The sequence below is a fragment of the Phocaeicola abscessus CCUG 55929 genome (assembly GCF_000312445.1).
GTDB lineage: Bacteria > Bacteroidota > Bacteroidia > Bacteroidales > Bacteroidaceae > Phocaeicola > Phocaeicola abscessus.
This window is the reverse complement of record NZ_HE997182.1, coordinates 763,525-821,195: the sequence shown is the minus strand read 5'-3', so window position 1 is coordinate 821,195 and position 57,671 is coordinate 763,525. Positions and strand designations below refer to the sequence as shown.

The following is a 57,671-nucleotide window of genomic DNA, read 5'->3' as shown; positions in this document are numbered from 1 at the left end:
TACCAAGATACAATACATCAATTCCGAGGCCAATAACCGACCTATCAGCGGTAAGAACGACTCTAACAACTTTTTGGCCATGTATCTGTTGCCCCGTTCGATGGACATTCGCGACTTCTCCGCAGGGACAAATGCAGAAAACAAAATGTTGTGGTACGGCAGCAGTCAGCAAATCAATCCCTATTGGATGGAAAAACATAAACTGAACAGGGATACGCGCGACCGTTTTTTATTGAACGGCTCATTGAAATATCGCTTCACTTCCTGGCTGGATGCCGAGTTGAGAGCCGGATCGGATATGTACTTTACCGAGTACGATAATAAAACTTATTCGGGAAGTTCGTTGAAAAACACCTATTCCATTAAACAAGAGCGCTTCTATGAAAACAACTACAGTTTTCTGGTCAGCGCCCATAAGGACAATCTGTTCGGGAAATGGGGCGGAGGCGCCACATTCGGCGGCAACCTGATGGAACGTCGTCGTCGTGCTATATCGACCAGTCCGGGCGTGCTGAAAGTTCCCGATTTGTTCACTGTAAACAATGCAAATGAGAAAGTCAGTGTAGGAGAAGACTTCAGCCGAAAGAAAATCAACTCACTGTATGGTACTGCTCAAATCAACTACGACGGATTCCTGTTCATCGACGGAACGTTCCGCAACGACTGGTCATCTACTTTGTCGAAAGAGAACCGTTCGTTCTTCTATCCGTCTATCTCCACATCGTGGGTCATCTCGGACATGCTCGAGAAGATAGACAAACCCTTGCCCGAATGGTTTACTTATGCAAAACTGAGAGGCTCGTATGCCGAGGTAGGTAATTCACTCGAACCCTATCAACTTTACAATACGTACACCATCGGTCAGGCACCCGATAATACGACCACTGTTTCTCAAGACAAAGTACTCTATAACAGCAATGTGCGTTCCGAGTTAATTAAGTCGTGGGAATTCGGAGCCGAAATCCGTTTCTTCAATAACCGTTTGGGATTCGATTTCTCTTGGTATAAATCGAATGCCACCCGTCAGCTTATCAATCTGCCGATGGATAACCTTTCCGGTTATGAAAAACGTAAGGTCAATGCCGGAAATATAGAGAACAAAGGTTTCGAGTTGATGGTGAACGCACGTCCGATAGAGACGCGTACAGGTTTCAGTTGGGATTTGATGGTGAACTTCTCTGCCAACAAAAACCGCATCATCGAACTTTATAAAACAGCCAACGAAGAGGTCAATCTCTATCCGTTGGGCGGTTACGACAACCTGCAGGTGTATGCTAAAGCCGGCGGTAACTACGGAGAAATCTGGGGAACGGTGCTGCAGCGCGTAACCGATAAGAATTCTCCCTACTACGGCAAGCTGATTACTCAAAACGGTCTGCCTACGGCAACTACCGAAAAACAGAAAATCGGCGACCAGCAACCGGATGCTTTGTTGGGCATCAGTTCTACCTTTAACTATAAAGGGTGGTCGTTGAACTTCCTGATTGACTCGCGTTTCGGCGGTGATATCTTCTCGGGAACTCAGCAGATGATGCAGGTGACAGGTACATCGAACAAGACCGTAGTCAACGGCGAACGTCCCAAAATGGTAGTAGACGGTGTCTTCAAGAATGATAAGGGAGAGTATGAAAAGAATACTACCGAAATCACTACGCAGGAGTATTGGAATGCCGTGGCCGGAGGGAACCTCGGTGTGGGCGAAATCAATATTTACAGCGCTACCAACATTCGTCTGCGTAACTTGGGACTCTCTTACGCCTTCAACAAGAAACAACTGGAGAAAACTCCCTTCACACAGTTGAAGTTAGGCGTTTCCTGCAACAACGTGTGGATGCTGAAAAGCCACATGAACGGCATCGACCCCGAATCTATTTATGCTACGAGTACTAATGCTACCGGATTTGAATACGGTAGTTCGCCTACTTCGCGCACTTATCTGTTCAATGTTACTTTTGGATTCTAAATTAAATACATTTGCGAATATGAAAAACTATAGATATCTATCATATGCACTTCCCGTTGGACTACTTACGTTGGTTTCATGCTCCGACTTCGAGGAAGTAAATACCAACCCTACGGCAGCCAATCTCGAACAGGTTCGTGTGGAATATGCCATTAATGAGTCGATTACCAAAACACAGCAGGATCCGGAAGTGGCCGAACGTTGCTTCGTGCTGAACTGGCAGGTACCCGCACGGCAAGTAGATCCGAACACGAACGGAGGACTTGCGGTCGGCGAATATAACGACGATTGGATTAGTAACTATTATTCACATTATGCGGGTTGGATGTCACCTATCGTGCTGGCCATCAATTTGGCGGAAGAGAAACTGAAAGGCGAACTGAATGCACACGATGCCCAAGTGATTCCCAACCTGAAAGAGGTGGCCCGTATCTGGCGGGTGTATCTGATGAGCGAGTTCACCGATAGTTTCGGTGCTATGCCTATCGAAGCTTTTGCAGGCAAGAATCCTCAGTTCAACTCTTGTAAGGATGTTTATTACTTTATGCTGGCCGAGTTGAAAGATGCTGTCAGCAAGCTAAAGACCGACGTAAAGGTTGAGGAGGATGAGAAAAAATGCGACCGCGCCTATGAATTCAACTTTTCCAAATGGGTGAAGTATGCCAACTCCATGCGTATGCGTTTGGCCATGCGTCTTTCTGAAGTGGATGCGGCTAAGGCCAAAGCCGAATTTGAAGAAGCGGCGAAAGCCGCATACATCGCCGAAAGCGGTGATAACTTCACGGTTAAGGAACAACCGGGTTGGGATCCTTTGACGGGCGTCATGACTCGCGAATGGGACTATTTTCCTATTTCAGCCACGATGAATAACCTGCTCGTCGGTTTGGGCGGCATTACATCAGACCAACAGCTTGTAGACAGAGCCGACTTGCTGCCTCGCATCAAACCTGCGGACTATATGGGAGTACATTATGCCAATCATTATGCACTGACCACGAACGATCCGGCCAAGGGATTTTGGTTCGACGGTTTGCATAAGGTCATCGACCCACGTGCCTATGCACTGTTCTCTATCCCCGGCGATTTCGATAATGCCAACTATTGTAAGTATCCTTCATGGAACTCGAACCACAAAGTGGTGAAACGTAAACTAATGAAGGACAAAGACGATAAGGACGGTTTGGTGGAACTCGACGCCACGTTTACATGGAATACCGGCGCTTGCGGTGAATGGGGCGATAAAGGTTCGCTAAACAAGATGTACTACTGGCCGTGGGCTATTCCGCATTTGGTTTTGAAATATCGTAAAAGTGAAAATTCGCGCATTTTCTTCGCTTCTTGGGAATCTTACTTCCTGTTGGCGGAGGCTGCTCTCAAAGGATGGAGCGTACCTATGACAGCGAAAGCCGCTTATGAAAAAGGTATACGCGAGAGCTTCGCTTATCATAATGTGAGCAGTTTCGCAGATGCATATCTAGCTTCTGAAGACTACAACAACGTAGGAACTTCAGTGAAATGGGACCATACGACCGAACCGGCAGCTACCAAAACCATGAAGATGGTGGACGGATATACCAAAGCGGAATCTACCTATACCTACACTTATCCGGTGGCTTCGGAAACGCTGTACGGCAAGGCTTTGAATGACCATCTGACAAAGATTATCACGCAGAAATACATCGCCCAGATGCCTTGGTTGCCTTTGGAAGCATGGAACGACCAGCGCAGATTAGGTCTGCCTTTCTTTGAAACTCCCGCCGTGGAACAAGCCATCCGTACGATGCCTACCCTCACCGCATCCAATTACATGAAGCAGACGACGAAGTTCTTTCCGCAACGCCTGAAGTTCCCGTCGAGCTTAGAAAACAGCAGTCCTGAAGGTTACAAGCAGGCAGTGCAATTGCTCGGAGGACCGGATGACGTGTTTACTCCGTTGTGGTGGGCTAAGAAGTAAGATCCGAGTTCCCCGCTACCGGTAAACGGTACCCTCCACAACCTTAAAGGTTTACATCCGTATTCGGCATGTAAACCTTTAAGGTATAATTGTTGCTGTCCGCTAAAATGCTGTCGGATTCGCTCGGCGGAGTATTCTTACGGTTTTGCCAACCGAAAAGTATAAGCCGATTAACCTCCCGTGATTTTGTTAACCGGCTACCCATCCTTTGTAAGGGCATCTGTCGATTTTACTTCAATTTCGCCAAAGTTTCCTTGATACGTCGCATGGCTTCCCGGATATTCTCATCGGAAGTGGCATAACTCATGCGAAAACAGTCGGGAGCACCGAACGAATCGCCTCCCACAGTAGCCACATGCCCTGCTTCGAGCAAGTACATGGCCAGATCGTTTGAGTCGTTGATCTTACGATCTCCATCGCTTTTTCCGTAGAACGAGCTGCACTTGGGAAAGAGATAGAACGCCCCCTGAGGCACGTTCACTTCCAGTCCCGGGATTTCTTTTGCCAGCTCGACGATCAGATTGCGGCGACGCTCAAACGCCCGACGCATCTCTTCGACAGGAGTTTGATCGCCGGTATAGGCCGTTTCGGCCGCCTTTTGCGATATAGAACAGGGACCTGAGGTATATTGTCCCTGCAATTTGTTGATACCCTTGACAATCCATTCCGGTCCGGCGGCAAATCCGATGCGCCAACCGGTCATGGCATATGCTTTCGAAACACCGTTGACGATCACCACCCGTTCTCTGATCGCTGCGAATTGCGCGATACTTTCGTGTTTTCCCACGTAGTTGATATGTTCATAGATCTCGTCGGCGATCACATACAGGTTCGGATGTCTGGCGACGACTTCGGCCAAAGCGGCCAGTTCCTCCTTATCGTATACCGACCCGGTGGGGTTCGACGGAGAGCAAAGGATCAAGGCTCTGGTTTTCGGTGTGACGGCCGTTTCCAACTGTTCGGGCGTGATTTTGAAATCTTGTTCGATCCCTGCGGGGATGATCACGGGTATTCCGTCGGCCACTTTCACCATCTGCGGATAGCTTACCCAGTAAGGGGCGGGAATGACGACTTCATCGCCTTCGTCGACCAGGCACATCACGGTATTGCAGACAGCTTGTTTCGCTCCATTGGCCACACTGATCTGTGCGACAGTATAATCCAGTCCATTCTCTTTCTTCAACTTGGCCACAATAGCATTCCGCAAGGCGGGGTAACCGGCAACGGGCGAGTATTTCGAATAGTTCTCGTCAATAGCTTTCTTAGCGGCTTCCTTAATGAAATCAGGCGTATTAAAATCCGGTTCGCCCACACTCATATTGATCACATCTACACCTTGAGCTTTCAGCTCACTACTCTTTTGCGACATCGCCAACGTGGCGGAAGGAGTCAAACGATTCAGTCTATCGGATAATCGATTCATAGTATGTAAATTATTTATAGTTCGTTTTTTATTTTATAAATGCAATAAATGCCCCATGCGTTTTTTCTTTGTTTCCAAATAACGCTCGTTGTACTGGTTCGAATGTATTTCGATCGGAACGATTTCTACCACCGAGAGGCCGTAGGATTCGAGCCCGACACGTTTCACGGGATTATTGGTCATGAGTCGCATACGAGTGATACCGAGCTTACGAAGTATCTGTGCGCCTACTCCGTAGTCGCGTTCGTCGGCTTTGTGTCCTAAATAGATATTGGCATCCACCGTGTCCATACCGTTTTCCTGAAGTTTGTAGGCTCTCATCTTATCCATCAATCCGATGCCGCGTCCTTCCTGGTTGAGGTAAACGACGGCTCCTCGACCTTCCTTTTCGATCATTTGCATGGCCTTGTGCAGCTGGTCGCCACAATCGCATCGCAGGGAGCCAAAGATATCGCCGGTAGCACAGGAAGAGTGCACGCGCACCAATATCGGCTCGTCTTCTTTGATTTCTCCCTTTATCAAAGCGATGTGTTCTAGCCCGTTGCTCTTCTGCCGGAAAGGGATCAGTTGAAAGTGTCCGTATTCGGTCGGCATATCCACCTCCACCCCCTTTTCTATCAGCGATTCTTCTTTGAGGCGGTATGCGATCAAATCGCGAATGGAAATCAATTTCATCCCCCACTCGTCGGCTTTTCGCCGGAGTTCGGGCAGACGGGACATCGTACCGTCGTCGCTCATGATTTCCATCAAGGCGGCGGCGGGATAGAGTCCCGCCAATCGGGCCATATCGACGCAGGCTTCCGTATGTCCGGCACGTCGAAGCACTCCTTTGTCCTGTGCATAGAGCGGATTGATATGTCCCGGTCGGCCGAAGGTCTGCGGTGTGGAAGTCGGATCAGCCAAAGCCTTGATCGTTTCGCAGCGATCGTGGATAGAGACGCCCGTAGTACATCCTTCCAGCTTATCCACGGTCACCGTAAACGGCGTTCCTAACATCGACGTATTTTCATCCACCTGATGGGGCAAATCCAATTCCTTACAGCGCGAAATGGTCAAGGGTACGCAAAGGACGCCGCGAGCATGTTTCAACATGAAATTCACCTTCTCGGGCGTAATCTTTTCGGCAGCGACAATCAGGTCGCCCTCGTTTTCGCGGTCTTCATCGTCGACGACGATGACGAATTTCCCTTCTCGAAAGTCTTTGATCGCTTCTTCAATACCGTCAAGTTTAATTTTTTCTTCCATCGTTATTTATTTAATAAATGTTTCTTCAAGGCGACAGCGGATATCCCTATCGTTCGCCACGATGCGCTTCAAGTCCTGATCCAACCGCATGCCGAATATCCAAATGCGAAAATAGAATACGATCCCGATGGGTACGACGAGGCCGGCCAGCACGTTCAACGTTTTCCGCAGGAACGGGCTCTTGTGCGCATTGGTGGAAAGGACGGGATAACGGTTCAACAACTCGAACAAATACTTGTCCTTACCGTTCGAGAGTTCCTCGATCAGCTCTTCCATCTTCTCGCCGATGCGGGCGATCTGATCGTCGTGTCCGCTGTTCGTGAAGATGTGGTAGTAATTGGGAGCCTTCCCAAGCCGGTGTTCCGTTTTGTATGCCGTGCAGGCCGCACTAAGCTCGTCCAGCTCTGCGTAGATCCGTGGATAGTTCGGGTCTTCGATGATTACTTCCTTTCGGTAAATATGACGAGTCTGCCGCATTCCGATCAGGGTACGGAAAAAGTTGACGTAGATTTCGATATTGAATACCACCGAATCGTTGTTCGACTTGTACGTAAAGAAAGCGCCGACAGGCGCTAAAACAAACGTACTCATCCATACGCCCACTATCATGTTCATCTCGCCGCTGCGGGCGATTCGGGTGGAGCCCGTATCGATGATGTAATAAATGACGAAGATAAAGACGGAGACGACCACCGGCATCCCCAGCCCTCCCTTTCGGATGATGGCCCCCAAGGGCGCACCGATAAAGAAGAAAATCAGGCAAGCCAGAGAGAGCGTGATCTTCCTATGCCAGTCTAACTGATGGCGCCGGATGTCTCTGTCCAGATCGTCGCTCATGATACTTTTCATCTGCCAGTCGAGGGTCAATGCGGTAAGTTGGTTGGTGGCGGCAGAAAGCACCCGCTCCTTCTCGACCAGGGTGTAAGATTCGAACAGGCTGTCGGCATCCAACTTCAGGGTCTTGTTTTGACTCAGCTTCGCCGAATCGGAAGAAGTCAGCGTGACGCGCCGATAATACGTCCGGGCGATGTCTGCATACATGTTTCTGCCGATGCTGTCGGCCTTTGCCTTCAGCGAGTCGATGGAATGGGAGATCTCCGCCATATTCTTGGCATCCGATCGACTATCCAGATAGCTTCCGTCGATCATTTCAAATCCGCCGTTGAAGTCTATGACAATCTGTTTTTCGCGAAACGATTCCCGTCGATAGGGCACGTTGTCACGAGCGATATTCTGCGATTTGAGATTCTCGAACTGCTCTCCGTTGTAAAGGTGGAGCAGCAAGTGTTGTTGATCCTGCGTAGTTTCGATCTTTCCTTTCTCCGCCCAGATGACGTGCGCATTCTCAAAGCCTTCGGAAAGGTTGTAGATCAGGATATCGGTCATCATACCGGTTTCTTTATTTTTATGCTTCACATAGATGTTGTATCCTTCGATCTCCGAATAGAACACCCCTTCGGGGATATCCAACTCCGGTGAAGTCTGCCTGACCGAGACGACCAAGGTCCACAACATTTTCTGCGCCTTGGGGGATATTACGTTTTGGAAGAAAAAAGACATCAGACAGAGAAAAGCACAACATGCGACCACCGGCCGCATGATACGGGTCAAGGGGATGCCTGCCGACTTCATGGCGAGCAATTCGTAACGCTCGCCGAAATTGCCGAACGTCATCAGTGCAGCCAGCAGGATGGAAAGAGGCAACGACATGGGAATCAGCGTGATGGCGGAATAAAAGAAAAATTGCCCGAGCACGGTCAAACCGAGCCCTTTCCCTACCAATTCATCGATATACCTCCACAAGAACTGCATCATGAAGATGAACAGACAAATGACGAAAGTGCCGGCGAAGAGCGTTAAGAAGCTTTTCAGAATAAATATATCCAATTTCTTGATGCGCAGCATGTCCGACTATTCTAATCGCAAACCGATTGATAACGCAAAAGTAGCACAAAAAAAGAAGAGAACGATACGTTTTGCAAATTTTAATTACCTCACAGCCCCGCTTCTCTTTTCAGGGTATTCACCTGAAAATCCCAGAGTTTTTTGATGTCGGCTTCTTCTTCCGGCTCGATGAAATCGGTCACCGACAAGATGCAATCGCCCGTGAGTTCATCCTCATCCATACGAAGCTCGAAATAGGTCCGCGACTCCTCGTCGTCGGTCCAATGGAAACGGATGAAGTTATACGATCGGATATTGATCAGTCTGGCCGTGCGTCGCTCATCCTTCCCCCACTGAAAAGTATACAACTTGTCCGATACCGTTATCTTGTCGGCAAACCATTGCTCCAACCCCGACATCGTGCCGATCATGTTCCATATCACCTCGGCGGAACCGGAACGAAGCATGTATTCCAGATGGATTTTTATTTTCTCCATGAGTGTTATCTTTCAAGTAGCGGGCAAAATAAACCAATTTTTCCATATCGACATAATAAATGCTTCACTTTTTTTCAAAGAATACGGGTCGAAAGCGAATTATCTTCGGGCGAGAGAACGAAAAAATTCTTACGAAGTTTGTCGGATAAAAAAATATGCTTATCTTTGCCGCGCAAAATGCGGGCGGGATAGCTCAGCCGGTTAGAGCGCATGATTCATAATCATGAGGTCCCCAGTTCAATCCTGGGTCCCGCTACGAAGAAACGGCTGTGGCAAAATTTTGTTTTGCCACAGCCCCTTTTTTCATCCTCACCCAGCCGCAACCGGACTCGACCGGTCCCGCCGGAGAGCCCTGCGAACTTGCCTCATTTTCCCGAGAAGCAAGCCCCGGAATGTTAAAGAAATATTAAACTTTTTACCAATCGCACAAGTTCTCTAAAAAACATGTATCTTCGGACAGATTTATGAAAAAACGAACACGAAGATTCTATAACTTTTATATAAAGATTACTGATATGAGAAAGCAAACGTTAACTTGGATGGGATGCATGGCTTTGACAGCTGCATTGACATCGTGCGGAGGCCAGAAGAAACAGGCTGCTTCCGAAGAAGCTGAACCGGCAATGCCTGCAACGGTCGATCTGGCCGTATCTACGCAGCCGGTAGGCGAAGAGAACAAAACGCTGGCATTACCGATCGATGCCGACGGGTACATCACGCTGTTCGACGGCACATCGACCGAAGGATGGCGCGGCTACGGCAAGAATTCGATTCCCGCCCGTTGGACGGTAGAAGACGGATCGCTGAAAATCAACGGCTCGGGCATGGGCGAAGGCCAGAGTGCGGAAGGCGGCGACCTGATCTTCGCTCACAAATTCAAAAACTTCGAATTGACCTTGGAATGGAAAGTAGGCAAAGGTTCCAATTCCGGCATTTTCTATCTGGCGCAGGAGGTGCCCGTGAAAGATAAAGCCGATCAGTTCGAACCGATCTATATCTCCGCTCCGGAATATCAAGTGCTGGACAATGAGAATCATCCGGATGCCAAATTGGGCAAGGACGGCAATCGCAAGTCGGCTTCCCTGTACGACATGATTCCCGCCAATCCGCAAAACGCCAAACCCTTCGGCGAATGGAACGAAGCGAAGATCATGGTCTATAAAGGCACGGTGGTACACTATCAAAACGGCAAGAACGTACTCGAATACCATCTTTGGACACCGAAATGGACGGAAATGCTGCAGGCTTCCAAGTTCAGCGAAAAGGCATGGCCGGTGGCATTCGAACTGCTGAACAACTGCGGCGGCGAAAACCATGAAGGATTCATCGGACTGCAAGATCATGGCGACGATGTGTGGTACCGCAACGTCAAAGTCAAGATCTTAGACTGATTCGAGAACCGCCTTTCCCGGCTCTGAATGCCGGAAGAGGTGAAAGGATGAGGCAGCATATCAGTCGTCGATATGCTGCCTCATCCTTTACGGGGTAACGGAAATCGGCGTCGAATCCACTTCGCAGTCGGGTTCTTCCCATCCCTTCGGAAGAATAAATAAAGAGGGCATCTCCGAAGAAATGCCCTCCCACTTGCTTGAAGACAAAAGTGTGGCAAACAAATCCAAGCAAAATTATTTCTCACCCGTAATCGCCGCTACACCCGGAAGGATTTTGCCTTCGATCGCTTCCAACATGGCGCCTCCGCCGGTTGATACGTAAGAGATCTTGTCGGCCAGACCGAACTTGTTGACGGCAGCCACCGAATCGCCGCCCCCCACCAATGAGTAAGCGCCTTTCTCAGTCGCCTCGGCCACATACTTGGCGATTTCGCCCGTACCGTGAGCAAAATTCGGGAATTCGAACACGCCCACCGGGCCGTTCCATAAAATGGTCTTGGACGAAAGGATGATCTTCTTCCACTTCTCCAAGGAAGCCTCGGAAGCGTCCATACCCTCCCACCCGTCGGGGATGTGATAGATGTCGACTACTTGTTTGTTGGCATCGTCGGCAAATCTGTCGGCTGCAACCGTCGCCACGGAAAGCGAGAGATTCACACCCGCCTTTTTGGCTTCTTCCATCACCGAAAGGGCCTCCGGCATCAAGTCGTCTTCATGCAGCGATTCGCCGATATGACCGCCCTGCGCCTTGATAAAAGTATACCCCATGCCGCCGCCAATGATCAGGTTATCGACCCTGGTCAGCAGATTCTTGATGACAGCCAGTTTGGAAGAGACTTTGGAGCCGCCGATGATGGCGGTAAAGGGATGTTGAGCATTCTTCAGCACGTTATCGATGGCCTCGACTTCCTTTTCCATCAAGTAACCGAGCATTTTGTGATCGGCATCGAAATAGTCGGCGATCACGGCCGTAGAAGCATGTTTGCGATGAGCCGTACCGAATGCGTCGTTCACATAGCAGTCGGCATAGCCGGCAAGCGTCTTGGCAAATTCTTTCTGCGAAGCTTTCATGGCCTTCTTCGCGCTCTCATAAGCCGGATCTTCCTTATCGATGCCCACCGGTTTACCTTCTTCTTCGGGGTAAAAACGTAAATTCTCGAGGAGCAGCGCTTCGCCCGGTTTCAGTGCGGCAGCGGCCTGAGCGGCTTTAGCGCAATCGGGAGCGAACTTCACGTGTATGCCCAAAGCGTTGGAAACCGGCTCGAGAATTTGTTTCAAAGAGAACTTCGGGTTCACTTTGCCTTTCGGTTTGCCCATGTGCGACATCATAATCAGGCTTCCGCCGTCGGCCAACACTTTCTTTAAAGTAGGAAGCGCGCCGCGGATGCGGGTATCGTCCGTCACTTTTCCCTGCTCGTCCAAGGGGACGTTGAAGTCCACCCGAACGATCGCTTTTTTCCCCGCAAAATTGAATTTGTCAATGGTTTGCATAATCTATCTAAATTAATTCTTCTAAAATCGACGTAAAGTTACGACTTTTTTCTATTCCTCATTCTCCCGGCGAAAAATTTTTCTTTCTCCGCAGTTGCGAGATGGGGCCATTTTTTGCATGCGAGACCGTCATCCCCTCTTCCTCGCACGGATTGTCGAGGGGACGCCACTTTACGGTTGAGATTGAATATTGTGCTTGATCCGGTCCATATTTCGCCGGGCGGCCTCGATGTATTCCTTTACCATGGGATGGCACTTGAAATTTTCCGGCGCATCTTTCATCACCTCATCTATCAGGGGAGTCATCAGGGGGATATCGAATCCGCTGCAAATCATGCCGAAGATTCCGGGTCCGAGGATATTGTCATAATTACTTTTGATGAAGGCCTTGGCCAGCTCGTTCAGTTCTTCCATCAATTTCTGGCGTTCCTTGGTCAGTTCGTCTTCGATCTCCTCCGGGGTTTTACCGTCCATAATCATCTGGTTTTCCTTATGCTCCAATTCGTATGCCCGGTCGTCGATGGAAATCTTCTTGGCGATAAACGCTGCCAACCTATCGTTCAGAGGGGTGCCGTTAATCTGCGTACGGGCATTGTCTATACTGACATTGATCTGGCCTTTTTCTATTACAAAGGGTATGATACTGATATCGTCCATGTAAAGCGCCGCCAACATGATCGAGTCGACAGCTCCTTTCATTGCGAAGAGTCCGTGTACCACTTCTGCGGAATCGATTTTGACCATTTGATTCTCTTCGGGAATTTTTACGAATAGCATTTTCCCGTCCAAACGAGATATGGAAGAAGTACCTTTTATCTGGTATTCGCTGGCGCATGAAGTTAACGCCAATAAAGACATTATCGGTATAAAAAGTCTTAACATCGTATCCACAAACTCCCTCTTTTTCTATAGGGGCAAATTTACAACCATTATTCGTCGAGCGGAAAAATTTTATTATTATTTAAATCAAATAGAAGTTTATTAGATTCCACCCGACAAATAACCTCGTCTCGACAGCATTTTTTTACAATTATTATCAGATCGGCCTATCGACGCTTCTCCTTTTTCAGTTCTATGGGGATTCGGAAAGCCGTATACAGTTCAAAGATGGCGGCGATCGTCATGGCAATGACCCATTCGTTATGATGCCAAGTAAACATGATAACACCCGTAATCACTAACATGACGGCCCCGAAGATCTGCAGTCGACGCAAGCGGCGAATCACGAGGTTAGCACCCTCGTAACGTCCGCCCACGATCTGGACATAGCCGAAAAGGAGGGCTCCTACCGTATAGATATAAGGAGCCACGATCAACTGATTCACCTGCAATACCGCGCCGATGAGGAGCAGTATCGCGCCAGACATCATAAGTTCTTTAAAATATTTTTTCATTCTTCTATAATAAATATGTCTTCATCGGGTTTCTTCATCAGGTATTTCTCGCGAGCGATTTTTTCCAATTCCTCCGGATTGTCCACAAGTCTGTTCAGTTTCTCCGTATCGCTTTCGTATTGTTTACGATACTGTTCGATCTCGGCATTCAGCGTACTGATTTCCCGCTTATGCCTGAATCGGTCGATCAGATTATTCTCGTCTACAAATATGATCATGAACAGGAACGCGCATATCGTTATCAGGTATTTATGCTCGCATATGAAATCCCATATCGTCTTTAACTTGCTCATTTGAATCACTTTTATTCTTTCGCATCCCTATAACGGATACCGTTTTATTTTTCTTCTATGGGCAAAGATAAAAGTTTTTCTCTCATATTCAGCAAAAACGAACGACATTTTGCGTATATTTGCATCAATAATTCAATCTGATAAACAAATCCGTCATGGAGAATTATATCGTTTCCGCCAGGAAGTACCGTCCTTCTACGTTCGAATCCGTCGTAGGTCAACAGACGTTGACCACCACCTTGAAGAATGCGATCGCATCCGGCAAACTGGCTCACGCCTATCTTTTCTGCGGCCCGAGAGGAGTCGGCAAGACTACCTGCGCCCGCATCTTTGCCAAGACCATCAACTGCCAGCATCTTACCGCCGAAGGGGAAGCATGCAATGCATGCGAATCCTGTCAAGCTTTCAATGAGCAACGTTCATACAACATATTCGAATTGGATGCAGCCAGCAACAATTCGGTAGAAGACATCCGCAACCTGATCGAGGAAGTCCGTATCCCTCCGCAAATCGGGAAGTATAAAATTTATATCATCGACGAAGTCCACATGCTTTCTACCGCCGCTTTCAACGCCTTTCTCAAGACCTTGGAAGAGCCGCCCCGGCACGCGGTATTCATTCTGGCTACTACCGAGAAACAGAAATTGCTGCCTACCATTCTCAGCCGTTGTCAGATTTACGACTTCAATCGGATCAATGTGCAGGATATTGTAGATCATTTGCAACACGTGGCCGACCGAGAAGGCGTCAAAGCCGATCCCGAAGCCCTGGCGGTTATCGCACAAAAGGCGGACGGCGGGATGCGCGACGCCCTTTCGATCTTCGATCAGGTAGTCAGTTTCACGCAGGGGAACATTTCTTACAAGAGTGTGATCGATAATCTGAACGTGTTGGATTACGAATATTATTTCCGTTTGACAGACCTGTTCCTGGCTCATAAAGTGTCGGATTCGCTCCTGCTATTCAACGACATCCTTCGCAAAGGATTCGACGGAAATCATTTCATCACCGGATTGGCTGCTCATCTGCGCGATTTATTGGTTTGCAAAGACGAAGCGACGCTCCCTCTTTTAGAAGTGGGCGACAGGGTAAAGGAACGTTATCGCGAGCAGGCCCGACGCTGTTCCTCCGCATTCCTTTTCAAGGGGATGAAACGCTGCAACGATTGCGATTTGAACTATCGAGCCAGCAAAAACAAACGCCTGCTGATCGAATTGACGCTGATAGAATGCACACAACTCATCGCTTCGGAAGAAGAGGAGGAGCCGGAGGGGCGAAGCCCTGAGAAACGTCTAAAACCCCTCTTCAAACAGTCCGGCAAAGCGCATGCGTCCACATCCCCACCACCGATTCAACCGCAGACAGCTCAAACGACTATCCCACCGATCCATGTCAGTCCGCTTCCCTCTAATAAACCGGACGAACGTAAGATACCGACGGTAAACATCGCAGATATCAACATCTCTATTAAAGCCATTAAAAACAACGAGCTGCAAAGCAGGGCGCCGGCTTCGGAAAACACCGGACAAAAGCCAGATACTACGGCCCCCCTGCAAAACGAACCCTTTTCGGTAGACGACCTGGACTACGGTTGGCGCGAATTTGCCGCCTCTTTGCCGGTAGAACAAAAAGCTAATTCGCAGAAAATGATGGCACTTCACCCGAAATTAATGGATCAGACAACCTTCGAAATCGTTGTCGACAATAAGATGGCGGCAGAATCCATGCAAACTCTAACTTCATCCGTCGAAGAATTCCTGCGGAAGAAGCTTCGCAACGATCACATAAAAATGCGTATTCGGGTCAGCGAGATCAAAGAAAACAAACGCCCGTTCACTGCGCCGGAAAAGCTACAGTTCATGCTGAAAAAGAATCCGCATTTGCAAGAACTGAAAGATTCCTTGGGATTGGAATTATCATAGCGGGAGAATTTAAACCGGTCAAAGCTTCCAAAATAATTCTTTGAAACTTGCTAAGTCAGTCGGGGCCTTCGACGTATTTTTTACCCCTGCGGAATGTTCCGCCGTCCAGTCATGTCGTTCAAGAGGGGCTATAAAACCGTTACGACCAAAAGAAAGGCGCTGCTTTACTTTCTCAAGCGAAGCAGCGCGAGCTACATACAAAATACAAATACAACTAAACGAGATTTTTATTAACCCTTTAAATTAAATGATTCCTTGCGCCATCACGGCATGAGCCACTTTCATAAATCCGGCCACGTTAGCGCCTTTTACATAGTTGATATAACCGTCAGGTTGTCTGCCGTACTTCACGCACTGCTCATGGATGTTATGCATGATGCTGTGCAGCTTCTCATCGACTTCGGTCGCCGACCAGCTCAAATGCATGGCATTCTGAGTCATCTCCAGGCCTGAAGTCGCCACGCCTCCGGCATTCACTGCCTTTCCTGGAGCGAAGAGCATCTTGTGTTCGATAAACGTATCGATAGCTTCGGGAGTACACCCCATGTTGGAGATTTCGCCCACGCAAAGCACATTGTTTTCGACCAGTTGCTTAGCATCGTTGCCGTTTAACTCGTTCTGAGTAGCTGCGGGCAAAGCGATATCAACCTTGCATTCCCAGGGTTTGCGCCCCGGATAGAAGGTAGCGTGGGGATATTTCTCCGCATAAGGAGCTACGACATCGTTACCCGAAGCCCGCAGCTCGAGCATATAGTCGATCTTCTCTCCGCTGATACCGTCGGGATCGTAGATATAACCGTCCGGACCGGAGATCGTCACCACTTTTGCACCTAATTGAACAGCTTTCGTCACCGCTCCCCAAGCCACGTTGCCGAAACCGGAAACGGCCACCGTTTTGCCTTTAAAATCCGTACCGTAGGTCTGCAACATTTGATGGACAAAATATAAAGCGCCGAAACCGGTCGCCTCGGGACGGATCAAAGAGCCGCCAAACTCCAAACCCTTGCCGGTGAACGTACCGGTACACTCGCGAGTCAACTTCTTGTACATGCCGAACATATAACCCACTTCGCGACCGCCGACGCCGATATCGCCTGCCGGAACATCCATATCCGGCCCCAGATGGCGCCACAATTCCATGATGAAAGCTTGGCAGAAACGCATAATTTCGGCATCGCTCTTTCCACGAGGAGAGAAATCGGAACCGCCTTTGCCTCCCCCCATAGGCAAGGTGGTCAAGGCATTCTTAAAAGTCTGCTCGAATCCCAAGAATTTCAGAATGGACAGATTGACCGACGCATGAAAACGGATACCGCCCTTGTACGGGCCGATGGCATTATTGAACTGCACCCGATAACCGAGGTTGACCTGCACTTTTCCGTGATCGTCCACCCATGGTACTTTAAACGAAAAGATCCGATCCGGTTCCACCAGCCGTTCGATAAGCCCTGCCTTCTCAAACTCGGGATGCTGATTATACACTTCTTCAATAGAGATGAGCACCTCTTTCACCGCTTGCAGATACTCCAATTCTCCGGGATGTTTAGCCTCCAACGAAGCCATGATTTGTTTAATGTCCATTTTATTATTTCTTTAAGGTTTTGACAAATAGATAACCAATCCGACCACAAAGGTAGTTTTTTAAACGAGACTCCAAAACTTTTTCCATGATTTTTTCCTTCTTTAGTGATATTTTGTTAATTATTACGTTCGTACAGCATAACAAAAAGTTTCTTTTTAAGGAAAAGATATTGTATGAAAGAATTAAAATGACGAATTTTGCTTCATCTTATCCATCAATTGAGATTTTTATGAACAAGAAGCCAAATTTCAAACAGTTATATTTCAAGGAGACGCAATTCGCCAATCTGATGAAGAAACGCATTTACAACGTCTTGTTGGTAGCCAACCCTTACGATGCTTTCATGTTGGAAGACGACGGGCGAATCGAAGAAAAGATCTATAACGAATACATGGAGCTGAGTCTGAGCAACCCTCCCCGATTCACGAAAGTATCAACCAAAGAGGATGCCTTAACCGAATTGGAAAAAGCGCGGTTCGATTTCGTCATCTGCATGCCGGCCACGGACAATAACGATTCATTCGACATTGCGCATACTATCCGAAATAATTATCCGAACGTGCCGTTAGTCGTACTGACGCCCTTTTCCCACGGCATTACGGCCTGCATGGTCCACGAAGATCTGAGTATCTTCGAATATGTGTTCTGCTGGTTGGGAAATACGGACTTGCTGGTCTCCATCATCAAACTGATCGAGGATAAGATGAATCTGGAACACGATGTGAGCGAAGTGGGCGTGCAAATGATTCTGCTGGTCGAAGATTCCGTGCGTTTTTATTCCTCCGTACTGCCGAACTTGTACACGTTCGTCCTCAAACAAAGTCAGCTGTTCGCCACGGAAGCGCTGAACGATCACCAGCGAACCCTCCGCATGAGAGGCCGCTCGAAAATTGCGCTGGCGCGAACTTACGAAGAAGCCATGGAACTTTACGATACCTATGCCGACAACATTCTCGGAATAATCACCGACGCCCGCTTCCCGAAGGACGGAAAGAAAGATCCGCTGGCAGGCGTCAAGCTGATGGCGGAGATCCGGTCGCGGGATCCTTTCGTCCCCCTCATCCTGGAATCGGCCGAAATCGAAAACAAAGTTTTCGCCGATAAGTACGAAGCCAGTTTTATCGACAAGAATTCGAAGAAGATGAACATCGATCTCAGAGAAGCCGTATCGGACAACTTCGGTTTCGGCGACTTCGTTTTCCGCAATCCGGACACGCGCGAAGAAGTTGCCAGGGTACGCAATCTGAAAGAATTGCAAAACATTATCTTCGACATCCCCAAAGAATCGTTCCAGTATCATATCAGCCATAACCATATTTCGCGCTGGCTCTATTCGCGCGCCATGTTTCCGCCTGCGGAATTCTTGCGACAAATCCGATGGGATACCTTCCAGGATGTGGACGCTCACCGGCAAATCATCTTCGACGCGATCGTCCGCTATCGGAAGATGAAAAACCAGGGAATCGTCGCCATCTTTCAACGCGACCGGTTCGACCGTTATTCTAACTTCGCCCGCATCGGCGACGGGTCTCTGGGAGGGAAGGGGCGCGGCCTGGCCTTCATCGATGATATCCTGAAACGCCATGAGGAATTCGAAGATTTCGACAACGCCTCCGTGATCATCCCGAAGACGGTGGTGCTCTGCACCGATCTATTCGACGAGTTCATGGACAGCAACCACCTCTATCAGATCGCGCTGAGCGATGCCGACGACGAGACGATCCTTCGGGCGTTTCTTCGCGCCAAGCTTCCCGAGAGACTGGTCGCCGACTTCTTCACGTTCTTCGACGTGGTAAAAGCCCCTATCGCCGTCCGCTCGTCCAGTTTGCTGGAAGATTCGCACTACCAACCTTTCGCCGGTATTTACGCCACGTACATGATTCCGTATTCGGAAGACAAATACGAACGGCTTCGCATGCTCAGCGACGCCATCAAAGGGGTTTACGCCTCCGTGTTTTACAAGGACAGCAAGGCCTATATGCAAGCCACCAGCAATGTGATCGATGAAGAAAAGATGGCGGTCATCCTGCAGGAAGTGGCAGGAACTTCGTACGGCGACCGGTTCTATCCGTCGATCTCGGGCGTGGCACGCTCGCTGAACTACTATCCGATCGGCGAAGAACTTCCAGAAGAAGGGACGGTGAGCTTAGCCCTGGGCCTGGGCAAGTATATCGTCGACGGCGGATTGACCTTACGCATCTGTCCCTACCATCCCACCCAAGTGCTCCAAACCAGCGACATGGATCTGGCACTGCGGGAGACGCAAACGCAATTCTATGCGCTCGACTTGAAAAACGACGGTCGCAACTTCTCGTTGGACGACGGATTCAACCTATTGAAACTCCCCATCAAGGAAGCGGAAAAAGACGGCTCGCTGACATTCATCGCCTCTACTTACGACCCTTACGACATGATGATAAGAGACGGCATCTATCCCGGAGGCAGGAAGCTCATCACCTTTGCCAACGTGTTGCAACACGACGTATTACCGCTGCCGAAAATTCTTCGATTGGTAATGAAATACGGGCAGAGCGAGATGCGACGCCCGGTCGAAATAGAATTTGCCGTTACCATCAATGCCAAAGCGCGTACAGGCATCTTTTACATGCTGCAAATCCGGCCGATGGTGGACATCAAAGTCGACTTGAAAGAAGACTTGGATACGATTCCGGAAGACCAACTCTTGCTTAAAAGCAAAAACACCTTAGGACACGGCATCGTAGACGATATTCAAGACATCGTTTATATCAAAACACAGCATTATTCGGCAAGCTATAACCCGGCTATCGCTTACGAGGTAGAGAAAATAAACCGGAAATTCTCAGACAGCGGCAAACAGTACATCCTGATCGGACCCGGACGCTGGGGAAGCAGCGACTCCTGGTTAGGCATCCCTGTAAAATGGCCGCACATCTCCGCCGCCAAAGTTATTGTAGAATCGGGATTGAGCAACTATCGCGTAGACCCCAGCCAAGGAACGCATTTCTTTCAAAACCTGACTTCCTTCGGCGTAGGGTACTTCACCATCAACCCTTTCCGACACGACGGACTGTATAACCAAGACTGGTTGGATGCTCGATCGGCAAGTGAAGAAACCCCGTATTTACGGCATATTCACCTTGAAGAGCCGGTAGTGGTAAAGATGGATGGGAAAAAGAAAACAGGCATCGTCCTGATGCCCGGCAAACATTAAATACTAAACATTAAATACGGATAGAAATAACGGAAAACAATAAATGAATAAATAAAAATGAGTAACTTTACCGCAGTTTTGAATCATCATATTCACCCCATGAAAAAGAATGTCATTTTCATATTGGCAGTGCTCTTTCTCGCAACGCTCTTCACTGCTTGCGAGAAGGAGGGTAACAAAGTGGTCAATCCCATCAGAGAAACCAAGACCTATACCGCTAAAAGCGGTCTGACCCTGACTTGCAACGGGGAGACGGTCGTAGGGAAAAAGGTTGCCTTTGCCCCTAATCCTGCGGACGCTCACAAAGCGGACATTACCTTGGAGGGCGACGTGTTCAGCGTATCGGAAGCGCTTTCGAAAGCGACTCCCACAATGGGTTCATATATCACGGCCAGTCCTATTCCCGGATCCGCTACCGTTACGTTCTCCGTCGATCTGACCATTACGGGCGATCAATGCACATTCGGCGGAAACACGGAATCCGAATACTGTACGTTCGCCTATAACGGAATCGTTTCGGACGGAGCCATCACCCTGAATCTGTCGAATGTGAAGTTGAAGCGTGCGCAGCTGGCGGGGACCTCGTGGAAATTGACCGACTTCGACAACGAAAACTATACGACCACCCCTATCGTGAGCCAGTGGAAATCCGCCGATTCCATTTCGATCGAGGTATTCCCGGGATACAGCATGAAAATGGCGATCGGCGACGTGCTGACGCTCGCCGTACGAATGCCGTTCATCGGAATGCTGGACGCTCAAGGCGATTCGGTCAACACCTCCGTTTCGGAGGCCATCGGAGAAGTGCTGAAGAATGTCTCTTTCACGGAAAGCGGCAGCATCATCGCAACTTACAGAGATTCGGAGACCCAACAGCTCCTGACTTCCCCCGCAACCATCGCTCAATATGTAGAGCCGAGCGGCAACCGGATTCAACTGATTCTAAATCCCCATCAAATCACGGAAACCACGCTCGCCCATAAAAAGCCTTCCGACCCTTCCTCGGCCCAAACGTCTACCGTGTTCAAAGTAATGCTCCCTTATATCCTGGATTTGATCCCCGATGCGGCGAACTTGATGCAAAATGGGATCCCCGTGCAATTCGAACGACCGGACGAGAACCGCATCACGTTCTATCTCGACGAAACGTTGCTGAAGCCGTTGCTTCAGGCTACCGTACTGCCGCTGTTGGACAATGAAGCCATAAAAAAAGCGATCAGCCAAAAATTGGAGAATGATCCTAAATTTGAAGCCTATTCAGGCATGATCAAAGGCGTTATCAATTCATTGCCGGGCGTTATCAACCATACCACCAGCATGAAGCTCGGCCTGAACTTTGTAAAACAATGATATAAATCGCTCGGATGAAACCGAACGGCTTGCAGCTCGCGTTGCGCCTTAACGGAAATGAAAAACAAAGGGTGTGGGGGCTGCCGGCAATCGCTATCGGTCGGCGCACACAAAGGAGAATTACTCCCCGAATCCGCTCCGACGGAAAATCGCAAGACGAGGAGCCGATTACCTTAAAAGAATAGCGGCTGCGCCCAAACTTTTTTGGCACAGCCACTTGCGATTTTTTATTTACACGGATGAGACGAGTCCGACGAGGATCGAAAGGCGAATCGCGGTATCAGAACGCTTCTTCCCGACTCATCCACTTCGCCCAAATATTCCCCGGATATCCTTTCAGCGCTTGCGAGAAATCCGTCCGAGCCGCCGAATCGTTCCCCTGCAGCAATTCGATCAATCCGCCGAAGTAATTCAGATTGCTCTGCTGCACATTCCTGTCCGCTTCGCCGAACTTCGCATAACTATCCATCAGGTTCTTTTGCATGTCGGCGCGCACTTGAACCATTCGGCTCAACGCTGCATCCGCCTCGGACGACTGACCTAACTTCCGTAACGACTTGATCTGATAATATGCCAAGTCGGAGGTGGCGGCAGCCTTAGCCGCCGCCGACTTTTCGTAAGCCTCCCGGGCCAAATCCGGCTCGTTCAACCCCTCGTAAGCAACGCCCGTGAGATAATACGCCTTCGCCTCGTAACCGCCTCTCGACGAGCGAGCTACCTCCAAGTTCGCCGGATACTGCATAGCTAAAGCAAATTCTTCGATCGCCCTGCGATAATTTCTCTTCTTCAAAAAAGTCATGCCGTTCAACAGATGCGAATTGACATAGATGACGTGGATCTCTCCACCACCTTCCCACAGATGGAAGTGCCGGGCGTCCATGATCTTTATAGCCTTGGCATAATTACCGGTCTCGTTATAGAGAGACAGCAGGCGCATGACTGCATCGTCGTGCTTCATGACGGTCTGCAGGTTCTTTTCCATCCGTTTGAGACGAACGGTCGACGATATGCCGGCTTTTTCGTAAATCTTATCCGACTCCGTCATCAACAAAGGATCTCGAGGGTTATCCTCGATCGCCCTGTCGTAATACTTCATCGAGGCATTCATGTTGCCCCTCTGTCCTTCTGCGAAGCCCACGTTTCTGCAAGCGAGCGCAAAGCCCGGATTCAACTCCGCTGACCGGTACCACTCGCCCAGCCCCTTGTCTTTTTGACCGAGGTAATAGAGCAAATTTCCATAGTAATAATGCAGGTATGGATCGTCAGGTCGTAGCCGAATCAACGCTTCGAAAACCGGGAGTTCTTCGATACGCAAAGGGAAATTGTTATAGGCCGGCAGCATCGACGCCCGCTCGATTTCGGCCATGGCTTCGGATTTATTCTCATCCAATAACGTATATGCCATATAGAGATGAATCAGCGGATAGTTCGCATAAGGCGCACCGATCTTTACAGCTTCGTCGAGCATGATGCGGACGGCTTGGGTGTCGCCTAAGGTGATATAGTTCGCCGCCACTTCGAGCAATTCCTGGACAGCGATCAATCCTTCGCTGCGATTTTTCCGCGTGACGGAGAAGAAGGAGGCATCTCCCCTGTCGAGGAAGCTCTCTTCGAATTCACTCATATAATCCAACGGATCGATGGAGCGAATCGTCCGGATCACTTCCGCAGCCTCCTCCTTCTTCCCCAATCGACGGAGGATATAAGCCTTGACCGTCAAAGCCTGCAAATCGTGTGCGCCGACCAGCAACGATTCGTCTATCAGTTTCAATGCTTCCGGATAATGCTGTGCACGGACAGCTGCCACCGCCAACTGATAGAATGCCGGATGTTTGAATGCCGGCGTATAGGTGGCCGCCCACAGGTTCTCCTCCGCTTCCATTGTTCGGCCGGTCAGCCGGTAAAGATACCCCAAGTAGTAATTCGCTTCCGTATTCATCGCTCTGGTGTAATCATGCGTCAATCTGTCCAGCGCGCGGAGCAGGTGCTTCTCGGCTTTCTCCCACTCTCCCTGTCGAATATGATGTTTTCCCACTTCGATGTTCACGCGGGCATCCATGGAATCACGGTGCAACGCCTCCCGGTAAAAGTCCATGTAAGAGAGTCGCGCATTATTAAATTGATCTACGCGCAAGCCTGCCAGATAAAGTTCCTCGACGGTCTCGTATTCCTTTACCGGTTTCGTTCCGTCTATCACTTTCGGCAATTCCTTCTCTTCGAGTTTTACGGGGCGATAGTCGACGAGTACCTTACCGTCCTTATCATAGAGGGCTGTGTAGAGTTCCTGCGGATCGGTGTCTGCAGGGACTGCCACTTCGTCGAAAAAATACCGGTCGGGAGAAATGCCGATTCGCTTATCCATCAAGATCCGATCCTTATATTTAACCATCACCCGGGCATTCTCATGGTTCGTCGTCGTCTGATAGCCGACCCGATATGTTTCATTCCCGATCGGCTGGAAGTTGACCGCCGCCTCTTCCGTCGCATTCTTCACGCCTTTGATGCCCTTAATCGGGTACCAGATCTGAGAAAACTCCCGGATTTCTCCCGGATTGATCCAGCTATAGTCGGGTTGATTATCGGAGTAAGCGCCTACCATCAATTCGAGATAGTGGCCGTCGTTATCGGAAAGTATCTTGTTCCACATCTGGCCGCTCGGATTATTTCCCCACAAGAAAAATTTCTTGCCGGGCACTTGGTGGCGGTTTGCCACATGAACGGTTCCCGCATCCTGCCCGTAATCGTAACCGGCGAGGAAATTCATCTTACTGTCCCATGCGAAGATGGAACGTCCCGACTCCGTAAAATTCTTCCACCACGAGAGATCTACGTTCGTTTTGTTGCTTGGTGTGATCGGTCCCTCCGGCCAGGGAGTGAAATAGACTTTATGATGGTCGACCCCCACCTGCACGTCGGGCGGAAAGATCACCTGATACCGTTCGTTGCAATGAACGGATACGTTCGCCCAATAAAGCATGGATTGAATCATGGGAGTAGGGTTGATAACCTTAACCTTGGCCTCCACCCAGGAACGATTCGGATAAACAGTTATTCCGACCGACCATTTCAGGCGATGCCGAAGCTCGGTCTCACCGACCCATATCGTCTTACTGCCGTCCGCATGTTCTTCCATCTTCCAATCCACCGGCATATAACTGCTCGCGCGATGATGATCCGGAATATTCCATTCCACGCCGCCCGAAAGCCAAGCTCCCAACATACCGATCAATGCCGGTTTGATACCGGTCTGCGTATAGAAGAAATGATAGTTGTTGGTCCTGTCGGTCGCCTGGAAAATACGTCCTCCGATCTCGGGCAGCACGCCAATAGAAACATACTCGTTGTCGAGGCGCAATAGCTCATATTCCTTATCCTCTTTTTCCTCAGTCAGCACGTCATAGAGAGGGTAAGGATAGATATATCCTTCCGCACCTTGATAAACCCTCCCGGTAAAGAAGATAGGATCCTCTTCCGGATTACCGATTTTATACGTAGGAATCTTTTCCTTTACTATGCCCATGCGTACCGTTTGTCCCATCAACGAAACGGCACAACACCACATCAGGGGCAGCATTCTCAATTTCAGTTGCATATTATTGGTATTAGAATTAAACATCTAATTGACAAAGATATGAATTATTTGAAAATCCTCTGTACACAGTAAGGCCCTTATTTAATGCGGTTTTTCGTCAGAGATGTTCGAATCCTGAGGAAATGTCGTGAAATAATAATTATACCAATAGGTATATTGGTATTTCGCAAGGATCGCCCGACGATTTTTCGTCCGAATAAAGGACTGAAACTCATTAAACTGTTGAATAACGGAAGGAGGAATCCTCACGCCCTTCACACGGAATCCTTGAGTCGCAGCCAATACAAGCGCTTCCATATAATGTACGGGAATCCGCTCCTCGATCAAAAACAAGTGCTTGTTCAAATAGGCGGTAAAAGCGAGCAGATTCTTTCGTATCAGCAAAGCACACAAATAATAATGATTCAATTTCTCGTTTTTATACCCGTTTTGCGTAATGCGATGGAGATTCCGCAAGGTAGAATTCGTCATAAAGAACCGGTCTGCAGGAGGAGCATCCACCGACGGGAGCGCTGACATTAACGCTCTTTCCTTTTCCACCCAATCCCCGTAACAGGTAGCGTGCGACAGAACATCCATGTATTTCCGAGCCAATACCCGATTTCCCGAGGAGATATTGAATTTGACGAGATTCATCAGAACCCGGAAACTCATTCCGGAATCGGTATGTGTAGCTTCAAGGAACGCCTGATGGATGGCTTCGTTGTACAACCCCACATGAGCATAGAAAAGTTCGTTGAAAAAACAAGCCTCCTTCGACATATCGCCGTTGAAGAGAAAAAACTCTTCCGAATTTACGGGATAATGGAAAATAACATCGCCCAACATGTTTTTATGACTTAAACCCAATAAAATATATCGTAATTCCTCAGGAGTATGATCCCGTATTCCGATCAGATTCAACAAGTGATTCCACTTTTGCGAATAAGCAAGGTATGCCACTTCATGATCGTGCTCCTTAGCCCTATACGTTTTTTCGGTACCGATATAATAATATGAACCGCCCAATAACAACACGGGGATAAGATAGACCGTCGCTATTTTATATTCCCTTTTTGTGTCGAGACAACGCTGCCGCTTCAAGAGAAATTCCACACCTATCACAATCGGCAAAGCAATGAAAAAGAAATTCCAAGTCAAGGAAAAATAAAGCAGTACCAAGAACAGGATACGAAAATACCACCGCTCGATCCGGCAGGAAATAGCCCATATCAGAAAGAAAGAAGCAAACTGTACGGAGAAAAACAGGGTATCGTCCTGACATTGCTTTATCCATAACCCCATGACCGGAAGCAAAGCGACAGAGAGGAAAGCTTTGGGGAGCTTCAAACGATTCAGAACGATCAGCGAAGAACACAAGACGATGAATGCGAACAGCGTTTGCAAAAGAGCTCCTATAGCCGGCCAACGGAAGAATTGAGCGAAGAAACTGCTCAGGAATACCGAAAAACCGGCATGTTGCGACCAGATCCAATACATATGATCGGGCGTCCATACGAAAAAGCCGTTCGACTCTATCGCCCATAAGGTATAAGGAAAAAGCCGATACCACGTAATAAAAATCAACGGGATGCACAACAACAAGATCAAATAACGCGCTTTCATTCTCTCATCCCTTTAAAAACAGAACGAAGATGGGTTTTGGAAAGACTTACGCTTTTCGATACGAATTCGGGAACATTATACGACATCAACCTCGTCGTATACTCTTCCGGATCTTTCTGCGGCAATAAAAACGGTTTATGCAAATGCCCTTTCACATCAAAATAGGCAATGAATAAGCGTGTATACCGTCCGTCCAACCTACGACTTCCGAACAAGATCCATCGACCGTTAGACGACCAGGCATGATAACTTTCTGCCTGATCGCTGTTGAGCACATCCGTAGAGATCTCCTCCCGATTGTCCAATCGAATTAATTTCAAATCCGCCTCCTTATGCCAGACAGGAAAGGTTCCGTAATCGGATTGAGTATACATCAAATAGTTCCCGTCGGGCGAGACTCGCGGCCATGATGCGCTTTTCGAGAATTTTTCAGTCGGCACTATGGTATCCGTCGAATCGACGAATATTCCTTTCGCTTTATCAAACTTAACCCTCAAGATATCGTAATGGATTCGATGCAGGCTATCGGGCAAAGGCACGGCACGAGCCGCACAGTAATATAAGTCGTTCCCGTCCGGCGACCAAGCGGGGAATGTCCGTAAAATCGAATCGGCAGCAAACGGATAAACAACCGTCATTTCATGCCTTTCCGTATCGTAGAGGAGGATATCGGACGATTTGTCGTACACTTCGATCGGCTGTTCGCCCTGAGCAGCGAACGACTGAAAGGTATCGTTGGACGAAAAGGCCACGTACCTGCCGTCGGGATGCCACATCGGATAAACACCCTGCTTCCCGGAGGAGAGCTTGGTCAAATCGACCTTCGTCGCGATTCCGTCTTTAACGAAGACGGTTCCCCCGTTCTTCCCACGCACATGGAACAGGAATCTGTCCGGTGAATAACGATAAAAAGAATGACAGTTCAGGCAAGCTTTTTCAGTCGTTCCATTGTCCACATAAACTTGCTCAGAAAACGATCCCAGGGTTCTGTCGCATAAATAAATCCGTTTCCAACTTTCGTAACCGGGCTCGATCAGGCGGTACGCGATGTGGGGATCGATATCGTCTGCCGCTATATGAAGCGAGAAAGGCTTGTACCTCAAACCCTCAGCGTGTTCCCGGTTCCAAACGGATACCGTATATCGAAGCTCTTTCCCCTTATTCCGATCGAGTAATGTGCTCCATCCCTTTGAAAAATCTACGGCATGCTTTCCGAAGAAAGTAATCGTATCGCCCTCATCTTCTACGACATCTACCCGCATGCCGTCGGCACCTTTCACTTCAAAATTGAGAGGAGCTATGGTATACGGAACCGTTACCTCTTTATAATCGGGAAATATTTCCGGATAGGCGTCGAATACTTCTTTGGCTTCTCGACGTTTCTGGCATCCCGTCGACAGGACCAACAGCATGACTATGGAGAATTTGAAGATTGCTGACATATCCGAAAGCGACTGTGTCCAAACTTTCATTTCGACACAGCCGCTCCATATTGGAAATAATTATTTTAACTTCGGATTCAAATCGACATCCGATCCGGGATAGGGCGCATAGATCGCACTTTCCGTAAACGTCCCCGAAGGAGCCAACGTTTCCTTCAGAATAACTCCCGGAGCTACTTCCACGCCTACGGTATTGTCTTGCTGACGTTGCGCCCAAGCCTGAGCGAACAATTCCATACGTTGCTGATCCATCCGGCGGGTCTGCATGGCTACCCAATATCCGGCCACTTCCCAGCCATGTTCCTTTACACAAAGATCGGCGAATTCCGATGCCGTATAATCGGAAGCGGAGATAGGCTTTTCGCCGGCACGGACACGAACCTTGTTCATACATTCCAATGCCTGAGCATTAACGGAACCGGTAGCACGAGTCGAACATTCGGCATACCACAACAAAACCTCCGAATAGCGAATCAGTCGATGTCGTTGCGAAGTATTGGCAATGTCCTTAACAGGATTAGAGCTTCCGCCATAGGTATAATCGAAATCCTCTGTACCGCCTTTGGACGCGCAAAATATCTGATAAGCCGGGTGAGCTTCAGCGATGATATGATTGCCTTCGGCATCGGTATCCCAGAAATTATGCAATTCGCCCTTGAAACCGCCTACCAGCACCATAATTTTCGGCATAAAGGTCGCATCCTTCCGAGCGCCTTCGGGAAACTCTTTCCAGAAGCTGTAAGTCCCCCATCCATCGCCCCAACCTCCTTGCGACTCGAAGATGTTGCTAATGCCCATCTCCGTATCCTGCGACCATCTAAACGATTCGTTATAGTTGACACCTACTACTGTCTCCGTATTATAATTACGACTCAAAGAATAAACCTGCTTGTATTCCGGCAGCAATTCATATTCATAAGTACCGGCATTGCTACCGTCGATAACCTGTTTAGCCATGTCGGCAGCCTTTGCATAATATTCCTGTCCTAATTTCAACGGCCATCCCGCCATGGTCATATAAACACAAGAGAGAGTAGACATCGCTGCCTGTTTAGTAATATAACAAGCCACGCCTTCCCATTGGCGGGGAGTTTCGGAATAACTGGTAGGCAAATTGGAAATGCAATACTGCAAATCGGTCACAATCAAGTCGTATACGTCTTTCACGCTCGACAGGGGAGTTTCCTGCGAGATTGCATTATCCGTATTCAGCGGCAACTGTCCGAACACGCGCACTAAGGTAAAGTAGGCTTCCGCTCTCCAATAATGAGCCTGCCCTAAAGCGATCTTGATTTCTCCTTCCGATACAGGGGTTTTCCCTGCATTCATAATGATGTAGTTGGCAGCCTTTATCACTTTATAATAGACATCCCACGTAGCCACCACGCATTTATTATCATTCACGGGCACAAAGCGGTCGAATTGAGCGAAAGCCTGCTTATTGCTTGCAGGATGCGTAGTCAAATCATCCCCCATCCAACTGAAACCGGTCGGATTCGTATTTGTCTGTGTAGAACAAACCTTGCTCCATAATGCGGTTACAGCCATATTCAAATCATTCTGGGATGTGAAGAAATTATCGGCAGCCAATTTCCCTTTCGGATCTTCATCCAAGAAATCACTGCATGATGCGGCAAACAAAGCGAATGTGATCAAACATCCTAAAAATATTTTATTCTTCATAATTTTTCGTCTTAATAATTAGAAATCAAGCTTTACACCGAAAGTAAACGTACGCGGGTTGGGGTAACCACCCATATCGATACCGCTGTTGACATCCCCATGTCCTGCCGAGAAAGCATAAGCCGTCGGGTCCATGCCACTATACCCGGTGATAGTAAACAGGTTCTGACAGCTAAAGGATAAACGGATATCGGCAAACTTGGTAATGTTCTTCTTGAGCAAATACGACAAAGCGATATTCTGCAAACGAAGATAGTCCGCATTTTCCAGATATTGCGTCGAATTAGGATACATGCTATTGGTCGTGCTCTTCAAAGAAGCATATTTGGGGTTTTTCTTATTATTATCCCAGTTATCGTAATACGCTTCTTTCAAGGTAATAAACCGAGAATCGCCTACGCGATTGGTTCCGGCAAAACGAACGAGATTCAAGCGTTTGGCACCCACCGAGGCATTGAAGAAGGCATTGAGCGTCCAATTCTTATAAGTCAGCTCGTTATTCCAACCAAAGGTCCAGTCGGGAGTGGCTTTCCCTGTCAAGATTCGGTCGTTGCTATCGATCTTTCCGTCGGGTTTTCCGTCTTTGCCGTTCACATCTTCGTAAATATTATCGCCGGTGGCAGGATCGATGCCTAACCATTTATAGACATAGAAAGAACCGATGGGATAGCCCACTTGCGCCCGTGTCACACCGTCGTTGGCTATCAAGCCCGCTGCGGGGGTCGTGCCGGAAATATACAGGTCGCCCGCCAAGTTTACCACCTTATTTTTATTATAAGTGCCCGTCAGAGTCGAACTCCAAGCGAAGTTCCCCGTTTCGACGGGACGCGCATTGATGGAGAATTCAAAACCTCTATTCGTAATTTCGCCGGCATTCACCCAATAATTACCGCCTCCGTCATAAAGCGGTATCTGTTTCTGCAACAACGCATCGGTGGTTCGTTTTGCATAATAGTCCAAGGCGAAGTTCAAACAGCGTTGCAGTAGAGAGAATTCAAGTCCGAAGTCGACTTGCTTGGTCTTTTCCCATGTCAAATCCGGTGTAGACACGGCATGTGACCAATAGCCCGGATAATTGACCGTCCCCCCGTAACCATAATTGGCCGCGGACAACATGCCCAAAGTTTCGTAAGCATCCAACGCCTGACTGCCTACGATACCGTAGCTGGCACGAATCTTTATATCTTCGATCGATTTTACCTGAGCCATGAAGCGCTCGTTGCTTAAATTCCACGCCAGGGCCACCGATGGAAAATATCCCCACTTCTTATCGGTAAACTTGGAGGAGCCGTCGGCACGGAGCGTAGCCGTCAACAGATAACGACTGTCATAATTATACATCAATCGGCCGACCCCCGACAACAACGTCCACGCCGAATAACCGTTGCCTTCGGAACGGGAGGAGGCCAATTCTACATTCCAATAGCCTACGCTTTCCGTCAAAAGTTTAGACCCACTGATTCCCAAGTAGCGATTTTCATTCTTAGTCGCTTCGAATACGCCGGTGGCTGTCAAACCATGCTTTCCCCACTGACCGACATAAGTCAGGTTATTAGACGATTGCCACTGCAAACGATAATAATCGCGGTTGCTCATCCCGCTCTCCGATTCGACCAAAGCGGAGGAGAAGCCATAGCTTTTGAAACTGCGGTAATCCACTCCGTTGGTAGAGGTGAAAGTCAGTCCTTTCACGATATGGAAGTGCAGGTCGACCATCCCGTTAAAGATGTTCGCTACCATGTCGCTGCCATTCAGTTTGGCAAGCCCATAGGGATTACGGCCGATAGCGTTGAACTGGTCGTAAGCGTAGCTGCCGTCCTCATTAAACATCGACATCGAAGGCGAGTAACTGATTGACTGCCAGATCGGATTACCCTTACCGGCCCCGAAGCTGTCGCCCCCATGACGTGTGATATGAGAAGCGTTCACATCGGCCGTAATATGGAACCAATCCGTCACCTGCGAAGAAACATTCGTTCTGAAATTATAACGTTTATGTTCGTTGAATACGAATACCCCTTCCTGATCCATATAGTTCCCAGAGATATAATACTGCGAATCCTTGTTGCCTCCTGAAACCGCAACCTTATAATTCTGCGTAACGGCCGTACGGAACATCTGGTCTTGCCAATCGATGCCGCCGCCATTCTTATAGGATTCCAATTCCGAAGCAGAGAATGCATTCGGGTTACTGTTCACATCCATATATGCCTGAGCATATTCATACGCATTCATCAGATCGTAAGTTTTGTAAATATTAGAAATACCCACCTGTGCATCGAACGAAATGTTACGCGCATGAGCATGTCCCTTCTTGGTAGTAATCAAGACGACGCCGTTAGAGCCTCGGGAGCCGTAGATAGCGGTCGAAGATGCGTCCTTCAATACCTGAATAGCTTGAATATCATCGGTATTGATGCCCTCCAGTCCCGATTCGCGCACGATACCGTCGACGACGTAAAGCGGATCGTTGCTCTTATTGACTGAGTTAGCCCCACGCACACGGATCTTTACAGAGCCACCGGGGATTCCGGAACTTTCGACCTGTACTCCCGACAGACGTCCCTGCAACGCTTCCGACACGCTGGTAATAGGTTGATCACGGAAACTCTTATTATCGGCCACGGCGACAGCGCCTACCAAGTCAGCCTTCTTCACCGTACCATAACCGATGACGACGATCTCTTCCAACGCTTCCGAATCCTCGGAAAGCGTGATCTTTACCGTTCTCTGATCGTTTATCGCTATTTCTTTCGACGCATATCCGATGTAAGAAACGACTAAAACGGCATTCGGTTTCACATTCAACGTAAAATTACCTTCATAATCGGTAATCGTTCCGTTCGTGGTACCCTTTTCCAAAATATTCGCACCGATAATCGGTTCGCCGTTCAGGTCGAGCACTTGTCCCTTTACCGTCACCGTTTGCTGTGTGACTTCCATCGCGGCCGAATCAAGCAGCCCCGTGGCTACGGCTGCACTTGACAAACCGCCCGATACAAACAAGCCGACGGCTATTCCCATCGTTTTGAGAAATTGTTCATGTCGGGAGCTCTTGTTCTTACCCGACAACAGATTGTTTTCCATACAATTCGTGATTAAAGTTATTATTACTGCATGATCGATTTCATATCATTGCACCTGATTTTATCCAAATCGAGCAGAAATTTATGCAATCATCCGGAAAACAAAGATAATGCTTTTCCAAGAAATCCTCCATTTCGCTCATTTTTTTACTCTGCACTTCAAATTTTAACATTTTATTTGACGGAACCCTCCGATTTAATCAAATATTTTCATTACATACTTAAATTTATTAAATCATGTGCCTTTATAAAAGTCGATTTGAAAGCAAGGGGAATCGACGATGTGCTGAAGAAAATACCCGGTATCTATGTGAAGGGAAGCGGGCAAGTTCTCGAGAACCACAACCCATAAAAGCATTGGAAAAAACACAATTTTCCAATGATATGCGGCAATCAATCTGAAAATAAAGGAAGGTAAAAAGATATTTTCAGTATGATGGCCATGCCGGGATTAGACGCCGATAAAAGCTTGCTGTGGCAGGAAGAACTTACCGAGATTATTTTATTACATACTTAACTATAAGTTTTTTACTATCAGTATATTCCTACATCCCCTCAAAAATAAAATTTATTAATAGTTTTATCGGACGCAACACGCTCATAATTCTTTTATTTTCTCCGATATTTACACTGTTATCCAAACAACTTATTCCATTATTTTCGTTTGAGCCCCATGGGATATTGTTTATGTGTGTCGCTGTCACTTCGACTCTTTCGGGCTGTTTGGCTATCGCATGGCTGATGGATAAATTACATGTTACAAGGTTTCTTTCAGGTAAGAAACATGCCTTAACAGTCTTTTTGTAATAGAAAAACCTCATAAACAACAATATATATAAATATATAAAATCAGCGGATTAACAAATATTAACCAAGGAATAATCAAATATATAGCTCCAATTTTGTAAAAAAGTAAGTATATTGCACAACAAAAAGGATTTATTGATATTATGTAGTTCAGAATTTCTTTTATAAACGACCTTTAACTAAAAAAGTTATGAAAACATTAAATTTCTACCAGCTACGAATTTTGCTCTTGAATATTATTTTCTCTTCACCAGCATTTACGATTGATGCACAAATCAATTATCGCTCCAATGGATTTTTAACCTTTGGGAACACATCAACTTATCATGATGGAACAAAAAATTATGATCTTACTTTACGAGGAAATATTTGGATTAATGGCCCAACGAGTGGACACTTTCTTCAAATAGACACAAACTCGGCTGCTACACGTATTGCAAGTCATTATAATCAGGTAGTTTTTTATAATAGTGGAACTTCTACTTTTAATGCGATTCAAGTATCAAATATTTACAATTATTCTGATGCACGTGCGAAAACAAACATTTCAAATGTTTCCAATGGGTTAAGCACCATTTTAAAGTTACGCCCTGTTACTTATGATTTTATCAATAAGGACAGTAGAACTCCTTTTAGAACGGGGGGGAGTGGCAAGGAACTTGGATTATTAGCACAAGAAGTTGAAAGGATCTTACCTGAGATTGTTCTTACAGATGATGAAGGCAAAAAACTGATCAATTATACGGCTTTGATACCTGTTTTAATTGAATCAATCCATGAACTTAAAGCAGAAATCGAAGAATTGAAATCTACTAGAAAGTAAAGTGTGGGAAGAATCCTCCTCCTCTTTCCATGTGAAGAGGAAGGCGTATATAAAAAATATTTTACGTAATTAAAAGAAAGACTATGAATTTAAAATATATTATCGCCTTTTTATCAATTTTCCCTATATTAATTATTGGATGCACCGATGAAAATCAATTAACCAATGATGATCTTACAGAAATTGATAATATAAATGCCTTGACCAGATCATCGGTTATATCCGATTATTACTGGTATCAAGGGCAACAAATAGAAATTACTCCGGTGAAAAATTTATATTACATATCATCAACGGATAGTTCTATTCTTGAATCTGTTCAATTTAATTCAAAGACAATATCCATCACCTCAAGTTTAAAGAGGGGTCATTCATATGAACAGGAAAAAACCTTTTGGAAAATTGTAGAGATTGATGAAAAAAAAGCATCTATATCTTCCACTATTAATGCTTCCTATTTAGCCTCTGAATTAAAAAGTGAAAATATTTACGTCGCACCTGTATTTGGGGTTAATAGCCAGGATTACATTTCTACGAGTGATTTTTTTACATAAAAATTAAATCTTCCGAAGATTCACAATTACTGAAAGAAATTGCTGCCGAATTTTCAGCGGAAATAATAAAAGAGGTTGAATATATGCCTAATTGGTATCTATTAAGATCTCCAACTACGTCTCACGGATTAGCCATGTCTAATTTGTTCTACGAAACAGGGATGTTTGAAGAGGTAGACCCGGCATTTATGTTTGATTTTAAACCCAGTCTATGCACTACTGAGCCAAACGAAGCTGCCCAGTGGGGATTAGAAAAAGTTAATGCTTGTAGTGCGTGGCAAATTACCAAAGGTAGTTCTAATGTAATAGTAGCCGTTTTAGATCAAGGTATAGATAGAAACCATCAAGAGTTTGCAAACAACTATAGTACTGTATCCTATGATATCATCAATGGAAGTTCTCCTTCTGTTGTCCGTGGAAATCATGGTACACACGTTGGTGGAATTATAGGGGCAAATCATAATAGCATTCAAATAGCTGGTGTTGCCCCTCAAACAACCATGTTATCTATAAGCCACAATTTAAGTGTAACCCCGACTATAAGTAGTCAGCTTGCAACTGGAATTAGTTATGCTCAAAATAATGGAGCAGCGGTTATAAATAACTCATGGGGTGATCAAGGAGGCGCATTTTATGAGGATTTACATAGTACCGTACTAGAAGATGCTATTCGATCTGCAATAACTTCTGGAAGAAACGGGAGAGGGTGTGTGGTGCTTTTTGCAGCAGGAAATGCAAACAGAAATGGTGTAGATTATCCAGCATCTTTTGATTCTAGATTATTGGTAGTAGGAGCAACAAATACTTCTGATAGAAGAGCCAGTTTTTCTTCTTACGGTTCTAGTCTCGATGTAGTAGCACCGGGAGAAAATATATTGTCAACTCTCCCTAATAATGCTACGGGAAACATGAGTGGCACGTCTATGGCAACTCCTCATGCAAGTGCGGTGGCTGCTTTGATGCTCTCAATTAATCCGAACCTCACAGGATCTGAAGTTGTAAGAATTATTGAGAGTACTGCACAAAAGGTTGGTGGATATTCTTATGTCACTACATCAGGCAGGAATAATGGCACATGGAACAATGAAATGGGTTATGGTTTACTCAACGCATTCGCCGCAGTTTCACAAGTGTCTGGCGGTATTGTAAACTTCATAGATCAGACAGTTACATCCAATCAGTCAGTTTCTGGATGGGAAATATATGCCCGGAATTTTACTGTAACAAATAGTTCTCTTCTGTCTTTTAATTTTGTAAACCAAATTACTATTGATCCACCTTTTACTGTAAATTCCGGTTCGACAATGAATATCTCATATTAGAACTAACTAATTTTACAAGAATGATGTCTCAAAACAGAAGTTAACTATACTTAGAATTAAAAATTCGGCCTTATTTTTAGACAGGATGTCTATCCCAAAAATACAGTTAAAATAATTCACAAGATATTTGCTCATACGCTTTTAATGATATATTTTTCAGACACATATTTACCACACTTTATTCATTAATAAAAATACAATTCTATGAAAACGAATCTTTTAATCCTGTCTTTTATTCCATTGTTATGGTCATGCCATTCGGAAAACCATTTTTCAGAAAAGAAAGACAAAGCGCTCGACCAAGTTCTTCTTTTGAAGGTAGATTATCTTACGAATACTTTTGAAGGCGGTTTAGAATTTGTATTCTCGCAACAATCTGATGATTTTACAATAGAAACAGAATACAAGTTCGCAGATAATTGGGGTTATATTAGGATAAAATACAAAGAGTTAGGTGAAACTTTATTTGAAGGGACTATTTATTCAGATAAAGTGGGTGAAATGATATATCCGAAAGATTTACTCCCGGCTAACATGTTCAAGGCGCAGATAACACAGGACTTTGTATCTCCTGTCAATGGATTTGAGAAAATATTCAATCCCCAAAACCTTGACCTGGACTATTTTAACGCCTGGCATACAGTGCAATCGCTCTTGAAAACAAGGGAATATCTGAAAGAAAACCCCTCACAAAAAGTAAAACTTTTTCTCTATACACCCTGCATGGGTAAGGCGAATCCACAGAATTGGCGTTGGATTATTTTTTTAAAGAAATGAAGAAAATAGTCCTATTATTAGGTAAAAACATCTCATTTTATTGACCATAAATACAATATTTTAAAATGTGATCGCATTACTGTCCTATTAAAATCTAAAATAGTTCTTTGAAATATCTGAAATATAGTTAGTTAGAGAGGTTTTTCGAGCGAACGGACTTGAATTTGTAGCTTTGTGTCAGATTAATCCCGTGGCATATGTTTCAACGTTTTCGTTCAGTTGGCTTCGTTTTGAATCGAAGTAAGTTTAACCACATTGTTGCCAAGTATGATGGTGACAAATATGTGAAGCATTTCACTTGTTGGAATCAACTACCTGCTTTGGTGTTCGGCCAACTTTCCAACCGTGAAAGTCTGCAGGATTTGATAGTTACTCTTGAATCTCATCATTCCAAATGTCATCATTTCGGAATGGGAAAGAACGTATCAAAATCATCCTTGGCAGGGGCAAATCAAGATAGAGCCTATCATATGGAATACGCTTACTACCTGGTTGGTGAAGCACGACAAAAGAGTGTCAGTCATATTTTCAAACTTGGTGATAACGTTTATACTTTTGATTCGACAACTATTGATTTGTGTCTTTCGGTCTTCTGGTGGACTAAATTCCGCAAGAAATGCGGTGGCAATCAAAGTGTACACATTCCATGATGTAGAAACACAAATACTCAGCTATTCTTGTCAGGCTGGTACAACCACGTATCTGGGCAAAACCTACACTCCTCGGGTGACCTTTGAAGGAACGGGTGCCTGCATCTGAAATGTGGGCATTGCATTAAAAATCAACAAATCGAGGCGATATTATTGGAGGAAGGGAAATAAAAATTAAATAAAATTGTTATGTTGTTTTTTAACTTAAAAAGTTTGCACAAATAAAAAATTACCTTTAAAATTGTAATTATCTTAAATCTAACCCATAACTATATATGGGCATTAAAGAAAAAATAGTATCACGAACAATATAATATTTTTAAAGGTGTATTATGAAAAGAATCCTCATGTTTATGCTGCTTTCCACAATATTGATTTTTTGTGAGAAAGTAAGAGCCAACAATCACACTGGTACGATCCTTGCGACTTCTGAATCGAACGTTGCACAGCAACAAAAGCGTGTTTATGGTACTGTAACAGATTTGGAGGGAGGGGCTCTTCCGTTTGTCACGGTACTTGTAAAAGGTACCAACATAGGTACCATTACCGATGAAAACGGAATCTATGAACTGAATGTATCGGGAAATGTCACCCTCATATTCAGCTATATGGGATTCCGCGACTACGAAATATCCACCGAAGGGAAGACCCAAATAGATGTCGTACTGCTTGAAAACGACGTAAGACTGGACGAAGTAGTGGTGACGGGATATAATTCCATCGAAAGAAAACATTTGGCATCCTCCATCGAATCGGTAGATATGGGAAAAAACATCAGCCGTCCGATCATCAAATTACAAGACGTCTTTTCAGGTACCGTTCCCGGCGTAACCATGCTAAAAGGGAGTAACTTGCCAGGATCTGTACCAGGCAGTATATCCATTCGCGGAATCAGTACGTTACAGAATGCCGAGCCACTGGTTATCATCGATGGTATGGAACAGCCATTAACCGATGTCGATCCTAATCAAATCAAAAGCATCAGCATATTAAAAGATGCCGCTGCCGCATCCATGTACGGTTCAAGAGGCGCCAACGGCGTAATCGTAGTCGAAACCCACAGGGGAAATGCCAGCCAATTTTCAGTAAATGTAAACAGTTGGTTTGCCGTATATCAACCACTCCATTTGCCTGATTTTGTAAATTCAGCTGATTTCATGCGCCTGCGGAACGAGGCACTTTCCTTACAAAGTCAACCGCTCCTCTATACCGAGGACGATATCTCGAAGGCCGAGCAAGGTCTTACTCCAAACACCGACTGGATAAAGGAAATCATGGAACGTACCTCCACCTCGCACAATACTTCTGTCAGTATATCAGGCGGCGGCGGAGTGGGTACCTTCAACTTAATGCTCAATTACATAAAAGAGAATGGATTAAATAAAATCGAAGGTTCGGACAAATTCAGCGTTCGGTTCAATACGAACATTAATATTGCCGACCGATTCATTCTTCTTGCCGATTTTTATGCGCACCGTCTGAAAGTTGACCGTCTTCGGCGAAACAACGACGGACACGGCCTATACCAAATTGCATGGAGAATGAATCCCACCCAGGCTGTTTTCTATAATGACACCATTCCCGAACACTATATGCTGCACAACGATTTGAATCCGGTAGCTTTCATCAATCGTGGCGGAACATGGAATTATATGTATGATAAAAGTACCATAAACTTGCGCCCGCGCTATTATATCACCGATTATCTGAACTTCGAAGGAAACGTGTCCTATATGATCGACAAATCGGCCAGTAAATGGAAAAGATTGACTTATAAGTTTTACGACGGCGACGGCAAGCCAGTCACGACATGGGGTAATGATATCGGTTCGCAACAAAACGTCAGTCAAAGTCAGTTGACAGGAAGAGGTTTGCTCAATTTCGAAAAAAATATCCGTAACGACAAAGACAAAATCTATGCGGTGGCCGGTGCAGAAGCCATGTCATATGTCTTTACCGATTACAGGGAAATTACAAAAGCATCGTTTTTCACTAAAGTCAATTATTCGTTCGACGACCGCTATCTTCTCGAAGCAACTTTCCGTTCGGACGGAAGCAGCAAATTTGCCCCCGGACGTCAATGGGGCATTTTCCCTTCAGCTTCATTTGGCTGGAACATTCATAATGAAAAATTCATAAGTTCCCTCAAAAATTCCGGAGCGATCACCAACATGAAACTGAGAGTGTCTTGGGGAAAAATTGGTAATGAAAATGTAAATCCTTATTTATGGCAGGAAATTGTAAACACCTGGGGATGGACAATGCGCGTGCCTAATCCTGATTTCACTTGGGAAAAACAAAAACAGTGGAATTTCGGTCTTGACCTTTCTCTATGGCAAAACCGATTGTCATTAACGGCAGATGTCTATAAGAAACATTCTTACGATCTGATTTATTCCGATTTTCCTGTACCTCCCCTGACGGGATCATATTATCTGACCTCATCGGTAAACATCGGCGAAGTGGAAAATAAGGGCTGGGAGGTTTCGGCTAAATGGTCCGATAATATCGGTGATTTCTCTTATAGTATCGGAGGCATGATCTTCAACAATAAAAACCAGGTATTGAAAGCCGGATACAATGCGAGCGACACGCTGATTTTTAAAGGCACCAACGACAAAATATGGTACAAAGGCATCCCTATTGATAATTACTATGGATATAAGACCAACGGTTATTTCCAGAACAAAGCAGAAATAGAGGCTACGGATGCCAAATTCCCCAATACACTCCCGGGTGATATAAAATACGTGGATCAGAATGGAGATGGTATACTCAACGACGCAGACCGGGTGTTCCTGGGAGATCCGGCACCACATTACAATTACTCCATAAGTCTTGACATGCGTTACAAACAGTGGGATTTCAGCATGTTGGGACAAGGAGTTGGCAAAAGAGTCGGACGACTGGGCGGTCAGGAAGGTTACCCGGTTTACGTTGACGGAGGAAGCAACAATCTGGGAGCACCCCGTCAGTACTACGCCGACAACCGCTGGACTCCTGAAACTCCCAACAGTCGTTTTCCGCGCGTATGGACCGGAACCAGTACCAACACTTATTTAAGCGATGTATGGCTTAGCGATGCCTCCTTCTTCCGTATCAAAACCATGCAACTGGGATACTCTATTCCTAAACTCGGGAAGCATTTCAGAAATATGCGTATTTACCTCAATGCCGAAGATTTCCTAACCTTTACAAAATGGGAAGGTCTGGAACCGGAAAGAGATGGAGGAAATGGCGCTTATCCCAGAATGGCTTCCTACAGTATCGGTATACAAGTAACGCTATTCTGATGTTACGGCAGAAAGCCCAAGAATAAAAAGTATGATGAAATTTAAATATTAAAATTGTACAACCATGAAAAAAACGATATACACTTTACTGATATTATTTGCACTGAGCAGCTGTAGCGATTTTCTGGACAAAAGAGATCCTACGGCCACCACGTTTGTCGAATTCTTCAACGACGAAGAAGATTTGCGTCGTGTCGTTTACAGTAGTTATCTCGACGTTTTCACGAATCCCACCTCTCGCGGAATCATCTTCTATATGGATGAAGGAAAGTCGGACAATGCATACAGCCGAATTGAAGGCGACCATCACCAAAGGATTGCGAATGGGAACTTTAATAGCAATACTTCTGATTTTCTATACTATTATGAGTTGTATATGAAACATCTCGGTCGTCTAAACACGTTTATCGCCCATGCGAACGTACCTTATGTAGAAGATGAAAGCGTTCGTCAAAAATACAAAGGAGTGCTCGAAGCTCTACGCGTATGGCACTATTTCCGGCTAACCATGAGATGGGGCAACGTGCCTTTTGTGCTGGAACCTGCCGATTTGGAAACCGCACGTCAGCCGGCCACATCCAAAGAAAAAATTCTCGATACGCTGTTTCCGCTGGCCGAAGAAATTGCCGCAAAATTGCCGCCGGACGAATACACGTCGGACAAGTATATGTTCAACCGCTATTCTTTCAAAGCACTGACCATGAGGTATGCCCTCTATAACGAACGTTATGAACTCGCGGCCAGATTGGCAAAAGAGATTATCGACACAAAAAAATATTCATTATATCCTGTATATGCCGACCTCTTCAGCTATAAAGCGGCATCCACCAATAATGAGTTTATCATGTGGTTCGACCTGGCCAGCCATGGTAACGGGGCAACCCAGTCATTCCAGCACCTGGGACCTCAATATAGGACAGGACAGGGACAATCTTATTGTGTTCCTACAAAAGCGTTAGTCGATGCCTATTGGACAAAGCAGGGAAGACCCATCGACAAATGTCCGCTGCACAGCAAGGAAGAATACGAGCTGACCCCCTCTCTCAACCGGGACCCACGTTACAGTGTCTCGATCATGGGCCATGGCGACATGTTCTATGGCGAACAGATAGACATCTATAACGAAAATTCACCCATGTTCTATCAAAGTCTGCGCGCCAGCCGCACTGGCTACTGGTTCCGTAAATTCGTCGATGAAACCGATGCGTTTAAAAGTGGAGGAAATATGGATTTTCCCTTGCTACGGTATGCCGAGGTATTGCTCACTTATGCAGAAGCAAAGATCATGCTCAATCAAGTGGACGATCTCACCAAGAACTGCATCAACGACATTCGCAGACGTGCCGGCCTCGACATGGACTATGCAGATGTTACCCTCCCGGAATACAGTTCTTACACTCAACCACAGTGGATCGACCTGATTCGCAATGAAAGGAGGATAGAACTCGCAGCGGAAGGACAACGTTATGACGACATCATTCGCTGGAAGATTGGGGAAGACGTTCTCAACAAACCGGCAGAGGGGCATACTCAGATCGTCGATGGCAAAAGGGTAACCCTGAAGGTTGAAGACAGATCATTCAAATCATTCAATTATCTTTGGCCATTCCACGAAAACAGCTTGAAAGTCGAACCGGGCCTCACTCAAAACCCTGGTTATTAACTCTATAGCTATACTGGTCGATATCGACGACGGGGAACCGGATCTGCGCACCGGAGGCGCCTCTTATTAAAGATTAACGGTTTATGAGGATGCGATTTCGTAAAAACGAACTTTTCCGGCGGGCATTTTCCATTACCTTTGTACGGTGCACGATGAAACGCACTTATCGTCTTCGCCCGATCAAACCGCATTCCGATACCGAAAGGACGAGCGGACAATCGCGGCGAAGGTTGCGAAACGACCCTTTCCGCGTCGAGAGAAAGAATTTGCGGATCGGAACGAATCGTCCGGATGGAGACAGTCGGTTCCGTTGCATGCGAGCACGAAGACGGGGATACGTCGATTGTTTACTAAAATATAAATGATTATGATTAAAAAATTAAGCTTATTCGCTCTTTTGTTTATCCTGTCTCTGCCTTACCTGTTCGGTCAGGAGAAACATGCCGGTCTTTATCAGGTAGATCCGCTCATCAAAGTCCTCAAAGAAAGAACTTATTTCAGGGACGATCCGGACACGATCAGGATAGCCAAAGGAGAAGTGGCCAGTGTACAAATAGTGGTGAAAGGGTTCGCCGAAATCAGAAATATGCGGGCTGTCGTCACCGACCTGTCGTCCGATCGCTCCAAATTGGAAAGAGCGACGACCGGCTGGGTAGGCTACGTGCGCGTGGGACGCTCTTACGATCCGCCCTCGAACGACATTATCCGATCGGCATCGGGCTATTTCCCCGATCCCATTCTCCCCGATTCCGCCTTTTCGATAGAAGCCGGCGAAGTGCAGCCCTTATGGATCTCCGTCCCTACGGATGCATTCACTGTTCCCGGGTTATACAAAGGAACGGTAAAGATTACGGGAGAAGTAGGGAAAAAGAAAGAAACCTGGCATAAAGATTTCTACATTCGGGTTTACCCCGTTACCTTAGGCAAATCGCCCCTGTATGTGACGAACTGGTCGGCTCATTTCAGTCCCGAAACCCTCGCGTACTTGAATCACGGCAATCCCGTAGAGCTCTATTCCCCCTTGTATTGGGAGTTGATCCGGATACATGCCCAGACGATGGCGGCGCACCGACAAAACGTATACCGCATATACCCTATCTGGCATACGTTGTATACGTATCATAACGGGAAATACACGTTCGATTTCAGCCGATTCGACAAAGAAGTGGAAATCTACGACACCGTAGGGGGGCTGGAGAAAATAGAAGGAGGGCATTTGGCCTGGAGATCGGGCGCATGGAACGAACCGTTCTTCGTGGAAGTGCCTCTCCCCGATAACGAAGAGACGCGCAAACTGCGCACATCGCCCAATCCTCAAAGCGTAGAAAACGGAATCCGGTTCACCTTATTGCCCGTAACAGACGAAAGAGCGAAAAATTTCATCACCCAATTCATGCCTGCGTTCAAAAAACACCTGGAACAAAAGGGATGGTTGAGTAAGTACATCCAGCACATCGCAGACGAGCCCACGGCTAAAAACGCTCCTTCCTATGTGACCATCAGCAATTATATCCACGAGTTTTTGCCGGGAGTGAAGGTGATGGATGCCGTATTGACCTCGAAGGAGTTGGCCGGAGCGATCGATATCTGGATTCCCCAGCTCAATATCCTTCACAAAGATTTCGACTTTTACAAAGAATTGAAAACGAAAGGGAAAGAGATCTGGTTCTACACCTGTGTCGCCCCCAGAGGCAATTACGCGAACAGATTCATAGAACTTCCGCTCTGTCAGACCCGCTACCTGCACTGGCTCAACTATAAATACGCGATTCCCGGTTACCTGCACTGGGGACTCAATTATTGGGTCAAAGACCAGCTGCACGCCGATGCCTCCAGAGACCGGGGGAAACTGCCAGCAGGAGACAACTGCATCATATACCCCGGATACCGCAAGCTGTACACTTCCATCCGCTTCGAAGCGATGCGAGACGGCATCGACGATTACCAGTTATTGAAAATGGTGGAACAACAGCATCCGGCCAAGGCGAAGGAATATGTAAACGCCATCATACAAGGCTTCGACGAATACGATAGCAGCGTATCCCACTTCAGAGCCGTCAGAGAAAAAATGCTCGAACTATTGAGTAAAAACAGAACGACCCCATAACAGTACGAATATGAATAAAAACATGTTAGCCTGCGTTTTAAGCTTGGCCTCTCTGTGGGGAGGCAGCGAAATCAACGCTCAGAAATTTGAACAGATAGCCCGCACGCCGCCGATGGGATGGAACAGCTGGAATAAATTCAATTGTGACATAAACGAACACATCGTCAGAGAAATAGCCGACGCGATGGCCTCGAACGGCATGAAGGAGGCCGGGTACGAGTACGTCGTCATCGACGATTGCTGGCAAGGGGAACGAGACAGCCTGGGCTTCATCCAGCCCAATCCGAACACATTCCCTTCCGGTATGAAAGCCTTGGCGGACTATATTCATTCGAAAGGACTGAAGTTCGGCCTATACTCGAGCATCGGTGAGAAAACCTGTCAGGGAAGATCGGGATCCGGAGGACGGGAATACCAGGATGCCATCCAGTTCGCCCGATGGGGCGTGGATTTTCTCAAATATGACGGATGTTCTCCGAACGACTGCCACCCGAAAGGAGCTATCCAAACGATCAGCAAAGCCCTGAAAGAAGCGGGACGACCCGTCGTCCTGAGCGTGAGCCCCTTCGGAGAACCCTGGACGTGGGCGGAAAAGGCCGTACACATGTGGCGAATGTCCTCGGATATCATGAGTTGCTTCGATTGCCTGAAAGGATACGGGAATTGGTTCAAACTCGGCGTGCTCCAAATCCTGGACGAGACCAACCAGTACAGACATTACGTCAAACCCGGATTCTGGATGGATGCGGAAATGCTCCAAGTAGGAAACGGATTGACGGAAAGTCAAAACAGAGCGCACTTTTCCATGTGGGCCATGTTAGCCGCACCGCTTATGGCGGGAAATGACTTGAGAGAGACGGACGCACAGACCTTGAAGATCCTGACGGAAAAGGAAGTGATCGCCATCGATCAGGATGCAGCCGGAATACCCGCTTTCAGATACATGAAAGTCAGAGACCTGGAAACGTGGATAAAACCTCTTGCCGGAGGAGAATGGGCCGTCTGCTTTTTGAACAGAGGACTGATCCCGCAAAAGCAGGAAGTAAACTGGCACGAGCTGTTTCAAGCGAGAGTCGGCGTAAAGCAGAGAATCTATTCGATCAGAAATATCTGGGAAAAGCGGGATATCGGAACGACCGAAAACAAACTTACCATAAACGTGCCTGCCGAAGACGTCGTCCTCCTGAGAATCAAACCGATCGACTGATCGCCCACGAATCTCTTTCTCCCCTCGTGGCCGGATACGTCACGCAACGTAGTCGGATACGTTCTATAACGTGTCTGGATACGTCACACAACGTAGTCGGATACGTCACACAACGTAGTCGGATACGTTACACAACGTAGTCGGATACGTTACACAACGTAGTCGGATACGTTACACAACGTAGTCGGATACGTTCCATAACGTGGCCGGATACGTCCGGAACCCCGCCGGCGAGGTTGTTTATCCCGTCGGATAGGTTGTACGACCTATCGGGATACGTCCCGAACGTCAAATTTGAGGTTGTACAACCTCAACGGACAGGTTCCCCAACGTATCCGACGGGGTTCGGAACGTCGAATTTGAGGTTATCCAACGTATCCGGCGGGATCCGGGACGTCGACGGACAGGTTCCCCAACGTATCCGACGGGGTTCGGAACGTCGAATTTGAGGTTATCTAACCTCAACGACAACAAATTGAACCCCGCCGGAGGTATTTTCAACCTCGTCGGCGGGGTTCGGAACCTTGCATTTAGCATCCGATCATTTATTCAGAGACGGACGGCGAAGGGGGATTCACCGTCGAGCGGATGAAAAACTGCTTCAGGTCGCGGTACTTGGCTGCAAAGCCCTGCGTGCCCGTCTGGATCTTGTAGCCCGTGTAGGCATAATCGTCCAATGCAGCTTGGAAGTTGTCAAAATCGGCCAGCGTCTTGGCGCTGATCAGCCCATCCACCAATTTGTTGAGTTTAGCCAAATAGCTTTCTATCCGGGCGCGGTCGGAATAGTCTAACACGAACTCGGCCCAGTCCACGTCCGACGAACACAGCGCCGACTGGTTTTGCGCATAGTCGTACGTCTTGTTGACGAAGAGCTTGTTCTGTTCGTTGATGCTGCCGTACTTCCGCCGTTCTGCGGGCGAGAGGTTTACGAGGAAGGGAGTCAGCTCCGTTTCGAGCTTAGCGATAGCTTCCGCTACCTTCGTGTGCGCTTCTTCGCTGATGTGCACGCGATTGAGATTTTGGATGGTTGCCATGTCTTAAAAATTTAAACGGTTTATAAAAAAGAAAAATAAAAACCGCCCGCCCCGCTCTGCAAACGCAAAGCAACGGCGGTCGGCCAACTATACAATATACGTTATTCAATTTTAGCTTAATCATTCCAGTCTATCATTTTGCGTCTGAGTGCAAGTATAATACATCTTTTCGATTTCTCCAAATTTTTCGGAGAAAAAAATCGTCGTTTCCCCCCAAAAAATGTGCCGGCCGTACCGCAGGAGGACAGATGGATTTATGAAAACATTCGGCAATTTTCTTTATACAGCGTTTGCAGAACTAAATATTTTGTCTATCTTTGCAGGGCAATCGAGTAAAGAGGTGCCTTAGCTCAGGTGGTAGAGCAATGGACTGAAAATCCATGTGTCCCCGGTTCAACTCCTGGAGGCACCACTTTTTAAGAAATAAACGTAAATCCCTGAACTTCTTTTGAAATTCAGGGATTTTTCTTTTCTGAGGAATTCCACTTTGAGCCCCATCAGGCAGTTGCGCCGACCTAATTCGTGGTCATTTGGGGGTCGCGAAAAAAAATGGCCACAAATAGCACTGTAAGTCACTGGTTGTCTTGTTATTAAATGCTCGTTATTCTATGCGGTTGGAGTATCTTTAACCCATTATTTTTAGAGTATGAGACAGACATTTAATGTGCTTTTTTTCGTTAGAAAAACGAAAACAGTGAAATCGGGTGAAACACCCATCATGTTGAGAATTACCATTGCGGGACAGTTGGCAGATGTACTTCCCACAGAAACCTTGCGGTTGTGATATAATCACTTTAGTTTGGTAGTATCAATCGGATAGAATTAAACCTTCTTCCACTCCTATCTTTCAAAGAACGAATACGCTGTAAAGATAACCTTTTTCTAAGAATAAGAAAGACAGGATGATAATTATTTGTAATACTATCGTTTAGCTAAGTTGTTCGACATATTATCTTTTGGAGTTCTACTTGTGTTTGATTGGTTTGATTTCTTTAGAAGAAGTCTTTTTTGTCTTATCGACAAAACAAAAACAGTCTATTTCCGTCTTATTGGCAGGACAAGAATACCCCTAACTTATCCCGATATTTTGTTTTATTTCTAAAATGCACTATATTTGCAGTATAATAGAAACAAAATAAAGAAATGACTTTTCTGGAATTTAAGAATCAATTCTTCGATTTGGCATGCTTCAATATCTATCAGGTATATGCATGGCAACCGGATTTTGACCGGAACAACCTTACTCGTTGGGCGAAGAAAGGGTATCTTATCCGGTTACGACAGGGCTATTTTGCTTTCTCGGAATATAAGAGCAAGCCGGATTATTCCCTTTATTTTGCCAACCGGATTTATCGCCCGTCTTATATCAGCCTGCATACGACATTGTCGTTTTACGGGATGATACCGGAAGCGGTGGTGCAGATTACCAGTGTGACAACCCTGAAAACAGCATCATTCGCCAATGACTTCGGCGAATACTCATATAAGAATGTCAAAGAAAATCTGCTATTCGGGTACGACTTAAAGCCAATGGCAGACAGTCGCACTATACAGTTTGCCACACCTGAGAAGGCATTACTTGATTTACTGTATCTTTATCCGTTCTATGATAGCGAACAGGAATTGGAAGAGTTGCGTTTGGATGAAGATTACCTGCATGATGATTTAAACAAGGATTTACTGATGGACTACTGCGACAAGTTTCAAAGCAAGGCGCTTGACCATCGGGTAAAGTTACTTCTTAAAACTTACGATTTATGATACAGATTGAACAGATAAAGAATTATTTTCCGGCTCAAATCCGTGGAAATTCGGGGTTCAATAAGCACATCCTGAAAGAGTATTTGCAGTTGATGATTCTGGATTACCTTTCTTCTACGCCAAGCATCCAAAAGATGGCTTTTATTGGTGGAACAAACTTGCGTCTGGTAAAGGGTATAGACCGGTTTTCTGAAGATTTGGATTTCGACTGTAAAGACTTGTCGAAAGACGAGTTTATTGAAATGACAAACGGCGTAATCCAGTTTTTAGAGCGTTCAGGGTTGAGGGTGGAAGCAAAGGATAAGGATAATCCGAAACTAACAGCTTTTAGGCGGAATATCCATTTCCCTGAACTACTATTCGATTTGGGGTTGAGCGGACACAAGGAAGAACGTTTTTTGATAAAGGTTGAAAGCCAAGACCAAGGAATCGTTTATCCTCCGATTATTACCAATATCAAAGGCTGCGGATTCTTTTTCCCGTTTCCCGTTCCTTCCGATGGTGTATTGTGCAGCATGAAAATTGCGGCCATGTTATCCCGTGCTAAAGGACGTGATTTTTACGACCTGATATTTTTATTGGCGCAGGAAAAACCCGATTACGATTTTCTTTCAAAACGTTGCGGAGTACATAATTTGCAAGAATTCAAGCAAGCGACAGCCGAATTGCTAAAGACAGTCGATTTGAAGAAAAAGCAAAAGGATTTTGAGCACCTACTTTTCAATAAAGCGAATAGCGAGAAGATTTTGAGGTTTGGGGAATTTGTAGATTCACTTACAGAATAGTTCGATGCAAAATGTGCGTTTCGGAACTGATGGCTTCGGAACAGTAGAAAGGCAAATTAAACAGCCGTAAATTTTACCGCCATAAAAATTCCTTTCTATTTCTGTTATGCACTATTTTTACTGCATAGTAGAAATAAAAAGATTAATTATCCCAATTTTTCAGCCAAACAATAGGTTGATTTCAATATTCTTTCTTACCTTTGCACTAACAATCATGTTAATTCACAGAATGTCAATGAAAATTTGATGTTGGGGTACGCGCTAAACCAATGGCAGACAACGGTACCATACCGTTGTCTACCCCTCTCCATCGAAAACAACAGTCATCTTTTCCTCGAAGGCGTATTACTTTTACGGAACAAGGCACGTACGCCGGCATAAATCAATCGAAAGAAAAGGAGAATACCATAGAACAGCACGCTCAGGCTAAATACCCACAACAATTGGGTATAAAGCTCCTTCCACTGCGTACCAAAAGATATAATGGAGTACACATTCAAACCGAATGCAATGATAAAACAAACAATCCATATAAGGATTTCCGTCTTTTGCCTCTTCACCGTCAGCTTTATATGTATATCTTTCATAATTTCTGTCATTTAATATTTTGATAAGGTATTCTGTAATCTTGTGGGAATTCTATCACCCGCCGTTCTTCCATCGCCTGATTGCCCAACAATGCCAACAAGCCGGAATAATAGGCTTCCTCGACTAGCATCGGCATCGGCTTACCGGTAATGACGGCATTGCAATACGCCTCGACCAATCCTTTAGAGCCGTCGTCCACGGAGGCACCGGTCGTATTCGAACCGTCATGAACCTGCAAATTGTCCATAATAGGTTTCCCTTTCGTGTTGGAAGCGGTCTCGGGAACCCAACTCGGCCCTGCGAACGAAACGTGGTCGAAGATCTTATGCTCGATTTGATTGATCAACTGTTGAATGCCGGGAGCGGGTGCTATATCCTCCATATAAAGCAAGCCTTTCGCCAGCTCGAGCGTAGCTTTATGACCAAGGACTTCCTCGTCCATTCCGTAATGCTTGTTCGAGATGATCGACTCGAACGTCATACGCAACCCATTCGGATAATGGTATATGACGCTTACGCTATCGTACACCTCGCGGCCGTCTTTCCAGAAGATATTATCTCCGAAACCCGCGATGTAATCGGGAAGAGATTTATATACCCACGTTCCGAGTTGAAGTTGGTGAGCCGCCAATTCGGTCATCAAACCGCCTGAATATTCTTTATACAGCCGCCAATTGATCAGCTTTTCCAAAGAAGGTTCGGGAACAGGCCTCCGCCAATCGTTATTTCGATACCAGAAATTACGGATATCCACGATCTCGCCCAACACGCCCTGATCGATCAATTCGATGCCTTTGAGATACTTCGGATCGAACAGCCGTTGCAAGCCGATGTAAAGCACTTTTCCGGTTTCTTTGTAAGTTTCGTACATCTCTTTGCACTGTTCGATCGTCCGAGCCATCGCCTTCTCGCAAAAAGCATGCTTGCCGGCGCGAAGCGCCGCCAACGAAATAGGGGCATGCAGGTAAAGAGGAGTGGAAATCAATACGCCATCGACCTGAGGGTCATTGATCGCATCCATATAATTTTTGTACTGCTTGGCCTTAGGGAAAACCTTGGCCGCATTATCCAGATGCGGCTGATAAATATCGCAAATAGCTACCACCTCTGCCTGGGGGATCTGCAACAGGTTATTCACGTGGTACATTCCTCGCGACCCCGTACCGATCAACGCTAATTTGGCCTTACCGCCTTTGGCTTCTTCCGACAGACTTTCGGCAAAAGAGTGAAACAAAGGCAGGGAAGACAAAATCAGCCCGCTTCCTCCTACTATTCCCATTTGCTTAAGGAAGTCTCTTCTTGATAAATTCTGAACATTCATTGCATTCTATAAAACAGGTTTATACATTTTACCAAACTCTAATTATTATCTCCAGACAAATAAAAGAACTTTTTCCCGCATCTTTCATCGAATCAAGCTCTTTCTGTCCGCTTAAAAGACCACGATTGAACTTTGTGCCCATACAAAGCAAAGAAAATCAAATAAAGATAACAGGGTATCAATAACCAATACGCTTTCTGCAAGCCCATCATATCGGCAAAATAGCCATATAATATAGGCATGATGGCATTACCGCATAAGCCCATGACCAGTAAAGTAGATCCGATTTTGGTAAACCGGCCCAAGCCGTGAATGGACAAAGGCCAAATTCCCGCATAGATCAAGGCGTTAGGCAAACCCAATGAACACAGAAACCAGATTGACAGACTCGCCGTATGCCCCAAGAAGGTCACATGCCGATCGACGAACAACACCCCGAGCGACAAGAGCAGGCCGGTGATACAACAGATCTGCAACATTCTGCTCTGCGATAAATATTTCGGTATGAGCACCATGCCAATCAAATAACCGATAATCGTAAAACCCATGGTATACGAAGGAAAAGCTTTGGCTTCAAGCAGGTTTATCCCCATCGAACCGGCGTAACTGATAATCGTATCGATGGCCACGATTTGCGTCCCCACATGAACAAAAATGGCCAGAGCGCCCAAGATCAGATAGGGAAACTGAAAGATGGAGGTCCGGTGATAATTGCCTGTATCCTCTTCCTTGTTATTCTTCGTCGGGTCGATCTCCGGGAGAACGGAATATCGAATAAAGATACCGAACGAAAGCAAGATCACAGCTAAGGCCGAATACGGAAGAATGACCCGACGTATCAGGTCATCCAACATCATGTTTTTCGAAACTTCGTCCAGCGTTCCTCCTTCGAGCAAGGCAAACAAGTCCCCATCGGTCACCTTTAAAATAACCGCAGCGAAAATCAGTGGAGAGAGTATCCCCGCCAGCTTATTACATATCCCCATGGCACTGATTCGTTTGGCAGCGCTCTCTATCGGGCCCAAAATCGTTATATAAGGATTGGCAGCCGATTGCAGCATTGTCAGTCCGGCGCCGATTACAAACAATCCGGAGAGGAATAATCCGTAGGTACGAGTAAGCGCTGCAGGAATGAAAAGAGCAGCGCCTACAGCCATGCAGATAAACCCGTACATGATACTCCGTTTATATCCGATCTTATTGATGACCAAACCGGAAGGAACCGACAAGCAGAGGTAGGCTATGTAAAAAGCAAATGCGACGAAATAAGACTGGAAATGAGTCAACTCACAAGCAATCTTGAAATACGGGATCAAAATCGAATTTACCCATGAAACCAACCCGAAGATAAAAAACATGACGCCCACTATAACGATCGCCATAGCCATATCCCGTTTACTCAATCGCTTTTCCTCAAGCTGCTCCATGATCGTTTGTCAAATTAAAGGTTCTTTCCACTGTGTTCATTTACAATTTCATTTCAAAACCGGGTTGATATTCACGCGTCCAGTACGCATTAGCCTCTTCGTCATGAAGGATATGGCCGTTTAAAGGATCGATATACAGGGTACGTCCAAGGCGTGTCGAGATATTCCCCAGCTGCATCAGCAGCGTACTGACATGACCGGTCTTCACGTCGGCACACAAGGCTGTGCCCTTTCTGATAGCATCGAAGAAATTATTGATATGAATAGCATCCAACGCTTCTGCCGGATTCATCAGATTGCGCGGATCGATCGAGATTTTACCGTACTGCTGCTTGACGACCTGATTATCCATGTCGAAAATGGAATAACCGTTATTGCCCGCAATCAACAAGCTGCCCTTGTCGCCGAAGAACATAACGCCTACACTGTTGCCTTCGACCATTTTGCCGTTGCAGCTGCGTCCTTCGTACGACAGCGATTTCTTGCCGTCATAATCGAAGTTGATAACCTGTGTGTCGGGAGTTTCCCAATCGTCATTTCCGAAATAACGTCCGCCCACGGCGTTAACCATCGTAGGGTAATCCAAATCCATCCCCCAGCGAAGCAGATCGATCATGTGGGTTCCGTTATTCAACGCCTCCCCTGTTCCCCAATGCCAGAACCAATGCCAATTATAATGGACGATATTATCCTTGAATGCGCGGCGGGGAGCCGGACCTTGCCAAAGATTCCAATCCAACCATGCCGGCACTTCCGTTTCCTTTCCGATACCGATAGGAGGACGATTATTCGTGTACCACGCCTTACCGAAATGTACGTTACCGATAGCTCCCTCTTTAACCGCCCGAATGCCTTCTATCACGTTCGGCCACGAACGTCTTTGGGTACCGATCTGGTATACTCTGCCATATTTCTTAACGGCCTCTATCAAGATCTCGCCTTCGGAAGGACAATAACTGGCAGGTTTTTCCGAATAGACCTCCTTGCCGGCTTGCATAGCCAACAGCGAAGCCAAGGCATGCCAATGGTCGGGAGTCGCTACAAATACCGCATCGACGTCCTTCGACTCCAACGCTTTCCTGAAGTCCGTAACCACTATAGGACGTGTTCCTTGGAGCTGCTCGACAGCGGCCGCGCACTTGGCAGCGGCACGTTTATCGACATCGCAAACGTATGTGATCACACATCCCCTCTGCTTCACGAAATTCGCAGCAAGTGCCGCACCACGAGCATGAACGCCGATAGCAGCCACCCGGATCCTATCATTCGAGCCCATGACGTGTGAATAACCCCTCGCGCTCAAACCGGTAAAGGCAGTAGGAGCTAACGAGAGAGCCGTCGTCCCGAAGAATGCTTTCTTTATGAAATCGCGCCTTGTTGTCATCAACTTTTTTATTAATCATTCAGATTAGACAAAAATAACCTCATTTTTATTTCCCACTTACCCAAATGACGCTATTAAATTCTCAAAAAACGTCAACCATATATTTTAATGAAACATCCGAACACCGATTTACCTTATTTAATACACGTTCCCTCGGCATGATCCATCCTCGGCACCGTAACCCTAATCTTTTATGTTATTTATTTCAAAATAAAACAGGTTTTATAAATTATCCCGTATCTTTGCATGGAAGTATTTGTTTCTCAAACACAACATGCATGTTTAAAATTCTGGTGCTGACAGATTTCGCAAGTAGCTATAGCCGACTTATGTTGGAAGGGATGATTCGATATTCCAGAGAAGTCGGGCCGTGGACATTCATCCGAATGCCCTTATACTACATGATGATCAACGGCGAGACAGGCGTCATAGATTTTGCGAAGAAATGGCATGCCGACGCCATCATCGCTCAGCTGAGAGACGTAAATATAGAATTACTCCGCGAGCTGAACATTCCGATTATCGTTCAAAATTATCATAAAAGAAACAGTTACATCTCCAATCTGACGGGCGATTATTACGGCACCGGCGTTATGGCAGCCGATTTCTATCTAGAAAAAGGCTATCAGCACTTCGCTTTTTACGGTTACGAGAATGTGATATGGTCGCGCGAAAGAGGATTGGGCTTCAAGGAACGGATCGAAAAGAAGGGCCTTACCTGCCATCTGCTGGAAAACAATAACCGCGGCGATACGAACGAATGGATTTACAACACGGAAATCATCGCGCAATGGCTGCAGTCGCTCCCCAAGCCGGTGGCATTATTCGCTTGCGACGACTATTACGCCCAACAGATTGCCGAAACATGCAACATATTCAATATTTCCGTGCCCGACGATATCGCCATATTAGGCGTAGACAACGATCTACTGATATGCAACCTCTCTACTCCGCCCTTGTCGTCCATCACGCTCGACGTGGAGAACGGAGGCTACCAGACCGCAAAACTGTTAGACCGCTATATCAAAAAGGAAATCGGAGAAATACCCGACATCGTGATCAATCCCCTATACATCGAAGAAAGGGCATCGACCGACAAATATGCCGTGACCGATCCTCATATCAAAATTCTCATGGATTACATCTATCAGAATTACAACAACAAGATCTCCGTTCCCGATTTGGTCGACATGGTGCCCCTTTCGCGCCGTGTTCTCGAAAAAAAATTCAAGAATTTAGTCGGGACATCCATTTATCAATACATCCTGAATTTCAGAATAAGTCGTTTCACCAAACTGCTCCTGACCACCGATCTCTATTTACCGGACATAGCCATCCAAGTAGGATTCGACGATTACAAAAACGTATCGCGCATCTTCCGCAAGTACAAATCCATGTCGCCGGCGGAATATAGAAAGCTTCACAAGAAACAATAACCTTTCCCTCGCATGACCTGCCGGTTCGCAGACAGCAAGGCTCGACAAACTTCGATGAGACGAGAAAGCCAAACCTCGTTCGAACAGGGACGTAACCCGCTCACATTTTAACAAAACTTAGCCGTATTTTGACGTCTTATGACAACTTTCATTCGCATTATATTCTTTACCGAATGCCAAAATAATATAGATTTGCACTACAAATCGGTACGGAATAGTAAATTAATCTTATAATCCAGATGAAAACAATAATAGAAAACGGTAAGCTTATCCTCCCCGGCCAAATCGTAGAGAAGGGCTATATTGTTTCGGAGAACGGAATCATCTCGGAAATCGGAGAAGGACGGTACGAGGGACGGACGGAGACGGATATCGTCATTGAAGCAAACAACCACTACGTATCTCCGGGCTTCATCGATATGCACACGCACGGCGCAGGAGGTTACGACTTCATGGACAACACGGTCGAGGCCTACTTGGGCATCGCGAAGAAACATGCCGAATACGGAACAACAAGCCTGGTCCCGACAACTTTAACAAGTACGACCGAAGAACTGATAAAGACGTTTGCCGTTTACGAACAAGCCAAAGCGATTAATACCGAAGGTGCCGACCTCTTAGGCATCCACCTCGAAGGTCCCTACTTTTCATACCAACAACGCGGCGCTCAAGATCCGAAATACTTAAGAAATCCGAAGCCGGAGGAATACAACGAGATTCTAAAAAAAAGCCATCACCACCTTATCCGTTGGAGCGTCGCTCCAGAATTGCCCGGGGCATTGGAGTTAGGCGACGTATTGAAATCCGAAGGAATCCTGGCTTCGATAGGACACACCGACGCCCTTTACGAAGAAGTGGTAGCAGCTCGCAAACACGGATACACCCATGTCACTCATCTGTATTCCTGCATGTCTACGGTAACTCGCCGTCAGGCTTATCGCTATGCCGGCGCGCTCGAAGCGGCTTACATGATCGATGACATGAGCGTCGAAATTATCGCCGACGGTATTCATCTCCCTCAAGCGCTGCTCCAGTTCGTATGTAAGTTCAAACCTCACCGTTTAATCGCCTTGTGTACCGATTCCATGCGTGCGGCAGGCATGCCCGACGGAGAATACCATTTAGGCAGTTTGAATAACGGACAAAAGGTGATTGTCGAAGATGGCGTGGCCAAGCTGCCCGATCGTTCCGCCTTTGCCGGAAGCGTGGCCACGGCCGACCGCTTAGTACGTACGATGGTCGACATGGCAGGGTTGCCGATAGTCGAAGCCGTTCGGATGATGACGGAGAACCCGGCGAGGATACTCGGCGTCGATCGTACGAAAGGTACCATAGAAGTAGGAAAGGATGCCGATATCATCGTTTTCGACACGAATATCACGATACAAACAACCGTAGTGAAGGGAAAAGTTATATACCATAAAAAAAAGAAAGATGATGACATTTAAGAAGGACAAATTGGTAGTCAAAGCATTCGACACGACAAAAGAAATGGCCATCGAGGCTGCCAACGACGTGGCAAACCGAATTGGAATGTTATTGAAAAAGCACGAGACCATCAACATGATCTTCGCGGCGGCACCGTCGCAATCCGAGTTTCTCAAAGCACTGATCGAGCACAAAGAGATAGAATGGAAACGCATCAATACCTTTCACATGGACGAATATATCGACCTGAAAGAAGATGCTCCGCAACGCTTCGGCAATTTTTTGAAAAAAGCCATCTTCGGTGTGGTGCCCTT

Annotated in this window: 38 protein-coding genes, 2 tRNA genes and 2 pseudogenes (2 of these 42 only partly in view); 23 read left to right on the top strand and 19 right to left on the bottom strand. The window is 46.5% G+C overall.

Going from position 1 to position 57,671, the window contains the following annotated elements; all coding sequences use genetic code 11:
• Together BN102_RS03295 and BN102_RS03290 are read left to right on the top strand one after the other, a co-directional pair.
• Window positions 1–1,963, top strand: the 3' portion of a protein-coding gene (locus tag BN102_RS03295) for a SusC/RagA family TonB-linked outer membrane protein (RefSeq protein ID WP_019207652.1). 1,202 nt of this gene lie to the left of the window's left edge; the window shows 1,963 of its 3,165 coding nt (coding positions 1,203–3,165); the start codon falls outside the window, past its left edge; its stop codon occupies window positions 1,961–1,963.
• A gap of 19 nt (window positions 1,964–1,982) precedes the next feature.
• Window positions 1,983–3,917, top strand: coding sequence for a SusD/RagB family nutrient-binding outer membrane lipoprotein (locus BN102_RS03290; RefSeq protein ID WP_036787169.1), 1,935 nt, complete (start codon window positions 1,983–1,985; stop codon window positions 3,915–3,917).
• A 229-nt stretch (window positions 3,918–4,146) separates the two neighbouring features.
• On the opposite strand, the gene BN102_RS03285 is transcribed toward BN102_RS03290, so the two are convergent.
• From BN102_RS03285 to BN102_RS03270, 4 genes are all read right to left on the bottom strand, one after another.
• Window positions 4,147–5,340, bottom strand: a complete 1,194-nt coding sequence (locus BN102_RS03285) for a pyridoxal phosphate-dependent aminotransferase (RefSeq protein ID WP_019207650.1) — start codon at window positions 5,338–5,340, stop codon at window positions 4,147–4,149.
• Window positions 5,341–5,373: 33 nt separating this feature from the next.
• The gene (locus tag BN102_RS03280; protein ID WP_019207649.1) at window positions 5,374–6,585 is read right to left on the bottom strand and encodes a bifunctional 3,4-dihydroxy-2-butanone-4-phosphate synthase/GTP cyclohydrolase II; all 1,212 of its coding nucleotides are present in this window, start codon (window positions 6,583–6,585) and stop codon (window positions 5,374–5,376) included.
• Between the two features lie 6 nt (window positions 6,586–6,591).
• Window positions 6,592–8,490: an LptF/LptG family permease gene (locus tag BN102_RS03275; protein WP_019207648.1), complete on the bottom strand. Its 1,899-nt coding sequence runs from the start codon at window positions 8,488–8,490 to the stop codon at window positions 6,592–6,594.
• A gap of 89 nt (window positions 8,491–8,579) precedes the next feature.
• Window positions 8,580–8,966, bottom strand: a complete 387-nt coding sequence (locus tag BN102_RS03270) for an START-like domain-containing protein (RefSeq protein ID WP_019207647.1) — start codon at window positions 8,964–8,966, stop codon at window positions 8,580–8,582.
• Between the two features lie 182 nt (window positions 8,967–9,148).
• Between BN102_RS03270 and BN102_RS03265 the strand changes: the two genes are divergently transcribed.
• Together BN102_RS03265 and BN102_RS03260 are read left to right on the top strand one after the other, a co-directional pair.
• Window positions 9,149–9,222: transfer RNA gene (locus BN102_RS03265), tRNA-Met, on the top strand.
• A gap of 259 nt (window positions 9,223–9,481) precedes the next feature.
• Window positions 9,482–10,357 (top strand): 3-keto-disaccharide hydrolase, encoded by an 876-nt coding sequence (locus BN102_RS03260; protein WP_019207646.1) that lies wholly within the window; start codon window positions 9,482–9,484, stop codon window positions 10,355–10,357.
• Between the two features lie 234 nt (window positions 10,358–10,591).
• Here the strand turns inward: BN102_RS03260 and BN102_RS03255 are convergent, their stop codons facing one another.
• From BN102_RS03255 to BN102_RS03240, 4 genes are all read right to left on the bottom strand, one after another.
• Window positions 10,592–11,848, bottom strand: coding sequence for a phosphoglycerate kinase (locus BN102_RS03255; RefSeq protein ID WP_019207645.1), 1,257 nt, complete (start codon window positions 11,846–11,848; stop codon window positions 10,592–10,594).
• A gap of 171 nt (window positions 11,849–12,019) precedes the next feature.
• Entirely contained in the window at window positions 12,020–12,709 is a 690-nt protein-coding gene (locus tag BN102_RS03250; protein WP_245545319.1) for a DUF4369 domain-containing protein, read from the bottom strand.
• 185 nt (window positions 12,710–12,894) lie between these two features.
• Window positions 12,895–13,242, bottom strand: coding sequence for a hypothetical protein (locus tag BN102_RS03245; RefSeq protein WP_019207643.1), 348 nt, complete (start codon window positions 13,240–13,242; stop codon window positions 12,895–12,897).
• Window positions 13,239–13,535 (bottom strand): FtsB family cell division protein, encoded by a 297-nt coding sequence (locus BN102_RS03240; RefSeq protein WP_019207642.1) that lies wholly within the window; start codon window positions 13,533–13,535, stop codon window positions 13,239–13,241. Before BN102_RS03240 ends, BN102_RS03245 begins: the two co-directional genes overlap by 4 nt.
• Window positions 13,536–13,690: 155 nt before the next feature.
• Here BN102_RS03240 and BN102_RS03235 point away from each other — a divergent pair, with 155 nt between their 5' ends.
• Window positions 13,691–15,457, top strand: a complete 1,767-nt coding sequence (locus BN102_RS03235; RefSeq protein ID WP_019207641.1) for a DNA polymerase III subunit gamma/tau — start codon at window positions 13,691–13,693, stop codon at window positions 15,455–15,457.
• 243 nt (window positions 15,458–15,700) lie between these two features.
• On the opposite strand, the gene gdhA is transcribed toward BN102_RS03235, so the two are convergent.
• The gene (gdhA, locus tag BN102_RS03225) at window positions 15,701–17,038 is read right to left on the bottom strand and encodes an NADP-specific glutamate dehydrogenase (protein ID WP_019207639.1); all 1,338 of its coding nucleotides are present in this window, start codon (window positions 17,036–17,038) and stop codon (window positions 15,701–15,703) included.
• A gap of 230 nt (window positions 17,039–17,268) precedes the next feature.
• On the opposite strand from gdhA, the gene BN102_RS03220 reads away from it, so the two are divergent.
• Together BN102_RS03220 and BN102_RS03215 are read left to right on the top strand one after the other, a co-directional pair.
• Complete coding sequence (locus tag BN102_RS03220) at window positions 17,269–20,232, top strand: PEP/pyruvate-binding domain-containing protein (RefSeq protein WP_019207638.1); 2,964 nt, start codon at window positions 17,269–17,271, stop codon at window positions 20,230–20,232.
• Window positions 20,233–20,289: 57 nt separating this feature from the next.
• A complete protein-coding gene (locus BN102_RS03215) occupies window positions 20,290–21,582 on the top strand; it encodes a DUF4925 domain-containing protein (RefSeq protein ID WP_083867174.1) in 1,293 nt (430 codons plus the stop codon).
• A 280-nt stretch (window positions 21,583–21,862) separates the two neighbouring features.
• On the opposite strand, the gene BN102_RS03210 is transcribed toward BN102_RS03215, so the two are convergent.
• The 5 genes from BN102_RS03210 to BN102_RS03190 all read right to left on the bottom strand — a co-directional run bounded on the left by BN102_RS03210 (window position 21,863) and on the right by BN102_RS03190 (window position 32,991).
• Window positions 21,863–25,174, bottom strand: coding sequence for a DUF5107 domain-containing protein (locus BN102_RS03210; protein ID WP_019207635.1), 3,312 nt, complete (start codon window positions 25,172–25,174; stop codon window positions 21,863–21,865).
• A gap of 81 nt (window positions 25,175–25,255) precedes the next feature.
• Window positions 25,256–26,779 carry a DUF6057 family protein gene (locus tag BN102_RS03205; RefSeq protein ID WP_019207634.1) on the bottom strand — a complete coding sequence of 508 codons (1,524 nt, stop codon included), beginning with the start codon at window positions 26,777–26,779 and terminating at the stop codon, window positions 25,256–25,258.
• On the bottom strand, window positions 26,776–28,251 hold the full coding sequence (locus BN102_RS03200; RefSeq protein ID WP_019207633.1) for a TolB family protein: 1,476 nt from the start codon (window positions 28,249–28,251) through the stop codon (window positions 26,776–26,778). The genes BN102_RS03205 and BN102_RS03200 overlap by 4 nt, the downstream gene beginning before the upstream one ends.
• A 30-nt stretch (window positions 28,252–28,281) precedes the next feature.
• The gene (locus BN102_RS03195; protein WP_036786974.1) at window positions 28,282–29,904 is read right to left on the bottom strand and encodes a RagB/SusD family nutrient uptake outer membrane protein; all 1,623 of its coding nucleotides are present in this window, start codon (window positions 29,902–29,904) and stop codon (window positions 28,282–28,284) included.
• An 18-nt stretch (window positions 29,905–29,922) separates the two neighbouring features.
• Complete coding sequence (locus tag BN102_RS03190; RefSeq protein ID WP_019207631.1) at window positions 29,923–32,991, bottom strand: SusC/RagA family TonB-linked outer membrane protein; 3,069 nt, start codon at window positions 32,989–32,991, stop codon at window positions 29,923–29,925.
• A gap of 996 nt (window positions 32,992–33,987) precedes the next feature.
• Between BN102_RS03190 and BN102_RS03175 the strand changes: the two genes are divergently transcribed.
• From BN102_RS03175 to BN102_RS03135, 10 genes and pseudogenes are all read left to right on the top strand, one after another.
• Complete coding sequence (locus BN102_RS03175; RefSeq protein WP_019207628.1) at window positions 33,988–34,620, top strand: tail fiber domain-containing protein; 633 nt, start codon at window positions 33,988–33,990, stop codon at window positions 34,618–34,620.
• Between the two features lie 83 nt (window positions 34,621–34,703).
• On the top strand, window positions 34,704–35,174 hold the full coding sequence (locus BN102_RS10500; RefSeq protein WP_019207627.1) for a hypothetical protein: 471 nt from the start codon (window positions 34,704–34,706) through the stop codon (window positions 35,172–35,174).
• A gap of 134 nt (window positions 35,175–35,308) precedes the next feature.
• On the top strand, window positions 35,309–36,496 hold the full coding sequence (locus BN102_RS03170; RefSeq protein WP_198006541.1) for a S8 family peptidase: 1,188 nt from the start codon (window positions 35,309–35,311) through the stop codon (window positions 36,494–36,496).
• A 204-nt stretch (window positions 36,497–36,700) separates the two neighbouring features.
• A complete protein-coding gene (locus BN102_RS03165) occupies window positions 36,701–37,273 on the top strand; it encodes a hypothetical protein (protein WP_019207625.1) in 573 nt (190 codons plus the stop codon).
• A 197-nt stretch (window positions 37,274–37,470) separates the two neighbouring features.
• A pseudogene (locus BN102_RS11095) lies at window positions 37,471–37,674 on the top strand (DUF4372 domain-containing protein); the annotation flags it as partial.
• A 1-nt stretch (window position 37,675) separates the two neighbouring features.
• Window positions 37,676–37,925, top strand: a pseudogene (locus BN102_RS11090) (IS4 family transposase); the annotation flags it as partial.
• Window positions 37,926–38,255: 330 nt separating this feature from the next.
• Window positions 38,256–41,216 carry a SusC/RagA family TonB-linked outer membrane protein gene (locus BN102_RS03155; RefSeq protein ID WP_019207624.1) on the top strand — a complete coding sequence of 987 codons (2,961 nt, stop codon included), beginning with the start codon at window positions 38,256–38,258 and terminating at the stop codon, window positions 41,214–41,216.
• 64 nt (window positions 41,217–41,280) lie between these two features.
• On the top strand, window positions 41,281–42,879 hold the full coding sequence (locus BN102_RS03150) for a RagB/SusD family nutrient uptake outer membrane protein (RefSeq protein ID WP_019207623.1): 1,599 nt from the start codon (window positions 41,281–41,283) through the stop codon (window positions 42,877–42,879).
• 367 nt (window positions 42,880–43,246) lie between these two features.
• Window positions 43,247–44,986, top strand: coding sequence for a DUF4091 domain-containing protein (locus BN102_RS03140; protein WP_051007703.1), 1,740 nt, complete (start codon window positions 43,247–43,249; stop codon window positions 44,984–44,986).
• A gap of 10 nt (window positions 44,987–44,996) precedes the next feature.
• Window positions 44,997–46,193 carry a glycoside hydrolase family 27 protein gene (locus tag BN102_RS03135; protein ID WP_019207620.1) on the top strand — a complete coding sequence of 399 codons (1,197 nt, stop codon included), beginning with the start codon at window positions 44,997–44,999 and terminating at the stop codon, window positions 46,191–46,193.
• A 545-nt stretch (window positions 46,194–46,738) separates the two neighbouring features.
• On the opposite strand, the gene BN102_RS03130 is transcribed toward BN102_RS03135, so the two are convergent.
• Window positions 46,739–47,227, bottom strand: a complete 489-nt coding sequence (locus BN102_RS03130; protein ID WP_019207619.1) for a hypothetical protein — start codon at window positions 47,225–47,227, stop codon at window positions 46,739–46,741.
• Between the two features lie 339 nt (window positions 47,228–47,566).
• On the opposite strand from BN102_RS03130, the gene BN102_RS03125 reads away from it, so the two are divergent.
• From BN102_RS03125 to BN102_RS03115, 3 genes are all read left to right on the top strand, one after another.
• A tRNA-Phe gene (locus BN102_RS03125) sits at window positions 47,567–47,639 on the top strand.
• A gap of 731 nt (window positions 47,640–48,370) precedes the next feature.
• Complete coding sequence (locus tag BN102_RS03120) at window positions 48,371–48,988, top strand: type IV toxin-antitoxin system AbiEi family antitoxin domain-containing protein (protein ID WP_019207618.1); 618 nt, start codon at window positions 48,371–48,373, stop codon at window positions 48,986–48,988.
• On the top strand, window positions 48,985–49,773 hold the full coding sequence (locus BN102_RS03115) for a nucleotidyl transferase AbiEii/AbiGii toxin family protein (RefSeq protein ID WP_019207617.1): 789 nt from the start codon (window positions 48,985–48,987) through the stop codon (window positions 49,771–49,773). The genes BN102_RS03120 and BN102_RS03115 overlap by 4 nt, the downstream gene beginning before the upstream one ends.
• A 323-nt stretch (window positions 49,774–50,096) precedes the next feature.
• On the opposite strand, the gene BN102_RS03110 is transcribed toward BN102_RS03115, so the two are convergent.
• From BN102_RS03110 to BN102_RS03095, 4 genes are all read right to left on the bottom strand, one after another.
• Window positions 50,097–50,360 (bottom strand): hypothetical protein, encoded by a 264-nt coding sequence (locus tag BN102_RS03110; RefSeq protein ID WP_021312167.1) that lies wholly within the window; start codon window positions 50,358–50,360, stop codon window positions 50,097–50,099.
• 8 nt (window positions 50,361–50,368) lie between these two features.
• The gene (locus BN102_RS03105) at window positions 50,369–51,640 is read right to left on the bottom strand and encodes a Gfo/Idh/MocA family protein (protein WP_019207615.1); all 1,272 of its coding nucleotides are present in this window, start codon (window positions 51,638–51,640) and stop codon (window positions 50,369–50,371) included.
• 134 nt (window positions 51,641–51,774) lie between these two features.
• Complete coding sequence (locus BN102_RS03100; protein WP_019207614.1) at window positions 51,775–53,109, bottom strand: sugar MFS transporter; 1,335 nt, start codon at window positions 53,107–53,109, stop codon at window positions 51,775–51,777.
• A gap of 40 nt (window positions 53,110–53,149) precedes the next feature.
• A complete protein-coding gene (locus tag BN102_RS03095) occupies window positions 53,150–54,493 on the bottom strand; it encodes a Gfo/Idh/MocA family protein (RefSeq protein WP_019207613.1) in 1,344 nt (447 codons plus the stop codon).
• A 278-nt stretch (window positions 54,494–54,771) separates the two neighbouring features.
• Here BN102_RS03095 and BN102_RS03090 point away from each other — a divergent pair, with 278 nt between their 5' ends.
• The 3 genes from BN102_RS03090 to BN102_RS03080 all read left to right on the top strand — a co-directional run.
• On the top strand, window positions 54,772–55,929 hold the full coding sequence (locus BN102_RS03090) for a XylR family transcriptional regulator (RefSeq protein ID WP_019207612.1): 1,158 nt from the start codon (window positions 54,772–54,774) through the stop codon (window positions 55,927–55,929).
• A gap of 239 nt (window positions 55,930–56,168) precedes the next feature.
• A complete protein-coding gene (gene nagA / locus BN102_RS03085) occupies window positions 56,169–57,377 on the top strand; it encodes an N-acetylglucosamine-6-phosphate deacetylase (RefSeq protein WP_019207611.1) in 1,209 nt (402 codons plus the stop codon).
• Window positions 57,367–57,671, top strand: partial view of a glucosamine-6-phosphate deaminase gene (locus tag BN102_RS03080; RefSeq protein WP_021312190.1) — the 5' portion only. The gene runs 460 nt beyond the window's last position; only the first 305 of its 765 coding nucleotides appear in the window; the start codon lies at window positions 57,367–57,369; its stop codon lies beyond the right edge, outside the window. The genes nagA and BN102_RS03080 overlap by 11 nt, the downstream gene beginning before the upstream one ends.

What these genes read in the sequence shown, in the direction of transcription:
- BN102_RS03290 (WP_036787169.1), top strand. Translation starts at nt 1,983, where the DNA reads ATGAAAAACTATAGATATCTATCATATGCACTTCCCGTTGGACTACTT.
- BN102_RS03285 (WP_019207650.1), bottom strand. Translation starts at nt 5,340, where the DNA reads ATGAATCGATTATCCGATAGACTGAATCGTTTGACTCCTTCCGCCACG.
- BN102_RS03280 (WP_019207649.1), bottom strand. Translation starts at nt 6,585, where the DNA reads ATGGAAGAAAAAATTAAACTTGACGGTATTGAAGAAGCGATCAAAGAC.
- BN102_RS03275 (WP_019207648.1), bottom strand. Translation starts at nt 8,490, where the DNA reads ATGCTGCGCATCAAGAAATTGGATATATTTATTCTGAAAAGCTTCTTA.
- BN102_RS03270 (WP_019207647.1), bottom strand. Translation starts at nt 8,966, where the DNA reads ATGGAGAAAATAAAAATCCATCTGGAATACATGCTTCGTTCCGGTTCC.
- BN102_RS03260 (WP_019207646.1), top strand. Translation starts at nt 9,482, where the DNA reads ATGAGAAAGCAAACGTTAACTTGGATGGGATGCATGGCTTTGACAGCT.
- BN102_RS03255 (WP_019207645.1), bottom strand. Translation starts at nt 11,848, where the DNA reads ATGCAAACCATTGACAAATTCAATTTTGCGGGGAAAAAAGCGATCGTT.
- BN102_RS03245 (WP_019207643.1), bottom strand. Translation starts at nt 13,242, where the DNA reads ATGAAAAAATATTTTAAAGAACTTATGATGTCTGGCGCGATACTGCTC.
- BN102_RS03240 (WP_019207642.1), bottom strand. Translation starts at nt 13,535, where the DNA reads ATGAGCAAGTTAAAGACGATATGGGATTTCATATGCGAGCATAAATAC.
- BN102_RS03235 (WP_019207641.1), top strand. Translation starts at nt 13,691, where the DNA reads ATGGAGAATTATATCGTTTCCGCCAGGAAGTACCGTCCTTCTACGTTC.
- gdhA (WP_019207639.1), bottom strand. Translation starts at nt 17,038, where the DNA reads ATGGACATTAAACAAATCATGGCTTCGTTGGAGGCTAAACATCCCGGA.
- BN102_RS03220 (WP_019207638.1), top strand. Translation starts at nt 17,269, where the DNA reads ATGAACAAGAAGCCAAATTTCAAACAGTTATATTTCAAGGAGACGCAA.
- BN102_RS03215 (WP_083867174.1), top strand. Translation starts at nt 20,290, where the DNA reads ATGAGTAACTTTACCGCAGTTTTGAATCATCATATTCACCCCATGAAA.
- BN102_RS03210 (WP_019207635.1), bottom strand. Translation starts at nt 25,174, where the DNA reads ATGCAACTGAAATTGAGAATGCTGCCCCTGATGTGGTGTTGTGCCGTT.
- BN102_RS03205 (WP_019207634.1), bottom strand. Translation starts at nt 26,779, where the DNA reads ATGAAAGCGCGTTATTTGATCTTGTTGTTGTGCATCCCGTTGATTTTT.
- BN102_RS03200 (WP_019207633.1), bottom strand. Translation starts at nt 28,251, where the DNA reads ATGAAAGTTTGGACACAGTCGCTTTCGGATATGTCAGCAATCTTCAAA.
- BN102_RS03195 (WP_036786974.1), bottom strand. Translation starts at nt 29,904, where the DNA reads ATGAAGAATAAAATATTTTTAGGATGTTTGATCACATTCGCTTTGTTT.
- BN102_RS03190 (WP_019207631.1), bottom strand. Translation starts at nt 32,991, where the DNA reads ATGGAAAACAATCTGTTGTCGGGTAAGAACAAGAGCTCCCGACATGAA.
- BN102_RS03175 (WP_019207628.1), top strand. Translation starts at nt 33,988, where the DNA reads ATGAAAACATTAAATTTCTACCAGCTACGAATTTTGCTCTTGAATATT.
- BN102_RS10500 (WP_019207627.1), top strand. Translation starts at nt 34,704, where the DNA reads ATGAATTTAAAATATATTATCGCCTTTTTATCAATTTTCCCTATATTA.
- BN102_RS03170 (WP_198006541.1), top strand. Translation starts at nt 35,309, where the DNA reads ATGTCTAATTTGTTCTACGAAACAGGGATGTTTGAAGAGGTAGACCCG.
- BN102_RS03165 (WP_019207625.1), top strand. Translation starts at nt 36,701, where the DNA reads ATGAAAACGAATCTTTTAATCCTGTCTTTTATTCCATTGTTATGGTCA.
- BN102_RS03155 (WP_019207624.1), top strand. Translation starts at nt 38,256, where the DNA reads ATGAAAAGAATCCTCATGTTTATGCTGCTTTCCACAATATTGATTTTT.
- BN102_RS03150 (WP_019207623.1), top strand. Translation starts at nt 41,281, where the DNA reads ATGAAAAAAACGATATACACTTTACTGATATTATTTGCACTGAGCAGC.
- BN102_RS03140 (WP_051007703.1), top strand. Translation starts at nt 43,247, where the DNA reads ATGATTAAAAAATTAAGCTTATTCGCTCTTTTGTTTATCCTGTCTCTG.
- BN102_RS03135 (WP_019207620.1), top strand. Translation starts at nt 44,997, where the DNA reads ATGAATAAAAACATGTTAGCCTGCGTTTTAAGCTTGGCCTCTCTGTGG.
- BN102_RS03130 (WP_019207619.1), bottom strand. Translation starts at nt 47,227, where the DNA reads ATGGCAACCATCCAAAATCTCAATCGCGTGCACATCAGCGAAGAAGCG.
- BN102_RS03120 (WP_019207618.1), top strand. Translation starts at nt 48,371, where the DNA reads ATGACTTTTCTGGAATTTAAGAATCAATTCTTCGATTTGGCATGCTTC.
- BN102_RS03115 (WP_019207617.1), top strand. Translation starts at nt 48,985, where the DNA reads ATGATACAGATTGAACAGATAAAGAATTATTTTCCGGCTCAAATCCGT.
- BN102_RS03110 (WP_021312167.1), bottom strand. Translation starts at nt 50,360, where the DNA reads ATGAAAGATATACATATAAAGCTGACGGTGAAGAGGCAAAAGACGGAA.
- BN102_RS03105 (WP_019207615.1), bottom strand. Translation starts at nt 51,640, where the DNA reads ATGGGAATAGTAGGAGGAAGCGGGCTGATTTTGTCTTCCCTGCCTTTG.
- BN102_RS03100 (WP_019207614.1), bottom strand. Translation starts at nt 53,109, where the DNA reads ATGGAGCAGCTTGAGGAAAAGCGATTGAGTAAACGGGATATGGCTATG.
- BN102_RS03095 (WP_019207613.1), bottom strand. Translation starts at nt 54,493, where the DNA reads ATGACAACAAGGCGCGATTTCATAAAGAAAGCATTCTTCGGGACGACG.
- BN102_RS03090 (WP_019207612.1), top strand. Translation starts at nt 54,772, where the DNA reads ATGTTTAAAATTCTGGTGCTGACAGATTTCGCAAGTAGCTATAGCCGA.
- nagA (WP_019207611.1), top strand. Translation starts at nt 56,169, where the DNA reads ATGAAAACAATAATAGAAAACGGTAAGCTTATCCTCCCCGGCCAAATC.